The organism is Agrobacterium bohemicum (assembly GCF_002896715.1).
Lineage (GTDB): Bacteria > Pseudomonadota > Alphaproteobacteria > Rhizobiales > Rhizobiaceae > Agrobacterium > Agrobacterium bohemicum.
Genome location: NZ_PGEL01000025.1, coordinates 115,344 through 173,014, shown reverse-complemented (window position 1 = coordinate 173,014; position 57,671 = coordinate 115,344). Strand labels below are relative to the sequence as shown.

50 protein-coding genes (2 of these 50 cut by a window edge) are annotated in these 57,671 nt (G+C 56.2%); 24 read left to right on the top strand and 26 right to left on the bottom strand.

Going from position 1 to position 57,671, the window contains the following annotated elements; all coding sequences use genetic code 11:
* On the top strand, positions 1–951 hold the 3' portion of the coding sequence (gene rsgA, locus CUC55_RS12935; RefSeq protein WP_425352827.1) for a ribosome small subunit-dependent GTPase A. It extends 75 nt beyond the left edge of the window; the window shows 951 of its 1,026 coding nt (coding positions 76–1,026); its start codon lies off the left edge, out of view; it ends in the stop codon at positions 949–951.
* Positions 952–1,030: 79 nt separating this feature from the next.
* Here rsgA and CUC55_RS12930 read toward each other — a convergent pair whose 3' ends face one another.
* From CUC55_RS12930 to CUC55_RS12920, 3 genes are all read right to left on the bottom strand, one after another.
* Positions 1,031–1,177 carry a DUF1127 domain-containing protein gene (locus CUC55_RS12930; protein ID WP_082760223.1) on the bottom strand — a complete coding sequence of 49 codons (147 nt, stop codon included), beginning with the start codon at positions 1,175–1,177 and terminating at the stop codon, positions 1,031–1,033.
* A gap of 169 nt (positions 1,178–1,346) precedes the next feature.
* Positions 1,347–2,315 (bottom strand): 3'-5' exonuclease, encoded by a 969-nt coding sequence (locus CUC55_RS12925; RefSeq protein WP_103088114.1) that lies wholly within the window; start codon positions 2,313–2,315, stop codon positions 1,347–1,349.
* A 92-nt stretch (positions 2,316–2,407) separates the two neighbouring features.
* Positions 2,408–2,668 (bottom strand): hypothetical protein, encoded by a 261-nt coding sequence (locus CUC55_RS12920; protein ID WP_067647829.1) that lies wholly within the window; start codon positions 2,666–2,668, stop codon positions 2,408–2,410.
* 121 nt (positions 2,669–2,789) lie between these two features.
* On the opposite strand from CUC55_RS12920, the gene CUC55_RS12915 reads away from it, so the two are divergent.
* Positions 2,790–3,455 (top strand): GNAT family N-acetyltransferase, encoded by a 666-nt coding sequence (locus CUC55_RS12915; RefSeq protein ID WP_103088113.1) that lies wholly within the window; start codon positions 2,790–2,792, stop codon positions 3,453–3,455.
* Positions 3,456–3,536: 81 nt separating this feature from the next.
* On the opposite strand, the gene CUC55_RS12910 is transcribed toward CUC55_RS12915, so the two are convergent.
* From CUC55_RS12910 to CUC55_RS12890, 5 genes are all read right to left on the bottom strand, one after another.
* Complete coding sequence (locus CUC55_RS12910) at positions 3,537–5,165, bottom strand: FGGY-family carbohydrate kinase (RefSeq protein ID WP_103088112.1); 1,629 nt, start codon at positions 5,163–5,165, stop codon at positions 3,537–3,539.
* 51 nt (positions 5,166–5,216) lie between these two features.
* On the bottom strand, positions 5,217–5,945 hold the full coding sequence (locus tag CUC55_RS12905; RefSeq protein ID WP_067647822.1) for an SDR family oxidoreductase: 729 nt from the start codon (positions 5,943–5,945) through the stop codon (positions 5,217–5,219).
* 21 nt (positions 5,946–5,966) lie between these two features.
* On the bottom strand, positions 5,967–7,229 hold the full coding sequence (locus CUC55_RS12900) for a sugar ABC transporter permease (protein WP_067647818.1): 1,263 nt from the start codon (positions 7,227–7,229) through the stop codon (positions 5,967–5,969).
* On the bottom strand, positions 7,226–8,044 hold the full coding sequence (locus tag CUC55_RS12895; protein ID WP_103088111.1) for an ATP-binding cassette domain-containing protein: 819 nt from the start codon (positions 8,042–8,044) through the stop codon (positions 7,226–7,228). Before CUC55_RS12895 ends, CUC55_RS12900 begins: the two co-directional genes overlap by 4 nt.
* Before the next feature lie 76 nt (positions 8,045–8,120).
* Positions 8,121–9,167, bottom strand: a complete 1,047-nt coding sequence (locus tag CUC55_RS12890; protein WP_067647812.1) for an ABC transporter substrate-binding protein — start codon at positions 9,165–9,167, stop codon at positions 8,121–8,123.
* Between the two features lie 278 nt (positions 9,168–9,445).
* Between CUC55_RS12890 and CUC55_RS12885 the strand changes: the two genes are divergently transcribed.
* The gene (locus tag CUC55_RS12885; protein WP_067647809.1) at positions 9,446–10,498 is read left to right on the top strand and encodes a LacI family DNA-binding transcriptional regulator; all 1,053 of its coding nucleotides are present in this window, start codon (positions 9,446–9,448) and stop codon (positions 10,496–10,498) included.
* Between the two features lie 197 nt (positions 10,499–10,695).
* Here CUC55_RS12885 and CUC55_RS12880 read toward each other — a convergent pair whose 3' ends face one another.
* The gene (locus tag CUC55_RS12880; protein ID WP_067647805.1) at positions 10,696–11,322 is read right to left on the bottom strand and encodes an outer membrane protein; all 627 of its coding nucleotides are present in this window, start codon (positions 11,320–11,322) and stop codon (positions 10,696–10,698) included.
* Between the two features lie 254 nt (positions 11,323–11,576).
* Entirely contained in the window at positions 11,577–12,407 is an 831-nt protein-coding gene (locus CUC55_RS12875) for an NADPH-dependent oxidoreductase (protein ID WP_103088110.1), read from the bottom strand.
* Between the two features lie 215 nt (positions 12,408–12,622).
* Here CUC55_RS12875 and CUC55_RS12870 point away from each other — a divergent pair, with 215 nt between their 5' ends.
* Positions 12,623–14,125: an ATPase domain-containing protein gene (locus tag CUC55_RS12870; RefSeq protein ID WP_103088109.1), complete on the top strand. Its 1,503-nt coding sequence runs from the start codon at positions 12,623–12,625 to the stop codon at positions 14,123–14,125.
* 112 nt (positions 14,126–14,237) lie between these two features.
* The gene (locus tag CUC55_RS12865; protein WP_425352834.1) at positions 14,238–16,175 is read left to right on the top strand and encodes a PAS domain-containing protein; all 1,938 of its coding nucleotides are present in this window, start codon (positions 14,238–14,240) and stop codon (positions 16,173–16,175) included.
* A 34-nt stretch (positions 16,176–16,209) separates the two neighbouring features.
* Here the strand turns inward: CUC55_RS12865 and CUC55_RS12860 are convergent, their stop codons facing one another.
* From CUC55_RS12860 to CUC55_RS12830, 7 genes are all read right to left on the bottom strand, one after another.
* Entirely contained in the window at positions 16,210–16,911 is a 702-nt protein-coding gene (locus tag CUC55_RS12860; protein WP_103088107.1) for a response regulator, read from the bottom strand.
* Positions 16,908–19,601 carry a sensor histidine kinase gene (locus CUC55_RS12855; RefSeq protein WP_103088106.1) on the bottom strand — a complete coding sequence of 898 codons (2,694 nt, stop codon included), beginning with the start codon at positions 19,599–19,601 and terminating at the stop codon, positions 16,908–16,910. The genes CUC55_RS12860 and CUC55_RS12855 overlap by 4 nt, the downstream gene beginning before the upstream one ends.
* Before the next feature lie 5 nt (positions 19,602–19,606).
* On the bottom strand, positions 19,607–20,176 hold the full coding sequence (kdpC, locus tag CUC55_RS12850) for a potassium-transporting ATPase subunit KdpC (protein ID WP_067647787.1): 570 nt from the start codon (positions 20,174–20,176) through the stop codon (positions 19,607–19,609).
* A 2-nt stretch (positions 20,177–20,178) separates the two neighbouring features.
* Positions 20,179–22,215, bottom strand: a complete 2,037-nt coding sequence (gene kdpB, locus CUC55_RS12845; RefSeq protein ID WP_103088105.1) for a potassium-transporting ATPase subunit KdpB — start codon at positions 22,213–22,215, stop codon at positions 20,179–20,181.
* Positions 22,216–22,228: 13 nt separating this feature from the next.
* Positions 22,229–23,938 (bottom strand): potassium-transporting ATPase subunit KdpA, encoded by a 1,710-nt coding sequence (gene kdpA, locus CUC55_RS12840; RefSeq protein WP_103088104.1) that lies wholly within the window; start codon positions 23,936–23,938, stop codon positions 22,229–22,231.
* 17 nt (positions 23,939–23,955) lie between these two features.
* Entirely contained in the window at positions 23,956–24,075 is a 120-nt protein-coding gene (gene kdpF, locus CUC55_RS12835; RefSeq protein ID WP_082760221.1) for a K(+)-transporting ATPase subunit F, read from the bottom strand.
* A gap of 169 nt (positions 24,076–24,244) precedes the next feature.
* Positions 24,245–25,792: a cryptochrome/photolyase family protein gene (locus CUC55_RS12830; protein ID WP_103088103.1), complete on the bottom strand. Its 1,548-nt coding sequence runs from the start codon at positions 25,790–25,792 to the stop codon at positions 24,245–24,247.
* 344 nt (positions 25,793–26,136) lie between these two features.
* Between CUC55_RS12830 and CUC55_RS12825 the strand changes: the two genes are divergently transcribed.
* The 5 genes from CUC55_RS12825 (at position 26,137) to CUC55_RS12805 (ending at position 30,039) form a co-directional block, all read left to right on the top strand.
* On the top strand, positions 26,137–26,805 hold the full coding sequence (locus CUC55_RS12825; RefSeq protein ID WP_067647769.1) for an amino acid ABC transporter permease: 669 nt from the start codon (positions 26,137–26,139) through the stop codon (positions 26,803–26,805).
* A 10-nt stretch (positions 26,806–26,815) separates the two neighbouring features.
* Positions 26,816–27,466 carry an amino acid ABC transporter permease gene (locus CUC55_RS12820; protein WP_103088102.1) on the top strand — a complete coding sequence of 217 codons (651 nt, stop codon included), beginning with the start codon at positions 26,816–26,818 and terminating at the stop codon, positions 27,464–27,466.
* 38 nt (positions 27,467–27,504) lie between these two features.
* Positions 27,505–28,344 carry a transporter substrate-binding domain-containing protein gene (locus tag CUC55_RS12815; protein ID WP_103088101.1) on the top strand — a complete coding sequence of 280 codons (840 nt, stop codon included), beginning with the start codon at positions 27,505–27,507 and terminating at the stop codon, positions 28,342–28,344.
* 13 nt (positions 28,345–28,357) lie between these two features.
* Positions 28,358–29,119, top strand: coding sequence for an amino acid ABC transporter ATP-binding protein (locus tag CUC55_RS12810; RefSeq protein WP_103088100.1), 762 nt, complete (start codon positions 28,358–28,360; stop codon positions 29,117–29,119).
* A gap of 41 nt (positions 29,120–29,160) precedes the next feature.
* Positions 29,161–30,039, top strand: a complete 879-nt coding sequence (locus tag CUC55_RS12805; RefSeq protein WP_067647757.1) for a shikimate dehydrogenase — start codon at positions 29,161–29,163, stop codon at positions 30,037–30,039.
* Between the two features lie 12 nt (positions 30,040–30,051).
* Here the strand turns inward: CUC55_RS12805 and CUC55_RS12800 are convergent, their stop codons facing one another.
* Positions 30,052–30,747 (bottom strand): TetR/AcrR family transcriptional regulator, encoded by a 696-nt coding sequence (locus CUC55_RS12800; RefSeq protein WP_103088099.1) that lies wholly within the window; start codon positions 30,745–30,747, stop codon positions 30,052–30,054.
* A gap of 121 nt (positions 30,748–30,868) precedes the next feature.
* Between CUC55_RS12800 and CUC55_RS12795 the strand changes: the two genes are divergently transcribed.
* Entirely contained in the window at positions 30,869–32,767 is a 1,899-nt protein-coding gene (locus tag CUC55_RS12795) for a bifunctional sugar phosphate isomerase/epimerase/4-hydroxyphenylpyruvate dioxygenase family protein (RefSeq protein ID WP_103088217.1), read from the top strand.
* A 6-nt stretch (positions 32,768–32,773) separates the two neighbouring features.
* On the opposite strand, the gene CUC55_RS23640 is transcribed toward CUC55_RS12795, so the two are convergent.
* The 6 genes from CUC55_RS23640 to CUC55_RS12765 all read right to left on the bottom strand — a co-directional run bounded on the left by CUC55_RS23640 (position 32,774) and on the right by CUC55_RS12765 (position 40,393).
* Positions 32,774–33,556, bottom strand: coding sequence for a glucoamylase family protein (locus tag CUC55_RS23640; RefSeq protein ID WP_425352832.1), 783 nt, complete (start codon positions 33,554–33,556; stop codon positions 32,774–32,776).
* 650 nt (positions 33,557–34,206) lie between these two features.
* Positions 34,207–35,931, bottom strand: coding sequence for an acetyl/propionyl/methylcrotonyl-CoA carboxylase subunit alpha (locus CUC55_RS12785; RefSeq protein ID WP_103088098.1), 1,725 nt, complete (start codon positions 35,929–35,931; stop codon positions 34,207–34,209).
* Positions 35,928–37,547 carry a 5-oxoprolinase subunit B/C family protein gene (locus tag CUC55_RS12780; RefSeq protein ID WP_103088215.1) on the bottom strand — a complete coding sequence of 540 codons (1,620 nt, stop codon included), beginning with the start codon at positions 37,545–37,547 and terminating at the stop codon, positions 35,928–35,930. Before CUC55_RS12780 ends, CUC55_RS12785 begins: the two co-directional genes overlap by 4 nt.
* A 7-nt stretch (positions 37,548–37,554) precedes the next feature.
* Complete coding sequence (locus tag CUC55_RS12775; protein WP_103088097.1) at positions 37,555–38,364, bottom strand: putative hydro-lyase; 810 nt, start codon at positions 38,362–38,364, stop codon at positions 37,555–37,557.
* A gap of 9 nt (positions 38,365–38,373) precedes the next feature.
* Positions 38,374–39,141, bottom strand: a complete 768-nt coding sequence (locus CUC55_RS12770) for a LamB/YcsF family protein (RefSeq protein ID WP_067647745.1) — start codon at positions 39,139–39,141, stop codon at positions 38,374–38,376.
* A 10-nt stretch (positions 39,142–39,151) separates the two neighbouring features.
* The gene (locus CUC55_RS12765) at positions 39,152–40,393 is read right to left on the bottom strand and encodes an NRAMP family divalent metal transporter (RefSeq protein ID WP_103088096.1); all 1,242 of its coding nucleotides are present in this window, start codon (positions 40,391–40,393) and stop codon (positions 39,152–39,154) included.
* Between the two features lie 237 nt (positions 40,394–40,630).
* Between CUC55_RS12765 and CUC55_RS12760 the strand changes: the two genes are divergently transcribed.
* From CUC55_RS12760 to CUC55_RS12715, 10 genes are all read left to right on the top strand, one after another.
* The gene (locus CUC55_RS12760; protein ID WP_103088095.1) at positions 40,631–41,302 is read left to right on the top strand and encodes a GntR family transcriptional regulator; all 672 of its coding nucleotides are present in this window, start codon (positions 40,631–40,633) and stop codon (positions 41,300–41,302) included.
* Positions 41,303–41,434: 132 nt separating this feature from the next.
* Positions 41,435–42,310 (top strand): pyridoxal kinase PdxY, encoded by an 876-nt coding sequence (pdxY, locus tag CUC55_RS12755; protein ID WP_067647736.1) that lies wholly within the window; start codon positions 41,435–41,437, stop codon positions 42,308–42,310.
* Positions 42,311–42,384: 74 nt separating this feature from the next.
* A complete protein-coding gene (locus CUC55_RS12750) occupies positions 42,385–43,026 on the top strand; it encodes a carbonic anhydrase (protein WP_103088094.1) in 642 nt (213 codons plus the stop codon).
* Between the two features lie 172 nt (positions 43,027–43,198).
* Complete coding sequence (locus tag CUC55_RS12745; RefSeq protein ID WP_067647730.1) at positions 43,199–43,900, top strand: FadR/GntR family transcriptional regulator; 702 nt, start codon at positions 43,199–43,201, stop codon at positions 43,898–43,900.
* 76 nt (positions 43,901–43,976) lie between these two features.
* A complete protein-coding gene (locus CUC55_RS12740; protein WP_103088093.1) occupies positions 43,977–44,951 on the top strand; it encodes a sialic acid TRAP transporter substrate-binding protein SiaP in 975 nt (324 codons plus the stop codon).
* Between the two features lie 62 nt (positions 44,952–45,013).
* A complete protein-coding gene (locus tag CUC55_RS12735) occupies positions 45,014–45,586 on the top strand; it encodes a TRAP transporter small permease (RefSeq protein WP_067647724.1) in 573 nt (190 codons plus the stop codon).
* A 4-nt stretch (positions 45,587–45,590) separates the two neighbouring features.
* Entirely contained in the window at positions 45,591–46,997 is a 1,407-nt protein-coding gene (locus CUC55_RS12730) for a TRAP transporter large permease (protein ID WP_103088092.1), read from the top strand.
* A 68-nt stretch (positions 46,998–47,065) separates the two neighbouring features.
* Positions 47,066–48,115, top strand: a complete 1,050-nt coding sequence (locus CUC55_RS12725; RefSeq protein WP_103088091.1) for an L-idonate 5-dehydrogenase — start codon at positions 47,066–47,068, stop codon at positions 48,113–48,115.
* 19 nt (positions 48,116–48,134) lie between these two features.
* A complete protein-coding gene (gene uxuA / locus CUC55_RS12720) occupies positions 48,135–49,331 on the top strand; it encodes a mannonate dehydratase (protein WP_103088090.1) in 1,197 nt (398 codons plus the stop codon).
* Positions 49,332–49,335: 4 nt separating this feature from the next.
* Complete coding sequence (locus CUC55_RS12715; RefSeq protein ID WP_067647712.1) at positions 49,336–50,742, top strand: mannitol dehydrogenase family protein; 1,407 nt, start codon at positions 49,336–49,338, stop codon at positions 50,740–50,742.
* 70 nt (positions 50,743–50,812) lie between these two features.
* Here the strand turns inward: CUC55_RS12715 and CUC55_RS12710 are convergent, their stop codons facing one another.
* Entirely contained in the window at positions 50,813–52,699 is a 1,887-nt protein-coding gene (locus tag CUC55_RS12710; protein ID WP_067647709.1) for an MFS transporter, read from the bottom strand.
* 502 nt (positions 52,700–53,201) lie between these two features.
* Between CUC55_RS12710 and CUC55_RS12705 the strand changes: the two genes are divergently transcribed.
* Positions 53,202–54,236 (top strand): aspartate-semialdehyde dehydrogenase, encoded by a 1,035-nt coding sequence (locus CUC55_RS12705; protein WP_067647703.1) that lies wholly within the window; start codon positions 53,202–53,204, stop codon positions 54,234–54,236.
* Positions 54,237–54,431: 195 nt separating this feature from the next.
* Entirely contained in the window at positions 54,432–55,247 is an 816-nt protein-coding gene (locus CUC55_RS12700) for a lytic murein transglycosylase (protein WP_103088089.1), read from the top strand.
* A 66-nt stretch (positions 55,248–55,313) separates the two neighbouring features.
* On the opposite strand, the gene CUC55_RS12695 is transcribed toward CUC55_RS12700, so the two are convergent.
* Complete coding sequence (locus CUC55_RS12695; protein WP_103088088.1) at positions 55,314–56,459, bottom strand: fumarylacetoacetate hydrolase family protein; 1,146 nt, start codon at positions 56,457–56,459, stop codon at positions 55,314–55,316.
* 398 nt (positions 56,460–56,857) lie between these two features.
* Here CUC55_RS12695 and CUC55_RS12690 point away from each other — a divergent pair, with 398 nt between their 5' ends.
* On the top strand, positions 56,858–57,671 hold the 5' portion of the coding sequence (locus CUC55_RS12690; RefSeq protein ID WP_103088087.1) for a PLP-dependent cysteine synthase family protein. 335 nt of this gene lie beyond the right edge of the window; 814 of the gene's 1,149 nt are visible here — the first part of the coding sequence; the start codon lies at positions 56,858–56,860; its stop codon lies beyond the right edge, outside the window.

The following is a 57,671-nucleotide window of genomic DNA, read 5'->3' as shown; positions in this document are numbered from 1 at the left end:
AAGCCATCAGAAGCAGACCTCGCGCCCAGACGCGTTGCATCGGTCCACAGGGGACGCATCGAGGCGATTGACGCAACTGGGCCAATCAAGCTCGAACTACCTGACGCTAACACGGCTGACTTTGCGGTGGGCGATTGGATACTGGCAGATCCTCTATCCGACATGTTCGTCAAGAGGCTCGAGCGAAAANCAGTTTTNCAGCGGCGCCCCGAGGTCGGACGGAGCCGACAACTCGTTGCAGCCAATATCGACACACTGTTGATCGTCACATCGTGTAATGCCGACTTCAATATCGAACGTCTGGAGCGCTACCTGATCATGGCAAACGAGGCCGGAAGCAAACCGGTCATCGTTTTGACGAAGGCTGACACCGTAGACGATGCCGGGCAGTTTCAGGTCGAGGCCCAGAGTTTGCAACGTGACCTTCCTGTCATCGCTGTGAATGCGCGCTCTGCCGATGCACGCGCCCTTTTAAGTCCATGGTGCGGCGTCGGCCAAACGATTGCTTTGGTGGGTTCCTCGGGGGTTGGAAAGTCGACGCTTGTGAACAGTCTCACAGGACTTGAATCGCACTTGCAGCAGAAAACCGGAACCATTCGCGAATATGACGCGCAAGGCCGTCACACCACCACCGCGCGATCACTGCATGTCATTCCAGGTGGTGGTCTGATGATAGACACGCCGGGGATAAGAACGCTCTTCGTCAGCGACGTCACGGATGGGATCGAGACGCTTTTCTCGGACATAACGGAACTGGCACCGCTTTGCCGATTTCGTGATTGTACCCATGCGCATGAACCTGGCTGCGCGGTTCAGGCTGCGGTCAAAAGCGGTACTCTAGCCGCTGATCGCGTTGAACGCTGGCGCAGCCTCGTTTCGGAAAACCGTGACAGAACGCCTGTTGTCAGCGGCCCACGCGGCAACAAGATTGCTCACAAGAAAAAATATTGAAGCGGCCGTACCAACAGACACGGAAACGCCCGCGTCGGCAGCGGGCGTAAGGTCGATCCGGTATTAGGCAAACAGTTGTTCAGCGAGCAACCGACTGGCGAGCGACGCTGTAGATGTCGGCGCGGTTGATGCCGAGATCGTTCAGTTCTCGTGAGCTCATCCGGCCCAGTTCAGTGACAGTCTGGCGATACTTGCGCCAGTTATTAAAAGTGCGTGCTGCGTTCATGATGATCCCCTTTCGTGAGGTCTCTTGACGCTAGCCACCTGCTTCGGTTCCAACGTCGTTTCGATGATCTCGATATAGGTGTTCAAAGCTTATCGATAAGACGCAAAGCATCATGCCGGCCATGCGTTCACAACATGGGTCGATACGCTGATCGATCAAAACGAATGCATCACGCCCGGAAACGTTCAAAGGCTGTTAGGTGCTTGAGAGGTGGATCGGCATCAGGATGGCGATAGATTTCTGCTCTGAGATAGTGGAGTTCTTCGTCAAGCGCTTCCTCCCCGATCTCGATCCACCATGCTTTGGGGCGACCGTCTGTTCCGTCAGACCAGCGATAGCCTCGTGATTTGAGGTTGTCCTTGAGATCGAAGGGGCTGTTCTCTGCAAATATACGCACACGCGACCTCTGGCTTGCTTGGTACAATTCGGCAAAGGCGGTGGATGCGGGGGCGCTGACGTCCCGAGCCAGAACCTCCAGAAGTGCAAANCAATCATCAACCGCCCGATGGCCGTCATGGAAGTAACCCGCTTGACCGATGAGGTAGGCCAGCTTGGTGCCCTCATATCCCCGTGCCGACCAGTCGATTTCGGCATTGGAACATGCCCATGCCTTCCTTTGAAACAGAGGAGAAAACGTCTCGCAAAATGGCCGGTCGAAACCAGCATTGTGAGCGATGATCAGATCAGCCGGTTCAACAAGCGTTTGCACCATTGCCATATCTATAACATGGCCAGCAACCATATCGTCAGTAATGCCGGTGAGCCGTGTGATCTCCGGCGGTATGGAAACGCTCGGCTGCCGTAAACCACCATAGATGCCGGTGACGTCACCAATATTTCCTGTCGCATCGAAAGTGAAAGCGACCAGACCAATTTCGATGATCTCATCCTTGCGGGCACTAAGCCCGGTCGTCTCGGTATCGAGAATAATACCCCGCAGGGGAAATTCTGGACGCACTGACTGTGCAATCGTCCGCGGCACTAGTTTTNGCAATATCCTGTAGCGACCTGTCTCCAAGAGATGCCGAACCATGGCATCCTCGCCCATCGGCTGCGATTTTGCATATCTGGAGGAAGTGCGTGGGGGCGCTCGGTCACACGAAGGCTGCTCCGAAAACATATCAAACTGGTCTGTCATCTTACTTCTATCGCCTCATCGCTGACTGCGACCTTCGCAACACGACAGGGTGGCTCTGGAGCATGTGCGGCCAAAAACGGCAGCACATAATATCAATGAACTTGAGTCTCTTCGCCTTCAAGGAAGCTGCGAATCCCGTCTTTTTCGCATGTGGCTAGAAATTCTTCCCACGCATCCTTATCAGTTGCAAAAGGCTCTTCCCATGACGTTACATCATCCTGCTCTGTGACCACCTCCATTTGCCAATCGTTATTTGTTCCGGCAGGCCGAAAGATGTCGACAAGCACTGTAATGCCGCCATCTTCGAATTCGCCTGAAAATTCCGAATGTTCAAGCTTTAGTTTTTTCGGCATATCAGCCCNTGTATCGCACTAAATAATTTCAAGCTTGCCGTTTTAACGGCTCGACGCCTGGATGTCGACAGCAGCGTACCCGCGGCGACGGTAACACAAGACGAAACGGAGCCGGAAATCGATGGGGATAACGACCTCCCGCTTGACACTACCGGCTCCAACATCAGAAAAACGGAAAGGCCAATCGCTTGGGGGACCGGTCATTTCTTTGTTGGATACCCACACAACACACTGGTTGGCAGACAACGCGCCAGCCGAAACGCACACGGAAGCAAGAGCCTTCTGTTTGCGCATTATCAAGGAATTCTACGACATCGACTATACCCCTGCGTGGCATGCCGATCTGGATTCTATGTTGGGGCCAACATCGTGTAATTGGTTTTCGACAGAGCGTGGCGGAGGCTTTCTCCTAGTCCGAAATGAGCGAGGAGCTATCGTTGCGGCTGGCGGCTTCTACGGCCTCTTAAACAAACCATCGACGGCAGATCGATTGTACGACCGTTATCGCGATCCGACCCACGTGTGCCAAATCGTTCGAGTATATCTGGACCCTCTGATCCGTGGAAAAGGACTAGGGACGGCAATGGCGAAGGCTTTGGAAACAGAGGCGCGAAACCTGGGCTATGTCACATCATATCTTCATGCCGACGCACAGACGCCCAACACACTCAGCTTCTGGAAGAGCTTGGGTTACCGGGAGTTCGGTCGCTTTTCGTACCCCTCCCNAAACGGCATAGATACCAGCGTTGACTTCGAAAAACCCNTGAGCGCGATCAGTGATGATTGAAGATTTTTTGTTGAGTGTGGCAATCAGCTGGCGTGGAGTTTTCACCAGACCAGCCCATCGTGACCGCGTGTTCCTACAATATCAAGACTCCCGGGACGCTCGGGCCAGGTCCTGAAACGCGGTAAATGTAGCGTACCGCTTGGCATGAATGTCCGCCAGTTCCCNTTCGACGGGNATGTAGGTGCGCGCGACACGGCAGAGATTTGTCATCGCTGTACGTGCATCAGCAAAGGCACCGCTGGCGACAGCGCCGAGGATGGCCGAGCCGAGCAGCACTGGCTCCTCCGACACCGTGGCAACAACCGGTTTACCGCAGGCATCAGCGAGAACCTGACGGACGAGATCATGCTGACCGGCGCCGCCACTAATGACAACGCGCTCGACATTTGCTCCGGCTTTTGCCTGGGCCTCGATGATTTGCCGTAGGCCATATCCAATGCCACAAAGTCCGGCGACATAGAGTGCCACGAGGCTGTCGAGGTCACGGTCCATGCCGAGGCCGGTGATGACCGCACGCGCGTGCGGATCGGCAAAGGGCGCGCGGTTACCGAGAAATTCGGGAACGACGTGTAGACCCAATGCAAGGCGAACGACTTCGGACGCGCTGCCCGCACTTGGCGCAGCCGCATCGGCAATAAGCACCGGTAATGGCACCCCGTGCGCAGACGCCTTCACCTGAGCATCTGCGGCGGCGGGATGAAACGAAAGTAACTGGTCGATTGCCGCGCCTGCGGCGCTCTGGCCGCCTTCGTTGAGCCACATGCCAGGCACCATCGCAGAGTAGTACGGACCCCATACGCCCGGTACGAAGACCGGCTCGGCAGTCGAAGTCATGGTGCAGGAAGACGTTCCGAAGACATAGGCAAGATTGTTCTCCGGACTGCCGCCGACACCCGCAGTTCCGATCCCGCCAGCATGGGCATCGATCATTCCGGCAGCAACGGCCGTACCCGGCAACAGCCCCATGGCCTTTGCCGCGTCCTGCGTCAGACCTTGCCCAAGCGGCGTTCCCGGCTCAACAATGGTGGTGCCGATCCGGGCAAAGTTTTCGCTGGCCAGTGTTCCAAGGCCGATCTTGTCGAAATAGCTTGGGTCCCACCTCTTTTCATGCGCCAGATAGGTCCACTTGCAGGTGACGGTGCAGGTCGACCGGGCCATGTCACCGGTGGCTTTCCAGGTCAGGAAGTCGGCGAGATCGAAGAACTGCCATGCTGCATCAAAGGTTTTCGGGCGATTTTCCTTCAGCCATAGAAGCTTTGGTGTCTCCATCTCCGGCGAGATCCGGCCTCCAACATAACGCAGCACGTCATGTCCGAGAGCATTGATCCGCTCAGCCTGGCCAACGGCGCGGTGATCCATCCAGACGATGATGTCGCGGTTCTCGTCCTCCGATGGTCCCACGGCCAAAGGACGCCCACCCTCACCCAATACCACGAGTGAGCAAGTCGCATCGAAACCCATACCGATGATCGCAGCCGGATCGACGCCACTCGCACTGACCACCTCCCGCACCACAGCGCAGACGGCATCCCATATTTCGGTACTCGACTGTTCAACGATCGCACCGGCATCGCGAAACAGCGAAATATCCTGCTTGGCCGATGCCAGCATGTGGCCATCCAGATCGAAAAGGCCAGCTCGCGCGCTTCCAGTGCCGACATCAATGCCGATCAGGTAGCCCGACACGGTGGTGTTCGCTGTATTGTTCATTGTGCTTGGCTCTTAAAAGTCTTGGGATCGAAAGATGGCCGTTGGCGCCGATCAGAGATCGACGCTGTTCGGCAGGATGACGAGATCACGGATGGTTATGTTGCGCGGTCGCGACAACATGAACAGAACGGCGTCTGCCACTTCCTTTGGCTGCATCAGGCTGCCATTGGCAAGCGCATCCTCCAGCTTGGCCTTCGGCCAGTCGTCGATCAAGGCCGTAACCACTGGACCGGGCAGCACCGCGCCGACACGCACGCCGTGCGGGGCCACTTGGCGACGGGTGGAATGCACGAAAGCCTGAACCGCGAACTTCGATGCCGTATAGATCGGCTCCCAAACAACGGGCACGACACCGGCGATCGAACTGGTGAACAGGATGTCGCCCGACTTCTGGGCAATCATGTATGGAAGCACTGCATGAACCGAACGGAAGGCCGCATTGATGTTGAGGTTCAGCATCCGGTCCCACGCATCTGGATCGCCCTCAGCCACTGGTCCGCCAACATAGGCTCCGGCATTAGCATGAAAAATATCCAGACCGCCCGCAATTTCCAAGATGCGCGGCAGCATGGCCGAAACTTCTGGTCCGTTCAGCAGGTCGACCACTAATGGCTTGGCTTTGTCCCCGAGTTCGGCACACAGAGCCTCTAATTTGTCTTTGGCGCGGTCGATCAACACGACGGTTGCGCCTTCGGCCAGCAGGGTGCGGGCGCATTCCAGGCCGATGCCCGATGCAGCGCCCGTTATAGCCGCAACCTTGCCTTTCATAAGTTCAGTCATCAGAGTTTCTCCAGTATGGTATTAGGCGCGGCCATGGCTGACACGGGACCGACGCGCCAGCGAATCGACAATGACGGCGATTGCGAGGACTGCCCCGGTTATCATGTAGCGCAGCGATGAGTTGAGGTTGAGCAAGGTCAGACCATTGGAAATGGCCTGAATGACGATGATACCCAGCAGTGCCGAATAAGCGCTGCCACGCCCGCCGAAAAGGCTGGTGCCGCCGATCACGGCTGCCGCGATTGCATTTAGATTGACGTCACCCGTACCGGCCTGCTGGCTGGACGAAGCCAGACGCGACGCTGACAGCACGCCACCCAGCGCACCCAGTGTCGAACACAGCATGAAGGCGCTCATATAGATACGGCGGACATTGATACCGGAGCGGCGGGCCGCTTCTCTGTTGCCGCCGACGGCAAACATCGACCGGCCCCATTGGGTCTTGGTCAGTGCATAGTTAAGAATGACGGCCAAGGCGACGAATAGGCCGAACATGTACGGCACACCGCGACCGAGGTTCAGGTAGTAAACGGCGAATTCAAAAATCACAGTCAGTACGACCGCCTTGATGACCAGACTACTGAGAGGTTGTGCGGACAAATTGACGGACAGACGACGCTGACGAACAAGGTAGCCCGTGACGACCAAAACAAGGCCTGGCATGAAAGCCAGAGCATATGACAACCAGTCCGGCATGACCAGGATTTGACCGAAGCGAACCAACGGCGAGGCATAGGGCAGATTGATGCTGCCCGTCGGACCGAGTATGTAAAGTTGAAGGCCAAGCAAGGCGAGCAGTCCTGCAAGCGTCGCCACGAAACTCGGCATACCCAAACGATTATACATCACGGAGTAGAGCGCGCCGACCAGCGCACCGAACACCAGAGCTGCGAAAATCGCGACGGGGACTGGCAAACCAGTGTTCACCCAGAGCACGCCGATAATGGCGGACGAAAGGCCGCTCATCGAGCCGACGGACAGGTCGATCTCTCCGAGCAACAGCACGCAGACGATGCCAAGAGAAATGATGCCGACAGTGGCGCAATCGAACAGCAGGTTGACCAAGTTGTTCGGAGCCAGGAAGACCGGATTGAGAATACTGAACACTGTCGAGATGACAATCAAGCCGATTGCCACCGGCAGCATGCCGAGGTCGCCAGAGCGGACGCGACTGAAGAAACCGCGAACCATTCCGGCTATCCCGTCGTCATGCTGGACGCGGCTATCACTGCGGTCGAGGGCCGATACCTCGTTGGGCTTATCATTGGAAATGTTCTGGCTCATAGGGTGCTCCCGGTCGTTTCCGTGTGCCCGGCTTTGCGCTCATTGCGGCGTGAGACCGAGTTTTCGGTCGCTCCGGTGATAGATGCGACAAGCTCCTGATTGGAGGCATCCGGTTCGAAAACGCCGTTGTTGCGCCCAAGTCGCAGCACGACGATGCGGTCGGCGACAGCGCGGACGTCTTCCATGTTGTGACTGATGATGATGACACCCAAGCCGCGATCACGCACACGCTCGATCAGGTTCAGCACCTCGGCGGTCTGGGCAACACCAAGGGCGGCTGTCGGCTCGTCCAGCATGATGATTTNCGGGTCGAGCAGTAGGGAGCGCGCAATCGCAACCGTCTGACGCTGACCACCCGAGAGTGAGGCAATCGGTTCGCGCACCGAGGGAATACGCGCGGCCAGTTCCTTCAGAAGCGTCCAGGCACGAACTTCCATGGCGACTTCGTCTAAGTTCCACGGCGACATTTCGTGACCGAGGAAAAGATTGGCAACGACATCGAGATTTTCGCAGAGCGCCAAATCCTGAAAGACTGTGGCGATGCCGAGTTCCAATGCACGGCTCGGGCTATCGAGCGATACGTCCTGACCACAGAATTCGATTGTGCCAGACGTCGGCTGGTGAACGCCAGCCAGCACCTTGACCAGGGTAGATTTGCCCGCGCCATTATCGCCCACAAGTGCAACGACCTCTCCAGCCCGCACTTCCAGATTGATATCGGTCAGAGCCGACACCGCACCAAATTTTTTTGAAATTTTGCTGAGTCTGAGAAGTATGCTTCCCTTTTCCGGGACGATTGTGTCTGTTTGCACCATGGGATCAGGCTCTTTTTTGGTTCGCGGATATGACCGACCGGACAAGGATATCCGATCGGGCAAATTTAAAGACTGTTTACTGAGTGATGCCGAGCTTCTTGCAGCCAGCAGCGTATTCGCCGGTGCAAACCTCCTGGACGGTCTGAATCTTCTTATCGAAGATTTCCGCCTTGATGTTTTCCGCCGTGACAACGGCAGGAATGAAGAGCTCAGACGGCGTGTCGTATAGAGAGGTCTTGGCTTCTGGCTTCTCGCCTTTCAGAAACTGGACCGCCACCTTGGCAGCCGCAGCGGCAACGATTTCCGAAGGCTTGGAAATCGTATTGTATTGGTCGCCAGAAATGACAAGCTGCAAGGCCGCGATGGTCGCGTCATTTCCGGTCACAGGCGGGACCGGATTGACACCAGCGGCCTTGAAAGCGGCAATCGCACCACCACCCGTGCCGTCATTGGCGGCAACGACGCCCTTGATGTCGGCACCGAAGCGGGTGATCTGGCCAGCAGCCCATTCCTGCGCCTTGGGCGGAGCCCATTCCGGCGTGTCATATTCAGCAAGCGTCTTGTAGCCCGAATCCTTCAGGCCTAGATGCACGCCATCGCGGATCAGGCCGGCAGCCGCATCGGTGGGCGAACCGTTGATCTGTAGAACGCCCGCACCAGCAGGAACTCCACTTGCCTTCAGATGGGCAACCAGAGACTTGGCAATCGCCTCACCAATCCCCTGATTGTCGAACGAGACATAATAATCCGCCGGCTTTGCAGGGATCGGACGGTCGTAGGCGATCACCTTGACCTCCTGGGACTGGGCAATTTCGACGAGGGCGGCTGCGGCTGCGGAATCAACAGGATCAAGTACGATCACCTTGGCGCCCTGAGCGATCACGGAATTGAACTGCTGCTGCTGAAGCGCCGCATCACCATTGGCATTCTGGTAGATCAGCGTGCACTTAGCGCAGAGCTTTGACATTTCGGCCTTGAAGCCTGGATAGTCGTGGTTCTCATAGCGCGTAGACGCCTGATCGGGCATTAGGAACGCAACCGTAGCCGCTTCCTGGGCGTAGGCCGAGCCTGCAAACATTGCACCAGCAGCAACCGACGCCACAATCATTGAACGAAGTCTCATAGTCTCCTCCTTTNGAACTCAAAATTTGTACCGAGAGACACGTTCCGGTTTCACTCCAAACCTCTTCCGTCTCTGCCGCAAGAGGCAGAGACTGTCGAACAATCGCTCTCGGAGCATATCTCCGGCGCGACAGTCATTTGGAATGTAGCTCGGATGCCTCCCGGCCGACCCTCCACAGCCAACCACTAACATCGATTGCGCAACTTTGCTCAATCGATGAAGCAGATTGCTCCTTTGATGAATTGATGTCAAGTCTATGTTTGGAAGTGGAGGAATGCGTGAATCAGGAAAGACCGACGAAGAAGACAACCATCTACGATCTGGCCGCACTCGCGCAGACGTCGGCCAGCGCAGTCAGTGCTGTGCTCAACGGAACCTGGAAAAAACGCCGAATCAGCAGCAATCTGGCCGAAAAGATCACCCGGCTCGCCAAGGAACAGGGCTATGCGGTGAATATGCAGGCCAGCCTGCTGCGTCGGGAGAAGTCGAAGATCATCGGCATGATCGTACCGAAATACGACAATCGATATTTCGGGTCTATCGTCGAAACTTTTGAGACGATGGCGCGAGAGCGAGGCCTGTTTCCAATCATCACCTGCACACGTCGCGATCCTGCGCTCGAGATCGAAGCGGCCCAAACACTTTTGTCATATCAGGTCGAATGGCTGGTCTCGACTGGAGCGACTGACCCGGATCGCATCAGCGATCTTTGCAGTCAGGCAGGCGCGCGGAGTGTCAATCTCGACCTGCCAGGCAGCAAGGCACCATCGATCATTTCCGACAATTTCGGCGGAGCATACGAACTGACCCGGCGCATTCTGGCCAACAGCAAACGCAAGCTGGGCTCATCCCGACCCCTCCTCTTCATCGGTGGTCGCGGCAGTGACCACAACACAGCTGAGCGTGTACGGGGTTTTCGCGCGGCTCACCACGATATCGGCATCGCCGTCGACGACACGCATATTCTCGCCTCCGGCTACGCCCCGGAAAAGGCCGAGAGTTCCCTTCAAGCACTTGCAGCCTCTGGTGATCCGCTGCCTATCGGAATGTTCGTGAACTCAACCATCTCACTGGAAGGCGTAATGCGCTGGATCAAGCGATCCGGGTACTACCAAAACCGCACTCCGGTCATTGGCTGCTTCGACTGGGACCCCTTCGCGGCATTGCTGGGGGACGAAATCGAGATGGTTCGACAAGATGTGCAAGGCATGCTGGATGCCGTGTTCAACATCATAGATGAGGGCAAGACAACTGGCTTGCTTGTAGAAATTCCACCGATATTTATCGGGGCTGGAGTCTCGGATGTCAAAGAAATGCCGAAGCCGATATAATCGAAGCGTTCATCAACGAAACAGTTTTTCATTGACCGCTTACATGAAGCTTTCAAGGCGAGCAGTACTGTCGGATGTGACGCATAGTTTGAGCAGGGCGATACGGAGCTGGGGCGCGGTCCCCATCAGTCACCGGGCGCAACCGGGTATTGAAAGTAGAAGGCGGCGAATTCTCAAATCCGCCGCCTGTCGTGATATTAGAAGCGATAGTTGACACCGCCTTTGACGACATGGTCGCTCAGGTCTGTGTGCGATGCTACGCCGTTGGAGAAGGTGCGAACGTCATCCGTTGCGACGTAGTTGTATTCGACCTTTGCAGAAATCTGTGGTGTGAAGCGGTGTTCGGCACCTGCACCGAGCAGATAGCCTTCCTTCATGCCATCGGGACCGGTTACGTTATTGCCATCGCGCAGACTTGTTACAGTCAAACCGGCTGTACCGTATAGAAGCGTATCGTCCATCTTGACGCCAGCTCTAACTTTCGCGGCTGCGCGCCAGCGCTCACGCAGGTTGCCATTCGGCACCTTCTGCTTGGCATCGCCAAGATGCGTCGCCTCGACTTCACCGCCCACGACGGCCGAGCCGAGGTCGTAATCGTAGCCACCCTGTACGCCGAGCGCCAGGCCCTTGCCGCCCTTGAATGGATTGGCGCTTGGCATAGCCGCGCCGATATGGCCACCTACGTAAGCACCTGTCCAAGAAGACTTTGGTGCTTCGGTGTAGGCGGGAGGGGCTTCATAGTTTGAAAGGTCGGCCGACAGAACAGGAAACGCCGCCAGAGAAACGATTGCTACAATCCCAACTGATTTCAGGGTCTTCGACATAGTTTTNACTCCACATAGACTCGAGGTGGCCGAACGGGCCATTGAATATCCAAAACGCATCTGCGATTGCGCTGCTGGCTGCGATCTTGGCTACAAATGGCACAAAGGTAAGGCTCGTTCCTCAATTCCATTAGAATTTGACTAAAACTTTAATAGCATAGCTAACAAAGGGTTAACTCCCGAAAGCCCCAACATCTTACCGCTAAAAATCGGTTAACAGCACACCTTGCGAGGTTCAAAATCTTTCCAGTTTCTCACTTCAACGGGAAACCAAACTCGCGCAAGATTCCCGATAATTGCGCCCGTCCACTCAAAGCATCGGCATTTTCGACTCGCTTTGCGACAGATGAAGTCCAACCCACTTTCGGAAGCGACTGCTTTGTTTGAAACGCCTTCATGATGTCATCGTAAGCGCTGAGGTCTTCTGCCGCCGACCCCGAAAATGTCTCATGGAAAAGAACAGACGATTGTGGCAGGCGCGGTTTGACATCGGTGATCACATTCGGATCTGGATAGCCAACCGTGAGACCGAACACCGCGACTGTTTCCGGCGGCAATTGAAGCTCACGCGCTACGTTTTGCGGCTGGTTGCGAATGCCACCGATGTAACAGGAGCCAAGGCCAAGGGAATCGATTGCTGCTACCGCATTTNGTGCAGCTAGAGCGGCATCGATCGTGCCGATGAGGAAACTCTCCAGATAGTCGAGACCTTCACCCTCGTTGCCATGCTGACGAGCCACCGCTCTCAGCCGCGTCAGATCGATGAGCCAGACAAGGAAGAGAGGTGCTGCAAGAATATGTGCATTCCCGCCCGTATAGCTTGCAAGCCGGGCCTTGCGTTGCGGGTCCTGAACGGCAACGACGCTCCACGCCTGAAGACCGGAGGAGGTCGGTGCCGACTGCGCTGCCGCCACCAAAAGCTCCAGGGTGCCCTGCGGCAATGGCTTTGGCAAATATGACCGGATGGAACGATGGTTTAGCAGAGAATCAATCGTGCTGTTCCAGAATGGCGGCGAAAAATCGCTGGCGGTACCATAGCGTGCCTCAAGGCGCAGTTGCTGCGTCTCGGCTTCATTCAACGTCACTGAAAAACTCCTTCTTTTGATCTTTCATCGCTCTCGCAGAACCCTGTCTTCTCGACAAGGACCCATCCTAAAAAACGCAGAAGTTCTTTATGTTGGCCGACCCCGATTGGAACAGAAAGCCCTCGGAGAGCATTTTGTAGGTCGATAATATAAAACTTTCGTTCGTCATTGCGGATGATAAAGTCATTGTTAAAAACGACAAATCGGGAATAACCATGCGAGATATGGATAATAAAGCAACTACGGGCGTCGAGGGTCTTGATGATATTTTATCTGGAGGACTGTCCCGGCGTCATGTGTTTTTGCTTGAGGGATCCCCNGGCACCGGTAAANCGACAATATCTCTGCAGTTTTTGATAGAAGGCGCGGTAAGAGGCGAGCGGTGCCTGTATATAAGCCTGTCGGAATCTGAAGACGAATTGCGCGACAGTGCCGCTTCTCACAATATGAAGCTACACGAGAACATCGAGATATTCGAACTTGTACCGCCGGAAAATCTGCTTGATGCCGACCAGCAGCAAAGTCTTCTCTACTCTTCCGATCTGGAGCTTGGCGAAACGACGAAACTCATTTTCGGCGAATTTGAACGCGTAAAGCCCGATAGGGTCGTTATCGACAGCCTGTCCGAAATCCGCTTGCTCGCGCAGAGTTCCCTGCGATATCGCCGACAGATATTGGCCATGAAGCACTACTTCTCGAAGTCCGGCGCAACGGTTCTGCTTCTGGATGATCTCACGGCCGATGTGTTGGATAAAACCGTTCACAGCGTCGTACATGGGGTTGTTCACCTCGAAGAATTGTCACCCAATTATGGTCCTGAACGCCGCCGTGTCAGAATTTTGAAATATCGCGGTCAGTCGTACCGGGGTGGATATCATGATTTCGTCATTCGCACCGGTGGTGTGACAGTATTTCCCCGTCTCAGGGCCATTGAACACAAAACGTCGTTTTCTCGAGACATTTTGAGCAGCGGAGTTGACCAGCTTGACGGCTTGCTTGGCGGAGGTGTCAGTCGCGGCTCCAGCACACTGCTTATCGGTCCGGCGGGAACCGGAAANTCCACTTTCGGACTTCAGTTCGTGGATGCTGCGGTCAAACGCGGGGAAAAAGCTGCGGTATTCATATTTGACGAAGAGCTGGAGCTTCTCTTCGAGCGCATGCGGCATATGGGTATCGATCTCGAAAAANTGCGGGATGACGGCACGCTGCATATCGAGCAGCTTGACGCTGCGGAACTCTCACCTGGAGAATTTGCGCAGCGCGTCAGAACTTGCGTCACAGATTACGATGCCAAGACAGTGCTTATCGACAGTATCAACGGTTATCAGGCGGCCATGCCGGAAGAGAACGCGCTGATCCTTCACATGCACGAACTGCTTCAATTCCTGAACAGACAGGGAGCCAATACGTTTCTGACGGTGGCGCAACACGGACTTGTCGGCGACATGAAATCGCCGGTCGATGTAACCTATCTGGCAGACACCGTTATTTTGCTTCGTTATTTCGAGGCTATTGGTCGTGTAAGGCGAGCCGTTTCCGTCATTAAGAAGCGCACCGGCATGCATGAAGACACGATACGCGAATACAAGATTAGCGAAATGGGTTTGACACTGGGAGAGCCGGTTTCCACGTTCCAGGGTGTGTTGAGCGGCGTGCCGGTGCTGACGTCTGAAAAGATACTATTGCCGTTGACCAACGGGAGTTTGGAAAATTTTTGATCTCGAACATCCCGCCCTCGTCTATGCTCCAATCGGTAGAGATGCACAGATTGCTGCTTCCCTGCTCGCAGAAGCTGGCATCAAATCCAAATCCGTGGATACCGTTTCCTCCATGGTGTTGGCGCTTGACGATGATGTTGCATTCGTGGTCGTTACAGAGGAAACATTGCGCTCCGCGGACTTGCGCGCCCTATCTGAGTGGATCGGCACCCAGCTAGCGTGGTCTGATCTTCCATTCATCGTCCTGACTCATCGTGGTGGCGGGCCTGAGCGAAACCCAGCAGCTTTGAGACTGTCGGAAATTTNGGGGAATGTCAGCTTCATCGAGCGCCCATTTCATGCGACAACCTTTATCAGCGTATCGCGAACAGCATATCGAAACAGGTTACGTCAATTCGACGCCAGAGTGCAGATCGGAGCGCTCGCAGATAGCGAACGGTGGCTCCAGACAGCGCTGAGTGCTGGCCGCCTGGGATCCCTGGAACTTGAGCTGGCTTCCAAGATGCTGGTCACGTCAGATACATGCAAATCCATCTTCGGGCATCCACCCGGCGCACGTTTTGACTATGACGATCTTCTTGCCAGCGTCCATCCAGATGATCGCGAGCGAATGCAGGCTGCGGTACAGGATACGATGGAAAATGGAAANGAATACTCCATCGAATACAGGGTAGTCTGGCCTGATGGGTCATTGCATTGGGTGGAAATCAAGGCCCAGCTTTACCGAGACAGAAGGGGCATCGCCGTGAAAATGGTTGGCGTGTCCGCCGATATCACCGAGCGAAAGGAAGCCACGGAAAAGCAGCGGCTTCTCAACGAAACATTGGAACTGCGCGTCGCCGAACGGACAGCCGAGCTTCTTCAGGCGCATAACAAGGTGATGGCAGAGGTCGAGCATAGACAAAAGACGGAGGAACAGCTTCGTCAAGCTCTGAAAATGGAAGCAATCGGTCAGCTTACCGGCGGCGTCGCGCACGATTTCAACAATCTGCTGATGGCCGTTATGGGCAATCTAGAATTACTGGCAAAACATCTGCCCGGCGACGAGAAAGCCGTGCGCCTCATAGATGGCGCAATGAAAGGCGCCAAACGGGGTGCCTCGCTCACCCAACGACTTCTTGCATTTGCCCGCCGCCAAGACCTTCAAGTCAAGCCGATTGATATGCTCAGGCTTGTAGACGATATGGATGATCTCCTGAAACGGTCTGCCGGATCCGGCATCACGCTGGAGCGCGAGATCGCGACTGGTCTGCCGTTTGCGTCTGGAGACGCAAATCAGATCGAGCTGGCACTCCTAAATCTCGTCGTGAATGCGCGCGACGCAATGAAAGACGGTGGGACGATCACCATCGGACTGCGTGACGACAATCTGGCACGTTCCACGCCTGAACTGGCGGCAGGCGACTATGTCGTACTGTCAGTGACCGATACAGGCACTGGCATGGACACAGAAACGCTCAAGAAGGCAATCGATCCGTTCTTTTCGACAAAAGAACTGGGCAAGGGAACAGGTCTGGGATTATCGATGATCCATGGGCTCGCCTTGCAGTTGAAGGGTGCGCTCATTCTTAGAAGCACGCTCGGCAAAGGAACGTCAGCAGAGCTTTGGATTCCCGTTAGCGAGGAGGACACTGCCGGACAGCAGCAGGCCATGCCTGGTACCGTTGACTCAACACGCGCTGAAAACCGGCATCTTAGAATCCTTATGGTCGATGATGACGCTTTGATCGCCATGAGCTCCGTCGATATGCTTGAAGACCTTGGACACGAGGTGGTCGAGGCAAACTCTGGTCGTCAGGCGCTTGAGATACTGGCAAATGAAGCGCCGTTCGATTTGCTCGTGACCGATTTTNCCATGCCTGGAATGAACGGAGCCGAGCTGTCGCGCAAAGCGCGTGAACTGGTTCCAAATCTACCCATTCTGATTGCGACAGGTTATGCGGACCTGCCGGACGGAATGGAACTGGACATTACCCGACTTGGTAAACCTTATTCCCAGGATCAGCTTGCAACTGAAATATCAAAGGTCCTTGCAGCAAGCGTGGGCTAAAAGGACGCAGCTTTCGCCACAGAAGGCCACGGATTCAAAATCCAGTGCTTTCATCGCTAACTAGCCGATATCCCACACCCGGTTCGGTCTGGACGATCCTGGGCTGCGTCGGGTCGCGCTCGATCTTCTGACGAAGCTGGCCGATGAAGACGCGTAAGTAATGCAGGTCCTCTTCATGAGCTGGACCCCATACGGATGTCAAANGAGTTCTATGGGTAACGACGCGACCGGCATGGTAAGCGAGAAGTGTCAGCAGATCATATTCCTTCGGCGTCAGACGAATGGATTTTCCGTCGCGGGAAACGATGCGCTGAACGACATCGATGATTAATCCGTCGGCATTTACTGAGGAAGGAGGCTTGCTGGCATTTGCCCGGTGGCGCATGGCGGTTCTGATACGGGCGGTGAGCTCGCCGATGCCGAAGGGTTTTTCGATGTAGTCGTCGGCACCGAGATCAAGAGCTGCAATTTTCTCCACTTCGCGATCACGCGCAGACAGAATGATGATGGGAATGGTAGACCAGCCACGAAGGCTTGTTATGACATCCTTGCNGTCCATGTCCGGCAGGCCGAGGTCGAGAATGACGGCATCGGGTGCAGCAGTCGCCACCGCTTTCAGCGCATCCGCACCATTTTCAGCCTCGATGACATCATAGCCCGCAGCAACAAGTGCCGGGCGAAGAAAACGCCGGATCTGTGGTTCGTCATCGACGACGAGAATACGCGCTAGTGTCATGGTGATCCCAAAGTCTGGTCTTTCTCCTCTACCGGGAAACGCATGACAATACGAGTGCCTCTCTTTCTGACCGCCGGGCTTTCGGCATGGATGCGCCCGCCAAGCGCCTCCACGAAACCACGGGCAATCGACAGGCCCAGCCCCGTGCCAGGCGAGCGGCCATCGGTCTTGGAGCGGCGGTAGAATTTCTCGAAGATTCGGTCGAGATCGACGGTGGGGATGCCTTTGCCCAGATCGGTGACGGATAGCACCAGCTCTTTTCCATCCCTGCGAGCATAGATGTTGACGGGCTCTCCACCACCATATTTCGCGGCATTATCCAGAAGGTTGAACAAGACCTGCTCCAGAAGCACGCTGTCTCCGCGCAGCAGAGGCAAATCCGTCGCGATCCCGGTCTCGAAGGTTTGCGCGGGAAAATACTTGCGGGCGCGCTCGGCTGCGGAGCGCACGACATCGCTGACATCCACCCATTCGCGTTTGGCTTGCAGGGTTCCGGTGGAAATCCGTGTCATATCAAGGAGGTTGGCGACGAAACGACTCAGCCTCGCCCCCTCCTCTTCGATGGATTGCAGGAGGTCGTCGCGGCTTTCCGGCGACATGCGTTCGCCAAGCTCGCGCAGGCTGGTGACGGCACCGGTGATGGTAGCGAGCGGTGTGCGCAGATCATGGGAAATGGAGGATAGAAGGGCTTCGCGGTAACGTTCGCTTTCCAGACGCACGGCCTGTTTGGCGCTTTCCGATGACAGGCGCGCGCGGTCGATGGCCGTTGCCGTCTGGTCGATGATGGCGGAAAACATGCGTTCGGCGTTGGAATCGAGCGGCTCGCTGCCAACCTCGTAACCGCAGACACCGACAACGCCGTGCGGGCTGGTGAGTGGCCGGAACTGGAAGCGGCAATTGGGCAGCGTGCCGGTACCAGCGCCCGCCGGTTCTTTGCGTGTATTGGCCCAGCGGGCGGCGGCGATTTCGGCAATGCCAAGCTCGGTGTCAGGCGGCCAGGCGGCGGCGGTTTCCAGCGCGTCGCCATTGGGGCGGAGAAGTACGATATTGCGGTTGATGCCCGCATGCAGCTGGCTGACGGAGGCCCAGAGGACCTCATCGACATCGGCAGTCCCCGACAGTTTGCGGGCGAAATCATAGAGCGCCTGCATGGCGGCGGCACGCGACCGTGCCGTTTTCGCCTGTTCGCGAATGCGCGAACCAAGACTACCAGCAAGAACCGCCGCCACCACAAAGGTGAAGAGGGCGAAGACCTCATGCGGTGAGGCGATGGTGAAGGTGTAGAGCGGCGGGATGAAGAAGAAATTATAGGCAAGCGCCGACAAGAGCGCCGCCATGAGAGCGGCCGCAAAACCGGCATAGGTGGCGGCACCGAGAACGGCGATCAGAAACAACAGCGAGATGTTCGGCAAGTAGACGATGCGGTCGATCAGCGCGCCGATCAATGCTGCCGGCAGCACGCATAAAAAGGCGATACCGAAGGGTTTGGCAAGTGTGGGCAAACGCGGCCAGACCGGTTTCGGCCTGATGCGATGCGGCGTATTTTCGTCGGCGGTAACGAGGTGAAGACCGATGCCGCTCGTTTCCTGCGTCAACGCATCGGCCAGGCTGGTGCGCAGCGGATTGCGCAACCATCTCCGGCAATGCGATCCAATAACGATCTGCGTGACGTGCTCACGCTTGGCAAGCTTCATGATTTCGGTCACGAAATCGCTACCGGTGACGCGCCGTGTTTCTGCACCCAGCTTTTCGGCAAGCCGGAACGTATCATCGATGCGCCGCAAATCCTCGTCGTCCATGGTTTCGCGGTCGGAATGGGAAATGTTGACGACCAGCCACGGGGCGTTGAGACCCGACGCAAGACGGCTGGCAACACGAACCACCTTCTCCGACAAGGCGTCAGGGCCGATGCAGACCAAAAGACGCTCGGCTGTGGCCCACGGGCCTTCGATGGCGTTTTGGCGCAGGTAATCGATCATCTGATCGTCCACCCGGTCAGCCGTCCGGCGAAGCGCCAGTTCTCTAAGGGCAGTGAGGTTTCCAAGCCGGAAAAACCGGTCAGCGGCGCGTCTCGCACTGGCAGGCAGGTAGACCTTGCCATCCTGCAAGCGTGTGATCAGCTCTGCGGGCGGCAGATCGACCAGCAAGACTTCGTCCGCCTTTTTCAGTACCGTATCGGGAACTCTTTCGCGCACATTGACGCCGGTGATCTGGGCGACAAGGTCGGACAGGCTTTCCAGATGCTGGATGTTCAGCGCCGTCCACACGTCGATGCCGGCATTGATGAGTTCGCCGATATCCTGATAACGCTTGGGATGCCGGAAGCCTTCCGGGTTGGAATGGGCCAGTTCATCAACAATGATGATGCGGGNCTTTCGGGCCAGCGCGCCATCGAGATCGAACTCCTGCAATTCCTTGCCGTGGTAGGAAACCGACAGGCGTGGCAAGATTTCCAACCCTTCCAGAAGGGCGGAGGTTTCCGTGCGGCCATGGGTTTCGGCAAGCCCGACGACGATCTCGGTGCCGTCCGCACGCAATCGCTGGGCGCGGTTCAGCATTGCATAGGTTTNGCCGACCCNGGGGGCGGCGCCCAAAAAANTTGTCAGCTTGCCCCGGCGGTCTTTCTCCGCCAGGGCAAGCAATGCATCGGGATCGGGACGGTTCGTCTCGTAAGGTTCGTTTGTCGCCATTCGTATCAGCTCTTGAGCGCATCCAGCGCAAGGTTCAGCTCTAGCACATTCACACGCGGTTCACCGACAATTCCAAGGGCGGCATTCTCGGTGTGTTTGAGAAGCAGATCCTGCACTTGCGGCACTGACAACTGCCGGGCGACAGCCACGCGGTTGACCTGCGCCTGCGCGAAATCCGGAGATATATGCGGGTCCAGACCGGAGCCGGATGTGGTGACGGCATCAGCCGGAACAGCGCCCGTCACGCCCGCCGCTTTAAGCCGCTCGATATCAGCCGCCACACGGTCCTTCAGCTTGGAGGATGTTGTGCCCAAATTGGAGCCGGAGGAAGCAGCAGCATTATACGGATCAGGCGAGGTTGCCGAAGGGCGCGGCCAGAAATAGCGCTCGGAGGTAAAATTCTGGCCGATCAGGTCAGAGCCGACAACGGTATCACCGCGACGGATGACGCTGCCATTGGCCTGCTGCGGCATGACCGCCTGGGCAATGCCGGTGACCGCGAGCGGATAGATAACGCCCGTGACGAGCGTTAGAAGAACGAGAGTGACAAAAGCGGGTCTAAGAAGTTTGAGCATGATTACACCAGGTGCAGGGCCGAAACGGCGAGATCGATAATCTTGATTCCGGCAAAGGGCAGCAGCAACCCACCCAGTCCATAAATCAGGAGGTTACGGCGCAACAGAGCGGCAGCGCTGGACGGCCGGTAGGCGATGCCTTTCAGCGCAAGCGGTATGAGCGCGATGATGATGAGGGCGTTGAAGATGACGGCCGACAGAATCGCCGATTGCGGCGTCGAAAGCCCCATGATGTTGAAGGCGGCAAGTGCCGGATAAGTCGTGACAAACAAAGCCGGGATGATCGCGAAATATTTGGCGACATCGTTGGCGATGGAAAAGGTCGTCAGCGACCCGCGCGTCATCAAAAGCTGCTTGCCGATTTCGACGATCTCGATGAGCTTGGTCGGGCTGGAGTCGAGGTCGACCATGTTGGCGGCTTCTCTGGCCGCCTGAGTGCCGCTTTGCATGGCAACACCCACATCGGCCTGCGCCAGCGCTGGCGCATCGTTGGTGCCGTCACCACACATGGCGATCAGGCGACCACCCTGCTGCTCACGGCGAATATAGGCCAGTTTATCCTCAGGCGTTGCCTCGGCCAAGAAGTCATCGACACCGGCTTCAGACGCGATGGCGGCTGCGGTCACAGGGTTGTCCCCGGTGACCATGACGGTGCGAATACCCATAGCGCGTAGGGCGGCAAAGCGTTCCTTGATGCCCGGCTTTACCACGTCCTTCAGGTGGATGACGCCAAGCAGGCGCTTGCCGTCAGCCACACCCAACGGCGTGCCGCCTGATCGTGCCACGCTTTCCACCGCTTGCAGGAATTCACGCGGTGCGTCCTTGTCGGTCAAGCCGGTGAATTTCAGCACGGCATCGATAGCGCCCTTGCGCAGTTGGTGCGCGCCCATATCGACGCCGGAAAGGCGGGTCTGCGCGCTGAATGCAATGGTATTATCCACCACGACCTTCGGTGCAGCGAGGCCAAACTCGCCGGTGGCAAGTGCCGCGATGGAGCGGCCTTCCGGTGTCTCGTCAGACAGGCTGGCGAGAAGTGCGGCCTCTGCAAGCTGATGCTGGGTGACACCGGGTGCCGGAATGAAATCCGCCGCCATACGGTTACCGAAGGTGATCGTGCCTGTCTTGTCAAGAAGCAGCGTATCGACATCGCCAGCCGCTTCGACCGCACGACCAGAGGTCGCGATGACATTGAAGCGCACCAGGCGATCCATACCGGCAATACCGATGGCCGACAGCAACCCGCCGATGGTGGTGGGAATGAGCGTGACGAGCAGAGCGGCCAGAACGGTGACGGAAAGGACCGTGCCGGAGTAGCCTGCGAGACCCCAAATCGTGACGACCACGATGAGGAATATCAGCGTCAGGCCCGACAGCAGGATCGACAGAGCAATCTCGTTGGGTGTCTTCTGGCGTTCTGCACCTTCAATGAGCGCGATCATGCGGTCCACGAAGCTTGCACCCTGGGGGNTGGTGATGCGGATTTNGAGCTGGTCGGACAAAACCTGTGTCCCGCCCGTAACCGCGGAGCGGTCCCCACCGGATTCGCGGATGACAGGTGCGGATTCGCCGGTGATGGCGCTTTCGTTGACGGAGGCGACACCCTCGATCACCTCGCCGTCGCCGGGGATGAGTTCTCCGGCATCGACAACGACGACATCGCCCACCGCAAGCATGGTGGCGGGAACGGCTTGTTCCACGCCATTGGCATCAATGCGGCGCGCCGTGAGATCGGAGCGACTGCGCTTCAGGCTCTCGGCCTGTGCGCGACCTCTGCCTTCGGCCACGGCTTCGGCAAAGGTGGCAAACAACACCGTAAACCACAGCCAGGCGGCAATCTGGCCGGAGAAGGTGGCAGTGCCTTGACCGATCAGCAGATCGCGGATGAAGATGATGGTCACCATGGCGGCCACCACTTCAGTCACGAAGATCACAGGTGTGCGGAAGAGTTGTCTGGGATCGAGCTTGACGAAGGCCTGCCGGATGGCGGGACCGATGATAGCTGGATCGAAAAGACCAGGTTTTTCTGGCTTTTGTGACATGAAAAGTTTTCCTTTAGAAGGTCTGACCGGCCAGCATCGCAAAATGTTCTACGATGGGACCGAGCGCCAGAGCCGGGAAATATTGCAGCCCGCCGAGGATGATGATGATACCGATGAGAAGGCCGACGAACAGGGGGCCATCGGTCGGGAATGTGCCGCTTGAGGCGGGAACACGGACCTTTGCTGCAAGCGATCCTGCGATGGCCATGACTGGGATAACGTAGGCAAAACGACCCAGCAGCATGGCGAGCCCGAGCGTCGTATTGTACCAGGTCGTGTTGCCGGAAAGGCCGCCGAATGCCGAGCCGTTGTTGCCCGCAGCCGACGTATAGGCATAGAGAATTTCAGAAAGACCGTGCGGGCCTGCCGTACCAATGCTGGCCATCGCCATGGGCAGCATGGCCGACACCGCCGAAAAGCCGAGAATGGCGACCGGCAGGATGAGAACGGCCAGCATGGCGCATTTCATTTCCCGGCCTTCGATCTTCTTGCCCAGAAATTCCGGTGTACGTCCCACCATCAGACCAGCCACGAAGACGGCCAGAAGTGCAAAGACGAGCATGCCGTAAAGACCGGAGCCGACGCCGCCGGGCAGGATTTCGCCTAGTTGGATGAGGAACATCGGCACCAATCCACCAAGGCCGGTAAAGGAGCCGTGCATGCCATTGACGCCACCGTTTGAAAGGCCAGTTGTCACCGCCGCATAAAGAGCGGTCATAGCCTGGCCGAAGCGAACTTCCTTGCCTTCCATGTTGCCCTGCAACGCATCGACACCAAGCGTGGTCAAGATGGAATTGCCCGAGGCTTCCGCCCAGTAAATGACCGTCACACCTGAGATCAGCAGGATCGCCATAGCCGACAGCAATACCCAGCCCTGGCGGCGGTTGCCCACCATCTGGCCGAATGTGTAGACGAGCGCCGATGATACGCACAGCATCGCGAAGATGTTGACGTAGTTCGAAAATGCTGTTGGATTTNCAAATGGGTGAGCAGCATTGGCATTGAAGAACCCGCCGCCATTGGTACCCAGTTGCTTGATAGCTTCCTGGCTTGCGACGGGGCCTAACGAAATGACCTGTTGTGCGCCTTCCAGCGTTGTTGCCGTGACACTGCCATCCAGCGTTTGCGGCACGCCCGTCCAAACGAAGACAATCGCAATGACGATGGCCAACGGCACAAGTACGTAAAGCGTGGCTCTGGTCATATCGACCCAGAAATTGCCCAGCGTGCTGGCCTGCGAGCGCATGAATGCACGGGTAAAGGCCATTGCAAGCGCGATACCTACGGCCGCAGACAGGAAGTTCTGCACCGTCAATCCGACCATCTGGCTCAGATGGCTCATGGTCGCTTCACCGGCGTAGTTTTGCCAGTTGGTGTTGGTGATAAAGCTGACGGACGTGTTGAAGGCCAAATCCGGCGGCACGTTTGCAAAGCCCTGCGGGTTAAGCGGTAGATAGGCTTGAAGGCGCAAGATGGCGTAAAGAACGACAAAGCTCGCCAGCGAAAAGGCAAGCATGGACAGCGTATAGGCCAGCCAGTTCTGTTCCTTGTCCATGCTGGTCCCGGCCGCGCGGTAAATGCCGCGTTCGATGGGGCTCAGGACAGGAGAAAGAAGGGTTCTTTGGCCGGAAAAAACCTTCGCCATGTAAAGCCCCAGCGGTTTGACGACCAGGAGCACGGCGAGGAAAAGGAGGCTGATCTGCAGCCACCCGGGAATGGTCATGAGGATTCTCCAGAAAGTCAGAAGCGTTCGGGACGCAGCAGCGTGACGACGAGATAGATGACAAGGGCAGCGGCTACAGCCAGCGCAAGTAAGGGCTCGATCACATCACCCTCACAGTCGGTTAAGGGCGCGCGCATAGAACGCAAAGGCGATCAGCACCGCACTGCCCAGAAGAACAAAGACAAGGTCGAACATTGGGTTTCTCTCGTTGGTTCAGGAGAGCACCCTAATCCCTGATCGCGTCAGGGTTCGATTGCGAAGATGAGCCGATCACATAAGGAAAAGATAAAGGTCCTCAGGTGCCGGTTACACGAAGAGGCCATCGTCTAGTTTCTGGAGAAAAGCACGCGCACTCTCGCGGTAGGTTGCTCGTTGTCCGTCATCCATTCTCCGCCAAGCCGCGTAGGTCTGCGCGAGCCTTCGATTACCGGACAGTTTGTTCTTGTTTCGATCAAGAAAATCCCAATAGAGCGCATTGAAGGGGCACGCGCCCTCCCCGGTTTTCTTCTTCACATCATAGCGACAGGTCCCACAATAATCGGACATCCTCGAAATATAAGCACCACTTGCCGCGTAGGGTTTTGAACCGAGCAGCCCGCCATCGGCAAATTGGCTCATGCCGATAACGTTGGGAAGCTCCACCCACTCGTAGGCATCGGCGTAGACTTCCAGATACCATTCGTGCAGCGCAAATGGATCGAGACCCGCCAACATGGCAAAATTGCCGGTGATCATCAGACGCTGGATGTGATGCGCGTAAGCGTTTTCAATCGTCTCACCAATCACGGTCGCAAGGCAGGCCATGTCGGTCTTCGCAGTCCAAAAGAATTCTGGCAGCGGTCGGCTGACTTCGAAGAAGTTGCGTTGAGCGTAATCAGGCATGAAGCGCCAGTAGATGCCACGCATATATTCGCGCCAGCCGATGATCTGGCGGATGAAGCCCTCCACCGCATTGATCGGCGCATGCCCTTCCAGATACGCTCTCTCCGCTTTCCGGCAGAGCGACAGCGGGTCGAGGAAGCCGAGGTTTATGTAGAAAGAANGGAGAGAATGATTGAGAAACGGGTCATCTTTGACCATCGCGTCCTGCGTCTCACCGAATTTGGGCAGAAAGTCATCGATAAACGCATCGGCCGCCTTTTCAGCGTCGGTGCTGGTCACTGCAAAAGCAAAACCATCGGCGGAGCCCATGTGATCGGGAAATCTTTCCTCAACCATCTCCATAACATTGCGCGTCACGTCATCTGGCGGGAATTGCAGATGCCTTGGGCGAAATAAATCCGGCTTGGCGGGAGAGCGGTTCTCGCTGTCGAAATTCCAGCGCCCACCCACAGGCGCATCGCCATCCATCAAAAGACCCGTTTNGCGACGCATCTCACGATAAAAAANTTCCATCGTCAGATCACGACGCCCNTCGACCCAGAGGCCAAATTCTTCATGCGAACAAAGGTAGCGCGTATCGGGGAGAATCCTGACACCTACACCTGTCTCCTCCTCCCATTTGAGCATTGATTGCAACACCCGCCATTCGCCGGGCTCGGTGACCAAAACACTGTCTGGAGACAAGTCTTTGACGGCCCTTTTCAACTCTCCTGTGAATGACCCAGAATTTTGAGCATCATCAAGACGCACATATTGAAGCTTGAAACCTTTTGCCGTCAGTTCGGCTGCAAAATGACGCATGGCCGAAAGAATAAACACGAGTTTCTTGCGATGATGCCGCACATAGGTGGTCTCCTCCGCCACCTCGCACATCAGGATAACGTCCCTCTCCAGATCAACCCCTGCAAGGCTCGACATCTGCGGGGAAAGCTGATCTCCGAGGATGAAANTGAGGTTTCGGCATCGGTTCATGTCAAAGATATCCTGATGTTTCCGGATACTACGGCTGGATCTGGGGATCGGATGACCAAAAACAAAGATAGGCGCGCACATTCTGAAGGCACGCCAACAAAAGCATGCCGGCGTTGCTCTCAATAAGGTGAACAATCCTTTTTCACAGCCTTAAAAGTCAACGCTCATGGTCGCTTGACAGAAATGAACTAACTGGTACAAACATTGTGCGGATAATGGCGGCGCGGGAGGCGCAGGCTTGATCCACACTTTTACGGAAACCAAGATGCTGGGACTTTCCGTAAAGGCGACGACGTGCAAGGCGCAGAGAAACGGCAAGGTTTTAGCGCTGGAGGGGAGGATGGATGTCATACACGCTTGATTTTTCGGCAGTCTACGATCGCCTGCCCGAACTGTTTTTGGCTTGCCTTGCAACGATTGGTTTGGCGCTCGCCGGTATGTTTCTGGCGACCATCATCGGTGTTCTGGGCGTTATTGCCCGCGGTTCACGCTTCAAAGCTCTTCGCGTATTGGTGATCGGCTTTGTCGAGCTTATCCGCAACACACCGTTTCTCGTCCAAATCTTTTTCATCTTCTTCGCACTCCCCCAACTCGGTTTGCGGCTCAACCCGACAACGACGGCAATTGTTGCGCTGGCGTTGAATGGCGGTGCCTATGCCATCGAGATCATTCGCGGCGGCGTCGATGCCGTTCCCAAGGGGCAGGTCGAGGCAGGGCTCGCGCTTGGGCTCCGCCGGTCACAAATTTTCCGTCACATCATTCTGCGGCCCGCTTTGCGTGCGGTCTATCCATCGCTCACCAGCCAGTTCATCATGCTGACCCTGACGACATCGGTATGTACCTCTATTGCGGCTTACGAGTTGACGTCGGTGGCACAGCGAATCGAGGCAGAGACATTCCGTTCGTTCGAGGTCTATTTCTCCATCACGCTGCTCTACCTCGTCATTTCCTCGCTGATGATGGGCGTCTTCGCGCTCATTGCCCGCCTGTCCTTCAGCTACCCGGTCAAGTGAGGAGAAGACGATGACACCTATCGGTACCAACGAATTGTTTTTCCTCATGCAGGGTCTGAAGTGGACCTTGGCGTTGACTGTAATTGGCTTTATCGGCGGCGGCATTTTCGGCCTTTGCGTGGCGCTGGCTCGCACCGTGGACAACCCCATCGGTCGGCGTGTAACTGCGGGTTATATCGCCGTGTTTCAGGGCACACCGCTCTTGATGCAGCTTTTCGTCGTCTATTACGGCGTAGCGCTGGTGGGCCTGGATATCGATGCCTGGATTGCGGTTGCCATTGCCTTCACACTCCATGCCAGCGCATTTCTGGGTGAAATCTGGCGTGGTGGTATTCAGGCCGTGCCAAAGGGCCAGACCGAAGCAGCCAAGGCGTTGGGCCTGCATTACGTCTCGCGCATGAAAGACATCGTTCTGCCGCAGGCATTCAAGATTTCGCTGCCTGCAACCATCGGCTTTCTCGTACAGCTTATCAAAGGCACATCGCTGGCCGCTATCGTCGGCTTCGTGGAACTGTCGCGTGCAGGACAGATCGTTTCCAACCAGACATTCAAGCCACTGACGGTCTTTGCCATTGTCGGGCTCATCTATTTNCTCATCTGCTGGCCACTCTCCCTGTGGGGTGCCGGCGTCGAGAAAAGACTACAGACCGCTTCACGTTGATCCATATCTATCATCAGCTTTGTAAGGAGGAGCAAAAGATGACATCCAAGAGCATGAAACTAAACCGCCGTGTGCTGCTGGCACTTGCCGCAGTAACGGTTGCCCTGCCCTTCGTGGCACCGGTCGATGCATTCGCCGGTACTGTCGAAGAAGCAAAGGCCAAGGGCAAAGTCGTCATCGGCATTCAGGGTGACAATTCGCCGTGGGGCTTCGTAAACTCCAGCGGCGTTCAGGACGGTCTGGATGCCGACATCGGCAAGGCTTTCGCAGACTATCTCGGCGTAAAGGTCGAGTTCGTGCCGCTGGCCGTTGCAAACCGCATCCCGGCGCTTATGACCGGCAAGGTCGATGTTCTCTTCGCCACCATGGGCATGACGGCAGAGCGCGCAAAGACAATTCAATATTCGCAGCCTTACGCAGGTAACGTTCTTTCTGTTTATGGCCCGAAGGACAAGAAAATCGCCGGCTATGACGATCTCACCGGTGTTTCCGTCGGCGTGCCGAAATCCAGTGCAATGGATACGTCCATCACGGCTGGCGCTGGCACCAAAGCCAATATTCTACGCTTCGACGACGATGCCGCCAACATTCAGGCACTGATCTCCGGGCAGGTGGAAGTCGTGGGTGGCAACCAGTTTNACGGTGATCGCCTGAACGCGGCAGCCGCTGGGAAATATGAACCCAAGTTCGACCTGACAACGCTTTACAATGGCGCTGGCACTCGTCCCGGTGAAAAGGACTGGAATGAGACGATCAACTCCTTCCTCGTCAAGATCAAGGGCGATGGTGAACTGGCAAAAATCTATACCAAGTGGATGAAACGCGAAGTTCCGGCCTTCCCGGAATCGCTGCCTGATGTCCCGTTCACCGTAAAGTAATCTGGAGGTCACCATGCCGCAAACCACCGCCGCACAGGTTCCGCTGATCGCCCTCGAAGGGGTGGAAANGTGGTATGGAGCCTTTCATGCGTTGAAAANCATCGACCTCACGGTCCGCAAAGGCGAGAAGATCGTTCTTTGCGGGCCGTCAGGTTCCGGCAAATCCACGCTGATTCGCTGCATCAACCATCTGGAGGAAATTCAGAAAGGTAGGATCACCGTTGAAGGAACTCAGCTTACATCATCCGCCAGTGCCATCGACACAGTGCGGCGCGAGGTGGGCATGGTGTTTCAGAATTTCAATCTGTTTCCTCACAAGACCATTCTGGAAAACTGTACGCTTGCACCCATGCGTGTCAAAGGTCTCTCAAANGCAGACGCAGAGACGACCGCACGCAAATATCTGGAGCGCGTACGCATCCAGGATCAGGCGGAGAAATATCCGGCACAGCTATCCGGCGGCCAGCAGCAACGTGCCGCCATTGCACGGGCATTGTGCATGGAGCCGAAAGCTATGCTGTTCGATGAACCGACGTCTGCGCTGGACCCTGAGATGGTCAAGGAAGTGCTTGATACCATGATTGGCCTGGCCCGCGATGGGATGACCATGATTTGCGTGACCCATGAAATGGGTTTTGCGCGGCAGGTGGCCGACCGTGTGGTGTTCATGGCGTCCGGTGAAATCATCGAGGAAGCACCCCCGGAAGAATTCTTCCGCAAGCCACAAAACCAGCGCACCCGCACCTTCCTCGGCGAAATTCTTGCCCATCATTGAACTGCGCCGCAGTTGCCTCGTCTTATGAGTAATTCCCCGCCATGACAGACAGAACCTCCTTGAAAGTCGGCCTGATTGGCGCCGATATCCAGCTCTCCAAAACGCCTGCTATGCACATGCGTGAAGGTGAAGCGCATGGAATCGACTATTCCTATGAGTTGATGGACATCAACTGCAGAGGACTGTCGGAAAGCGCTTTGCCTGCCCTGCTGGATGAGGCGGAAGCGAAAGGTTTTGCTGGCGTCAACATTACCCATCCTTTCAAGCAGTTGGTGATTCCTCTCCTGAATGATCTGTCGGATGATGCGCGCATGCTGGGTGCCGTCAACACAGTGGTCTTTCACGATGGTCGGCGCACTGGCCATAATACCGACTGGTACGGCTTTTACGAAAGCTTCAAGCGGGGATTGCCGGACGCCAAGCGGGACCGCGCGCTGTTGATCGGCGCGGGTGGTGCAGGCGTCGCCGTTGCCCATGCAGCGCTGAAATTGGAAATCGCTCGTCTCGATATCTACGATCAGGATGTGAAACGCGCCGAGCAATTGGCAGATAAACTGAACGCACGATTTGGCGATGGCCGGGCTTTTGCGGTTGATGCTCCTGAAACCTCAATGCCCCATGCGGATGGTCTGATACACGCAACGCCGATGGGTATGCCCGCTCATCCCGGCATGCCGGTGCGTGATGATTTGATCAATCCTCGGCACTGGGTGGCCGACATTGTTTACATGCCGTTGGTCACTGCGCTGCTGGCCGCAGCTATGTCAAAAGGTTGCCAGACACTGCCCGGCGGCGGCATGGCGGTTTTTCAGGCAGTGGGTGCCTTCCGGCTGTTTTCCGGCCAAGAGCCCGATCCGGTGCGCATGAGTGCACATTTCAAGGAGCTCTGCGCCGATGAGAATGTGGCATCAACGGCGTGAAATCCCATGTCTTCACTCGCCGACAAGGTCGGTATCCCTGATATGATCGACGCGAAGCACGTAACGCATCACCATATCTGTGACATGCTTCGAAAGAGCGTCCTGACCATCGTCGGTAAACAGGCCGCTGCCAAAAATGAACGAGAAGGTGGCAGCGTTCGATACATTGAAAAAGGACAGCGCACTGATGTGCCAGTGCAGTTCGAGCGCTTCGATGCGTTTGCGAAAAACACCTTGCTTTTGACCGCGCGCCAACACGTTTTCCAGCGCTTCAATGGCTGGACGGTTGAGTTGCCGGATCGCCTCAGAACCCTGCATGTGGCGCCCGTGATGGACGTTTTCGATCATGACCATACGGATGAAATCAGGATTGCGTCGGTGGTGGTCGAAGGTGAAGCGACAAAGCTTTTCCAGCGCGGCCAATGGCTCCAAGCTATCCAGTTCAAGATCGCTTTCGCCGCCGCGCACCTTGGCGTAGGCCTCTTCAAGCACCTGTTGATAGAGCCCTTCCTTGTCGCCATAATAATAATAAATCATGCGCTTGGAGGTTCGGGTTCGCGCCGCAATTTCATCAATGCGCGCGCCAGACAGGCCGTTTTGCGAAAACTCGTCCATGGCGACGGAAAGAATGTCGCGGCGCACGCCTTCAGGGTCGCGCTTCGTCTGCCGCGTACCACTGATACCGTTGGAAATCACGGTTTNCGTCATTGTCCACCCATCAGCGCTCAGCCAATCCCAAACCGAAGCCGTCATTATTAACCAATCAGTACATAACACTGGAAAGGAAGGCAATATGGTCATCTCTGGCACAGAGCAGCAAAAGCTGCCGATGCGGACCTCCATCGCAACCGTTTCCATCAGCGGTGAATTTCCCGAAAAACTTTCCGCCATTGCAAAAGCAGGTTTTGCAGGCGTTGAAATCTTCGAAAATGATTTNCTAACCTATGACGCGTCCCNGCGCGAAGTACGTGAAATGGTTCGTGATCACGGCCTCGAAATCACACTTTTTCAACCTTTTCGCGACTTCGAAGGCATGCCGGACCATCACCGGCAACGTGCGTTCGAACGCGCTGAGCGTAAATTCGACATCATGGGTGAACTCGGCACAGAGCTGATGCTGATATGCTCCAACGTCTCGCAGATATCGCTCGGCGGCGTGGATCGCGCAGCCAACGACTTTAACGAGTTGGGAGAGCGAGCAGCCAAACACGGCCTGCGCGTCGGTTATGAGGCTTTGGCATGGGGTCGCCACATCAGCGATCACCGTGATGCCTGGGAAGTTGTCCGCCGCGCCGACCACAAGAATGTCGGCATTATCCTGGACAGTTTCCACACGCTGTCGCGCAAGATCGATCCCAATTCGATCCGCTCCATTCCCGGCGACAAGATCTTCATCGTGCAATTGGCGGATGCTCCCCTCTTCGATATGGACCTGCTTTACTGGAGCCGCCATTTCAGAAACATGCCGGGTGAAGGTGACCTCCCCGTTGTTGAATTCATGCGGGCGGTTGCCGCAACGGGCTATTCCGGACCACTCTCGCTGGAAATTTTCAACGACCAGTTCCGTGGCGGTTCTGCCAGACTGCTTGCGGAAGACGGCCACCGCTCACTCATCAACCTGATGGATCAGGTGAAGCGTCAGGAGCCGGATATTCGCATCGGGGTACCCGAAATGCCAAATCCCGTCGAGACGACGGGTGTGGAGTTCGTGGAATTTACGACGGGGCAAACCGAAAAAGCAGACCTTGAAAAACTGCTCAGTACGCTCGGCTTCAACAAGTCGGCCCGCCACTGCAACCGCGAGGTCGAGCTTTACACACAGGGCAACATCCGTATCGTCATCAATACGGATAGTACCGGCGACAGCTTCGCCGGCGCATCCTATTCCGTTCATGGCACGAACGCATATGCATTCGGCCTCAAGGTCGAGGATGCGAATGCCGCAATGGAGCGAGCAGCAGCCTTGGGTGCTCCAACCTTCTTCGAGCCGCGCAAAAGCGGCGAGGCATCCATTCCGGCCATCCAGGGCGTCGGCAATGGCGTCATCTATTTCCTCGATGACTCTCCGGCACTTTCGTCCATCTGGAAACAGGAATTCGTGCCTATTGCCTCAAACGAAAAGGCCAATGCGGGATTGACGCGGATCGATCACCTTGCGCAGACAACTCGATACGATGAGATGCTGACATGGCTACTCTTCTACACGTCGATATTCTCGATGCGCCGAACGCCCATGGTCGATGTCGTGGAGCCTGGTGGGCTCGTTCGCAGCCAGGCAATAGAAAGCCGCCCCAGACCCGATTTCCGATTGACGATGAATGGTGCAGACAACCGCAAGACGTTTGCGGGCAAATTTTTGGCGGAAGGCTTTGGCACAAGCATTCAGCACATAGCGTTCTCCACGGACGATATCTTCGCGACCGCAACGGAGCTCAAAACATGCGGCTTTCAGGCACTGCCAATTTCGCGCAATTATTATGATGATCTGGAAGCGCGTTTTGGACTTGAACCGGAACTGTCAGATGCACTGCGCGCCTCCAGCATCCTTTACGACCGCGATGACAATGGCGAATACTTCCAGATCTACAGTCAAACCTTCGGTGAAGGTTTCTTCTTCGAAATCGTGGAACGGCGTGGCCAGTATGTTGGCTACGGTGCAATGAATGCACCATTCCGCATTGGTGCGCAAAGGCGATTGGCGCGACCGGAAGGCATGCCGCGCGACTGAGCCTCTTCAGACGTGGTCTTGAGCGTCTGGCTGAACGGATGTGGTGAAGCCAAGGCGGGAGAGACCGCGCTGAACCTCCGGAGCGCCCATGAACAAGGCCCACAGCACGCCGGAACGGTAATTCTCCAGCATGGCCACGACCGGTCCCTGGTCGATGGCAAGATGGGTCTGGGCAATCCAGCCTGTGCCTGGGGAAAAAGCATCGACAAAGCCATATCTGCCTACGAGCTTGCCATCTGCGTAGCTCAGAAAGGCGCGTGCCGCAGCCGTTGCTTCTTCGGGGCAGACCGGGAAACTCGACAAGGCGGCGGCTGGCGAAATCACGTCATTGTCTTGCGTCGGGGAATGCACCTTGTAACCCTTCGGACCATCGCTGGCCGTCATGCCCCACAGGTCCGTGCCCGGATATTTNGATTGGCAGTAGTCGTAATTGATCCTGGTGTGTGCCTCAACCTGCTGCCGGTAATCGCAGTAACGATCCGACAGGCGTCTCGGGTCGAGACAACAGAACGAATATTGCGATAGAAAANGCGGCCCCCCAAATGGCTCTCCCAATGGCAAAACTGTTCCGAGATAGGTGTTGCCATTGATCATGGCGCCGGAACGCGCCCAACCTTGATGATAATGAACCGGGTCGATGGAATGCTGCCTGGCACCGGCCGCCAGGACATAACAGACCAGTGCTTCGTTCCATCCGCTGATGGCGATATCGAAGCACCACCTATATTTCGCGCTCCAGTGCCACCAGAGAGGACCGTCGCTTCGCCGTGTGTACCACTTCCATTCCACCCCTGTGATCAGGTCTTGCGCGAGGCTGCGAAACCTCGTTTCTGCCAGCGTCGGGCGGGAAAAATACTCACGGGCGCAGATCAGGCCCTGCAAAAGAAATGCCGTCTCGACCAGATCGCCGCCATCGTCCTTGGGGCTGAATGGAATGACCTCACATGTGTCGGCATGAAGAAAATGCGCGAATGCGCCGTGAAATCTCTTCGCCTTGCTCAACGTTCGTACAATGGTCGTGACACGGTCGAGCGCCTGATCGCGCGTGATCCACCCTCGCTCGGCACCGACGATGATGGCCAGAACTCCGAACCCCGTGCCTGAGATCGAAGCAATCTCGTTTATTGATGTCCCATCCGCCCGCAACCTGTCTCTAACCAAGCCAGACACCGGATGGCTACCGAGCCAAAAATATTCGAATGTCCGGCGATGGATTTCATCAATATCATCGGGAACGGAGTGCTGCAGAGCCTGTGGCTGGCCGTCGAATGTATTGATCCTGGTGTCCAAAATGCTGCCCGATATTTNAATGGTACGATCTTAAACGGAATAATCGAACCATTGATAAAGTGGCTATGGGGCGCAAATACGGAAACGTCCGGGTCTTGGAAATGGCGTCGCCCCATGAGCATGAGACGCGCCGCTCCCTTTAACGACGACTATTCGAAAACGATCACCACATCGCCAGACTGTAGGTAATCGCCTTCTTTGGCTTGGATGCGAACCTTGCCGGATTTGGGTGCCGTCACCTGCGTCTCCATTTNCATGGCTTCCATGACAGCGACGAGATCACCTTCCGACACCGTGTCCCCATCCGCGATCTTAAAGGACTGCAACGTGCCGGAAACCGGCGCCGTGATACCATCCACCTGCGGCTTTGTCGCTGTAGCCGACGATAAAGCGCCGTTGCCTGCGCCGCTGAAACCCGCCAGCAAGAGATGCGGCAGGCCAACTGCCACGCGCTTACCATCGATTTCCAGCCATGTCCGAGTGACGGATGCATCGTCAACGGGTTTCGGACGCTCCATAGCGTCCGGCATGTCGGCAAAATCGGTTTCTATCCAGCGGGTATGAACCTTGAACCCGTCAGCACCGATAAANTCATCCGTATCGATGGCGGCGCGATGGAAAGGCAGAACCGTGGCGACGCCTTCGATACGGAATTCCTTCAGCGCACGGCGGGCGCGGCGCAACACCTGATCGCGATCTACGCCGGTGACAATGAGTTTTGCCATCAGAGAATCGAAAACGCCGGGGATCGTCGATCCGGTGACGACGCCGCTGTCCAGGCGAATGCCGGGGCCAGATGGGGGATCGAACACGGTGATTGCGCCGGGCGTCGGCAAAAAGCCACGGCCGGGATCTTCCGCATTGATGCGGAATTCCATTGAATGGCCGCGCGGCTCCGGTGTTTGCCGGATGCGCAACGACTGGCCTTCGGCCACGCGAAACTGCTCGATCAAGAGATCGATGCCCGTCGTTTCTTCCGTGACCGGATGTTCCACCTGAAGGCGCGTATTGACCTCCAGAAAGGAAATCGTGCCATCAACGCCCAAAAGAAATTCCACGGTGCCAGCACCGGAGTAACCTGCAGCCTCACAGATCGCCTTGGCGGAATCATGGATTTTTNGACGTTGTTCGGATGTCAGAAACGGTGCGGGAGCTTCTTCGATCAGTTTCTGATTGCGGCGCTGGAGCGAACAATCACGCGTCCCAAGCACCACGACGTTGCCGTGTTTATCAGCGATGACCTGCGCTTCGATGTGGCGCGGGCGGTCCAGGAACCGCTCAAGGAAACACTCGCCACGCCCGAAGGCTGCTGTGGCTTCCCGCACAGCGGACTCGTAGAGATCGGCAATCTCTTCCATCTTCCACGCGACCTTTATGCCGCGCCCGCCACCGCCATGTGCCGCCTTGATGGCGACGGGCAGGCCGTGTTCTTCCGCAAAAGCAATGACTTCCGCCGACGTCGAAACCGGTCCATCACTGCCCGCAACAAGAGGTGCGCCAACGCTGGTGGCAATGCGGCGCGCTTCGACCTTGTCGCCCAAAACCTTGATGACATCAGGGTCAGGACCGATCCAGATCAGGCCCGCATCGATGACGGCTTGCGCGAATTCGGCACGTTCAGAGAGGAAACCATAGCCAGGGTGAACCGCATCGGCACCAGAACGCCTGGCAATGGTAATAAGCTTTTCGATATCGAGATAGGTTTCCGCAGGCCGCACGCCTTCCAGCCCATACGCTTCATCTGCAAGACGGACGAAAAGCGCGTCCTGATCCGGGTCTGCATAGACAGCCACGGACCCGATATCATAGTCACGGCAGGCACGGATGATACGCACCGCGATCTCGCCGCGATTGGCGATCAGGACTTTTTTCATGGCTTGTCTCCCGAAAATTTTGTGTTCTCAGTTGCCGGAATCTCGGCGAATGGCCCAAGCGGGCGAAACTGGATTTTAGCGTTGATCGGTATCTGGCCAGCCAGATCAAGGTGATGCTCGGCAACCGCGCCGATGACCGGATAGCCGCCCGTCAGCGGATGGTCGGCGAGAAACAGAACCGGTTGGCCGCTATGGGGAATCTGAATTGCGCCGGTGGCCGTACCTTCGCTTGGTAGCTCCGCACTATCCTTGCGCTCCACCGGGACNTCGCCGGCAAGGCGAATGCCGACGCGGCTCGACTGTGGCGTGACCTGCCAGAGTTGACTTGTCAGCGTTTTCATTCCGTTTTGTGTAAACCAATCGGTGCGTGGACCATAGATGACATCGAGTGTCACGACCTCGCCTGCCTTTGGCAGATCGAAGGCGGGAACTTCATCGATGGAAACGCTCGATAAGCCAGTTTTCTGGTTTCGAAGATTGACCACCGAACCGGTAACGACATTCTCCGGTCCGACAACGGCCAGCGTATCCGTTGCAGCACTTCCCAGAACCGGAGCAACCTCGAAACCGCCGCGAACCGAGAGATAACAGCGCATGCCGCTGGTGGGATTGCCGAATGTCACGACATCACCGGGTTCCAGAGAGATCGGCGCATAGGGGGTGGCCTCGAAGCTGTAGGCTGCCGATGTAACGGTTATAACGCAGGAAGCACCTGCCACGCCGATCACGGCCCGGGTTGCGCTTTTGAAAGAAAAGCCCCCCAGCGTCAGCTCAAGACAGGGGGTGTTGACGGGATTGCCGACGATGCGGTTTGCCGCGTTAAAGGCAGAACGGTCGAGTGCACCAGAAGCCGATACGCCCTGGCCCGTCTGCCCGAAGCGGCCAAGGTCTTGAAAAATAGCGGGCACAGGTGCTGCCAGCACTTCGAAATGTGCGGCGTCTCTGTCTGGCACGGTTTTCGGGGCAGCAGATCTTGTAGCGGGAGCCTCAGTGCTGCGCCCTGCTTTGTCCATGTCGAAGAAACGGACACGGTAACCGGGCTGGAGCAATGCGCCGGGGTCGCGCTCGATATCCCACATTTNCAGTGGCGTGGTGCCCAGTATCTGCCAGCCACCTGGGCTGTTTTGTGGATAGACACCACTGAAAGCACCAGCAAGGGCGACCGATCCGGCGGGAATGCGGGTGCGAGGGCTCTGACGCCGAGGCACATGCAGCGCTGGATCACCACCCACCAGATAACCAAAGCCAGGTGCAAAGCCGCAGAAGGCGACGGTGAATTCGCTTTCCGTATGGCGACGAATGACGTCTTCGACACTAAGGCCCGTCAGTTCCGCGACGTCGGCCAAATCCTCGCCATCGTAGTGAACCGGAATTTCCACCAGCTTGTCCGATGGTGCTATCTTGGCAGACAGATCACGCGTGGCAATTCTGGCCGCCAATGCTTGCGCCTCGATTTTTNCCGGACGGAAACGGATCATCAGCGTACGGGCAGCAGGAACCGTTTCCTCGATGCCTTCGATGGGGTCGGCCTCAAGCGATGCGAAAAGCGCAAGCGTCTGGTCGAGATCGGCAAGCTCCACCAGAATGGTGGTGAGGCTGACGGGTAAAAAACGCATCTTGGCCTCACGCATGATAGGCAGAATCGGGAATGTCGGTGATGAACATATGCCCGGGGNAGTGGGTGATCGCAANTGGCACGCCCGATGCCATGACCGCCGCTTGAGGCGTGACACCGCATGCCCAAAACACCGGAACTTCACCGGGTTCGATACGTACTGCATCGCCGAAGTCCGGCTTTGAAAGGTCGGTAATGCCGATATCTTCATGGGAGCCGACGTGGACGGGTGAGCCATGCACAGCGGGAAAACGCCCCGAAATAGTCGCGGCATCCGCCACCCGCGCAGCAGGTATAGGCCGCATGGAAACGACCATGTTACCCTTCAAGCGACCAGCTGGACGACAAGGTTGGTTCGTCAGATACATCGGCACATTACATTTGTCCTTCATATGGCGGATTTCGATGCCCGCTTCGACCATCGGCGTTTCAAAGGTGAAACTACAACCGATCAGGAACGCTACGAGATCATTCCGTTCAGCCCAGGCGCTGGTAGCATCTGCCGTTTCCTCGACCAGCTTACCGTCCCGCCAGATGCGGTAGAGCGGCAAATCGGTGCGGAGATCGGCACCGGGCGCGAGCAAGGTGGTCGGCACACCAGGATCGGACACGTCGAGAACCGGGCAAGGCTTTGGGTTGCGCTGCGCGTATAATAGAAAATCGAAAGCCCAGTCACGCGGTAGAACGATCATGTTGGCCTGCGTGAAGCCCGGAGCGATGCCCGATGTCGGGGCGACCAAACCGTTGCGATAATCGCCACGCGCCTTGCGGGCGACCGTTGCGTCCGTGTGGTTCAGATAGGATATGGGGATCGTCATGACCGCTCCTTACATGCTGGAGGCGAACGAGCCGATAGCGATGCCATCGGTCTCGAACCGCTTTCGAATTTGTTGGGCGATGGCAACGGCACCGGGGCTATCGCCATGGACGCAGATGGATTGGGCTTCGATTTTGATGATGCTGCCGTCGATGGCTTCGAGCGTACCCTCCCGGGCAAGCTGGACCATACGGGCCGCAATTTTCTCTGCATCATGCAGCACGGCACCGGCCTCGCGGCGGGAAACAAGCTGGCCCTGCGGCGTGTAGGCGCGGTCCGCGAAGGCTTCCGCAACCACTGACAAGCCGGACTTGCGGGCAAGCTCAAGGATAGGTGCGTTGGCAAGCCCCATAAGCACCAGCGACGGGTCGATGGCCTTCATGCCATCGATCACCGCCTGGCCTTGCTTCGCATCATTGGCGATGCGGTTATAGAGCGCGCCGTGGGGCTTGACGTAACGAACGGCAGTTCCGGCGGCAGCAGCAATGCCTTGCAGCGCCCCGATCTGATAGATGACATCGGCGATCAGTTCTTCCGATGTGACGTCCAGATCGCGGCGNCCGAAGCCGACGCGGTCCGGATAAGAGACATGCGCTCCAACGACCACCCCATTCTCAGCAGCGGCTTTGACCGTGCGGTAGATACCCGCCGGATCACCCGCGTGGAAACCACAAGCAATGTTGGCACTGGAAACGACCAACAACATCGCGCTGTCATCCCCCATGCTCCATGCACCGTAGCTTTCGCCAAGATCACTGTTCAGATCGATGGACGCCATGTCTCTCTCCTCATGCTGTCAAAAGTGCGAAGATCGGGCCAATGGATTTATAACCCATATACCAGGTCAGGGCGCAGACGATCACACCAAGCACAAGAAGCCAGCGTGGATAGCGATATCCTTCCATCAAATCGGACCGGGCCCAGGCTGCGTAAATGAAGATCGACAGACCGATTGGGAGAATGAGTCCATTCAGGCCACCGACGAATACCAGCATCTGTGCTGGTGGCGTGGTGATGACCATGTAGAAGAAAAGAGAAACTGCGATAAAGATAACCGTCGCAATATTGCGACCGCGCTCGGTGATATCCTTGTTGAAAACAGTGATGAAGGAAACCGAGGTGTAGGCAGCGCCGATAACCGACGTGATGGCTGCGGCCCAAAGAACGATGCCGAATATTCTTAGACCGATATCTCCTGCGGCAACCTGAAAAGCCTGCGCAGCTGGATTTGCACCCTTTCCTGAAACGTCGATGACGACGCCACTGGCAACAACACCAAGAATGGCCAGAAAGAGGACGTAACGCATGACACCCGTCACGGCGATGCCGGTCAGGGCCGCCCGGTTGACGGAGCCGAGATTCTCGACGCCGACCATGCCCTTATCCAGCAAACGATGGGCACCGGAATATGTGATATAGCCACCGACCGTACCGCCAACGATGGTCGTGATCGTGGCAAAATCGATTGTAGACGGCAGGAATGTCTGGAAAAGCGCCTCCCCGACGGGGGNACCTGAAGCAAAGGCAACATAGATCGTCAGCACGATCATCAAGATACCGGCGAAGATGATAAACCGGTCGACTGCCATGCCTGCGCGTTTGGAGAGAAAGATGCCGATGGCCAAAAGTGCGCTGAGCGCGCCGCCCCATTTTGGATCAAGGCCAAGCATCGCATTCAGTCCAAGGCCGGAGCCACCGATATTGCCGATGTTAAAAAACAATCCGCCAACAATGACGAGAATAGCAAGCACATAACCAGAGCCGGGTATGGCTGAATTGGCGATGTCAGATGCTCGCATGCGCGTCAGCGTCACGATGCGCCAGATGTTCAACTGGACGACGAAATCGATGACGATCGAGGCAAGGATTGCAAAGGCGAAGGCCGAGCCGAGCTTGGCGGTAAAGGTTGCTGTCTGCGTAATGAAGCCGGGCCCGATAGCAGATGTGGCCATCAGGAATATCGCAGCAGTAAGAGACGCTCGTCGTGACCGCGCAAACTCGACGGTCTGGGCAATTTTTGTTTGCTCCATGGATTTTCTCCTTATTGCATTCCGCCCCTCGCGGATGCTTTGGACCGATCTTGGCGGCATCTACAAAATTGTCAATATTGTTGAACAATAAAATTATATCGTTCTTTCAATTTGCGCAATCTTTGGCGCTTTTGGACTGAAATTAAGCACGAATTTTACCTGCGCTGCTCAATATTTGTGATATTGCAACCGGCACCGACGGTGCGCGAGACGCTGCCAATGAAAGATGGACTACAAATGAGTGCCCAAGAAGAGAACGTCACGACGGAATCCCTGCCGCTTGCGGATCGCGTGGCCAGAGATATTCGTGATCTTCTGATTACCGGCGCACTGACACCTGGGCAGCGGATATCCGAAGCAGCGTTCAGCGAGCGTCTTGATGTATCGCGTAATTCCCTGCGCGAGGCCTTCCGGCTTTTGACCAAGGACGGCCTCTTGCGGCACGAAGCCAATCGCGGCGTTTTCGTCTCCACGCCCAGCACGGATCAGATCATAGATATCTACCGGGTACGCCGTATGCTGGAATGTGGCGCTTTGCGTCAGGCTTGGCCGAAACACCCCGCAACGTCGATCATGCGTGAGGCGGTGGAATACGCAAAGTTGCAACGCGACCAGCGGCAGTGGCGCGAAGTTGGCAGCGCCAATATGAGATTTCATGCAGCGGTGGTCGACCTGTCGGACAGCAGTCGGCTGAGCGATTTCTACGCGCGCGTCGCTGCTGAGCTTCGCCTCAGCTTCGGGCTGTTGAACGACCCGGAGCAATTGCACTCTCCCTTTGTCGATATGAACGAGCAGATTCTCGATCTTGTCGAAANGGGTAAGGTGACAGAGGCCGCAACCCAGATGGAGCTTTATCTGACCCTGTCTGAGCGCACCGTGCTGAAGGCACTGGAACGCGCCTCGAAATAAACGAGGCAAACGCGCACGCCGATACCACACATAGCAGTGGAAAGCGGCCGTACGATATGCCATGACGAACCGATCACGCAGCCAGTGGCATCGAGTGGAGCCGTGGCAGCGACCAAGTTGAGTGAGTGCGCCATGCAGGACAATACCAACGGCTCCGTCATCGTCATCTCCAGCCATGTCATGCGAGGCTCTGTCGGTAACAGGGCGGTCGTTTTCGGACTTGAAACGCTCGGCTTTCCCGTTTGGGCAGTTCCGACCATCGTCATGCCCTGGCACCCCGGCCATGGACCATCAACGCGCCTGCGGTTCGACAACGCCGAATTCGATAAGGCCATGCAGGATTTGGCAACGTCCAAGTGGTCCAGCGAAGTGCGCGCCATCCTGACCGGATATTTCGGAAGCGTCGAGCAGGTCCGGTCCGTCGCCCGCCTCATCCGAACCATGAAAGAGGCCAACCCTGATCTCATCTATCTCTGCGATCCCGTCATGGGTGACAAGGGCGGGCTTTATGTACCGATTGAAACGGCACAAGCCATTCGCGACGAACTTATTCCGCTCGCCACTGTCTCGACACCCAACCGCTATGAACTGGCATGGATGAGCGGCGCGGAACTTGAGACCAACAATGAGATCATGGACGCGGCTCTGGCGCTTGGACCACCGAAAATGCTGGTGACGTCGGCCGTGCCGATGATGGCGGGCGGCATTGGCAACCTTTTCCTGAGCGGACGTCATGCACTGCTCGCCGAGCATCGGTCTATCGACAATGTTCCAAACGGTCTTGGCGACCTCATCTCCGCCCTTTTCCTTGCGCGATTGTTACAGGGCATGGACGATGAACGGGCACTACAACTGGCGACGGCCAGCGTGTTCGAGGTGCTGGCGCGCACCATGAAACGTGGGTTGAACGAACTAACGCTTGAAACCGATGCGTCCAGTCTTTCCACACCCATGGCCATGGTGCAAATGCGTCATCTCTTGCATCCATCACGCAGCAAGCGCAAATAGCGGAATGAAAAACGGGTTTCAACGCGCCGGGCTCATATAAGAGGCTGGCCCCAAGCATACGGTACTGCGATATCATGAAAGATTTNCCAGACTACCTTCTGAACGGTTACAAGAACTTTATGAGCGGTCGTTACACCGATGAGCGCGAAAGATATCGTGCACTCGCAGACACCGGCCAAAAGCCTCAAACTCTCATCATCGCCTGTTGTGACTCTCGTTCCGCGCCGGAAACTATTTTCGACTGCGGACCGGGAGAACTTTTCGTGATGCGGAATGTCGCCAACATGGTTCCGCCATTCGAGCCGGACGGGCAATATCACGCGACCTCAGCAGCCATCGAATATGCCGTACAGGTCTTGAAGGTCAAAGACATCGTCGTGATGGGCCACGGCCGTTGCGGCGGTATCCAGGCAGCGCTCGATCCCAATCTTGAACCTCTGTCACCCGGCGATTTCATCGGCAAGTGGATGAACATGGTCAAATCTGCGGCTGAACAAATCCAGAGCAACGACGTCATGACACCGGGCGAGCGACAGACGGCACTGGAGCGGGTTTCCATTCGCAATTCCATCAGCAATCTGCGCGCATTTCCTTTCGTGAAGGCGCAGGAAGTAGCTGGCAAGGTCAAGCTTCATGGTGCCTGGTTCGATATTTCGACCGGCGAGTTGTGGGTGATGGACGGCAAAACCGGCGATTTTCGACGTCCGGAAGTGTGACAAGCGAAGAATAAAGCTTAACGGTTACGCTACCCTAGGTGGCGTAACCGCGACAAACATCAACGCATCATTATTAGACGGTTGACTTTCCGTTCCCATTAGACTTAGTTAATGCGATTGGTAAGACCACTTTACCAAAGCGCATTTGGGATGATGGGTTGGGAGGTTTCACATGTTTGTCGCTTTGGAACCGCGTCGCCTGCATAGACAGGTTGCGGACCAGATACGAGCGCTTATAGAAACGGGAGAAATTGCCCTTGGTGCAAAACTTCCCGCAGAGCGCGATCTTGCCGAACGGTTCGCGGTATCTCGACCTACCGTGCGCGAAGCACTGATCGTTCTGGAAGTAGAAGGTTACATTCAGATACGAATGGGTTCCGGCGTTTACGTTAGCCAGCGACCCAATGCTGTACCCCCAGTCTTATCGGTGGATGAGAGCGACGGCCCGTTTGAAATTCTCCGGGCGCGCAGCATCATCGAAAGCGCAATTGCCGAAGAAGCTGCGAGACTGGCAAACGCGGATCATATCGCAATCCTGGATGAATGCCTTCGCCGCATGGAGAGCGCGATTGGCGATCCGGTCAAGATGCTGGTCCAGGACCGCGCATTTCATACCGGCATCACAGATATCATTGGCAACGCCACGCTTCACAATTTTACAGGCCACATCTTCGATAGGCGAATGACGCCCTATTTCGAGCGCTTGGCGGCGCATTTCGAGGGTCCGCATACCTGGCGCGCGGCGCTGGAGGAACACACGATCATACGCAACGCGATTGCAGCCAATGACGCAAGTGGCGCGCGGGATGCGATGCGACAGCATTTGAAGCTGTCGCAAAAGAGATTTTCCGAAAGCTTCGGGGAGGAGCCGTAAGGAAAANGATGGCTTCGCCAGGAGAGAGGGCGAAGCCGGAAANCAGACATGAGATCTTAATCCGGGAGGAAANCCAATGATATCAAGAATAACCAGCTTGCTTGGCGCAACGGCCATGGTCATGGCATCTGCACTTTCAGCGCAGGCACAGACGGCGCTGAAATGGGCGCATGTTTATGAAACCAGCGAGCCGTTCCACACGGAATCCGTATGGGCTGCCAAAGAAATCGAGAAGCGTACGGAAGGTCGATACAAAATCGACGTGTTCCCGGCCTCGCAGCTCGGAAAAGAAGCGGATATCAATCAGGGCCTTAAACTGGGAACAGTGGATATGGTCATCTCCGGTTCCAGTTTTGCCGCGCGTGATTACAAGCCGATCGGCGTGACCTATTTCCCCTACATCTTCCGCAATCCAGAGCACCTGATCGCCTACACCAAAAGCGATGTCTTCAAGCGTCTTGCCAAAGGTTATGAAGACAAGACCGGCAATGTCATCGCTGCCGTGAGCTACTACGGTACCCGTCACACTACCGCCAACAAACCGATCGCGACATGCGCCGACCTCGCCGGCGTGAAAATGCGTGTTCCCGATGTTCCGGCCTATCTGGCGATGCCACGCGCCTGCGGCGCCAACACCACACCGATTGCTTTTGCCGAAGTCTATCTCGCCCTTCAGAACGGCACGGTCGATGCGCAGGAAANCCCGCTGACGACCATCGAGGCGAAAAAGTTCTTCGAAGTTCAGAAGAACATCGTGCTGACCGGGCACATCGTCGATCACCTCAATACCGTGATCTCCAAAAGCCGCTGGGCAAGCCTTTCCGACGAAGACAAGAAAATTTTCGTAGATGTCATGCAGGAAGCAGCAACCAAAACCACCAAAATTATAGAAGGCCGAGAAAACGCGCTGGTCGACGAATTCAAGAAGCGTGGTTTGACGGTCACGGAAGTCGATAAGGCAGACTTCGAGAAGAACGTCCTCGAAAAGGTGAAGTTCGAAGACTTCGGTTACGAAAAGTCCGATTGGGAAGCCATTCGCGCCATCCAGTAGTCCCGTCTCCGGCGCGGCTTTGAAAGCCGCGCCGCCCTTTNCTTCTCAGCTGGGATAATACAATGTCGCGCGAAATCCATAATCAGGTAACCCCTGAGGAGCTTGCCCATACGTTCGATGAAGCGCCTCTGGAAACCGACCTTTCCATCTATTCCTTCGAAGACTGGCTTACCCTCGCCCTGTTCTGGGTCATGACGGCCTGCGTCTTCCTACAGTTTTTCACACGCTACGTCTTGAATGACAGCTATGCCTGGACCGAGGAAATTGCGGTCAATTGCCTGATCGGCGTCGTGTTCATGGGGTCCGTCATGTGCGTACGCATGTCGCGCCACATCCAGGTCGATGTGCTCTATCACTATCTGCCGCCTAGCCTGACGCGTGTCATGTCCTTGTTGGTGGACGTGCTGCGTATCGGCTTCTTTGCTTATATGTCATGGCTGATGTGGCGTTACCTGGAAATCGTTGCGGACGAAGAAATGGTCACTGTGGCACTGCCGCGCGGTATCGTTTTCTACACCGTCTTCGCCGCATTCGTCCTGATGTTCCTGCGGTCCATCCAGGTATTCGTCGCAAATCTTCGTCGTGGTTACTCCGTGCTGGAACGCCCTGAAGAATTCCAGAGCGTGGGAGATTGATGCCATGTTGTTGCTGATAGGTTCCTTCCTCGTCTTGATGGTCATCGGTCTGCCCGTTGCCATGTCCATGGCCGTTTCGTCACTGGCCTATATTCTCTTTTATAATGTCGCCCCAGATATCATTGCCGCACAGCGCATGATCGCCGGTGTCGAGAGCTTTCCACTGCTTGCGGTACCATTCTTCATTCTGGCCGGTAATTTGATGAACAGCGCCGGTGTTACCGGTCGCATCTACTCCTTCGCCGTTGCTCTCGTTGGGTGGATGAAGGGCGGCCTTGCGCAGGTCAACATCATCGGGTCCGTTATCTTCTCCGGCATGTCGGGTACAGCCCTTGCCGACGCTGCCGGTATTGGCACAATCGAAATCAAAGCGATGAAGGATCATGGCTACCCGGTCGAGGCCGCCGTCGGCGTCACGGCTGCATCCGCCACGCTGGGGCCGATCTTTCCGCCATCCTTGCCCTTTGTGATCTACGGCATGATGGCCAATGTCTCCATCGGCGCTCTGTTCATGGCGGGCATCGTTCCAGGCGTCGTCATGACGCTGCTGATGATGATCACGGTGACGGTTTTCGCTTATATCAAAAATTGGGGCTCAGACACGCCATTCAGTCTTCGCACGATTTNCGGCGCCTCACTGGAAGTCTTGATCGTTCTGCTGGTGCCGATCAGCGTCTATGTGTTGACCATGTTCGGAATGTCGCTGAACTTTGCCATCTGCATCGTGCTGGCGGTTTTGATTGCGTGTGACTGGTATTTCGATTTTTCCGCTGTCATGGCGCTTATGACGCCAGTCATTCTTATTGGCGGCATGACAATGGGCTGGTTCACGCCTACCGAAGCGGCCGTTGCTGCCGTGTTGTGGTCACTCTTTCTCGGTCTTGTGCGGTACCGCACCATGACGTTCAAAACGCTGGCAAAAGCCTCCTTCGACACCATCGAGACGACAGCGGCTGTATTGTTCATCGTGGCGGCAGCTTCCGTCTTCGCGTGGCTATTGACGGTCAGTCAGGCCGCGCAGCTTCTTTCGACGGCCATTTTGACTCTGACAGACAGCAAATGGATATTCCTGATATTGGTCAATATCCTCATGCTATTCGTAGGCTGCTTCCTGGATACGATTGCGGCGATCACAATTCTTGTGCCGATCCTTCTGCCGCTGGTGCTGCAGTTCGATATCGATCCGGTGCATTTCGGACTGATCATGACGTTGAACCTTATGATCGGCCTGTTGCACCCACCGCTTGGCATGGTGTTGTTTGTCCTATCGCGTGTCGCCAAACTTTCGGTCGAGCGAACGACGATGGCCATTCTGCCCTGGTTGGTGCCACTGTTCTTGGCGCTTATTCTTATCACCTTCATTCCGGCAATTACTTTGTGGCTGCCGACTGAAATGGGGCTGATCCGCTAACACACAACCAAGCCCGTGCGTTTACCGCGCGGGCTTACCATTCTCTTGGCAAGACAGAAAGCAACCGCATGCTCACTCGCGTAGCGCGTCTTTACGGCAAAAAATCCATCAAGGTCGAAACCCAGGATGTGCCAAANCCCGGGGCCGGCGAGGTGCTGTTGGGCATGGCCGCAGGTGGCATTTGCGGTTCCGATCTGCATTATTATCAAGACGGCGGCTTCGGCCCTGTTCAGGTCCGTGAGCCCATTATTTCGGGCCATGAAGCCTCCGGCTATATCGAGTCCCTAGGGCAAGGCGTCAGTGATCTGGCACTTGGGGCGCTCGTCGCAATCAATCCGTCACAGCCCTGTGGTAAATGCCACTACTGCGAAATCGACCGGCCGATCCATTGCCTCGACATGCGCTTCATGGGCAGCGCCATGCGCCTTCCGCATGAACAAGGCATGTTTCGAGACTGGCTGGTGGTGCCCGCGCAACAATGTTTCGCATGCGGTAGCGACACAACACCGGCGGAGGCCGCTTGCGCCGAGCCTCTGGCCGTATGCCTGCACGCGGTAGCGCAGGCGGGCGACCTCTCGGGTAAACAGGTTCTCGTCACAGGTGCCGGACCCATCGGCTTGCTGACGGTAGCTGCCATCAAACACGCTGGCGCCTCCGAAATCGTCGTCACCGATCTGGCCGATGGCGCATTGGCACGCGCACCGGCCATGGGTGCCACACATGTTATTAACGTAGCGTCCGACCGGGATGGTCTCGCCCCCTATCAGAAGAACAAGGGAACATTCGATGTGGTGTTTGATTGTTCTGCCGCAGGCCCCGCTTTGCGTTCTGCCTTCGCTGTCATAAAGCCACGCGGGACTCTCGTGCAGGTCGGCGTAACCGGGGATATAACCATTCCGCTCAACGCATTGGTGGGCAAGGAAATCATCTGGCGCGGTTCCCAGCGCTTCGACAGTGAGTTCGGCGAGGCGGTAAANCTGATCTCGTCCCGTGCCATCGATGTGCGGCCGATCATTTCTCATGAATTTCCGCTGGAGAGCGCAGTCGAAGCTTTCGAGCAAGCTGGCGATAGGTCTGTTGCATGCAAGGTGCAGATCACGTTTGGCCAAGGCCATTGATTTTTAGAGGACTACAAGCATGAAGCATACATGGCGCTGGTTTGGACCGGTGGACAAGGTATCTGTACGAGACGCTGCTCAAGCGGGCGCTGAGGGCATCGTCAGCGCGCTGCATCACATCGAAACTGGGGCTGTCTGGCCCGTGGATGAGATCGACAAGCGCCATCAGGAGATAAAGCAAGGCGGGCTTTACTGGGATGTGGTGGAAAGCGTCCCGGTGTCGGAAGACATCAAANCCCAGACCGGAGACTGGAAAGCCCACATCGCCAACTGGCAGGAGACACTGCGGTGCCTGTCAGCGAGCGGCATTCGCACCGTTTGCTACAACTTCATGCCGGTACTGGACTGGACACGTACGGACTTGCGTTGGGAAACCCGTCACGGTGCAAAAGCCATGCGGTTTGATCTGACGGATTTCGCTGCTTTCGACATCGACATTCTCAAACGTCCAGATGCCAGGGATGATTATCCTGATTGGTTGGTTGAGGAGGCATCGATACGGTTTTCCGAGATGCCGGATACCAAGATCATCGCTTTGGGGCTCAACATAGGAGCGGGTCTTCCTGGCTCGGCGGATGGTTACACCCTCGATCAGCTTCTGGAGAAACTGCGGACCTATCAGGGCGTCGACCGTTTGAAACTTCAATCCAATCTGATCGACTTCCTGTCGCAGGTCGTTCCGGTGGCCCAGGAGGTGGGCATCAACCTTTGCGCCCATGGTGACGATCCACCTTGGCCACTTCTCGGTCTGCCGCGCATTCTGTCAACTCAGGCCGATTACGCGCATATGTTAGGACAGGTTGATAGCAGAGCAAATGGCGTTACGCTCTGCACCGGTTCGCTCGGCGCACGAGATGACAATGACCTGCCCTTCATTGCAAAGACATTCGCAGACCGCATTCACTTCGTGCATCTGCGGAATGTCACGCGCGATACTGATACTGTGCCGTGCTCCTTTTTCGAGGATGAACATCTGGAGGGTGGAACAGACATGGTCGCCGTCATCGCAGTGCTGCTTGAAGAGGAAANGCGCAGACGGGCGGAAGGTCGCCAAGACCATCGCATCGCCATGCGCCCCGATCACGGACAGGAAATTCTGGATGATCTCTCCCGCGGTGCACAGCCTGGTTATCCAGCCATTGGCCGCCTGAAAGGCCTTGCCGAACTGCGCGGCATCGAGCGCTCCCTTCTTCACCCAAGTTACGGTCGAGTATAGTACCATGGATAGACTGTCTTCACTCACGAGCTTGCGAGAAAGCGTGACTGCCCCCGCTTTCAACCGTAAAACGCTGAAACCTGGGATCGTGCATATCGGCCTTGGCGCTTTCCACCGCGCTCATCAGGCCGTCTACACGCAAAAAGCGTTGGAGCATAACTTCGGCCCCTGGGGGATCGTTGCTGTCAATCTACGCTCACCTGAGCCCGTTCAGTCGCTGGCCGAACAGGACGGACTTTATTCCATCATCACCCGCAGCGCAGAGGGAGACAAGGCAGAGGTCATCGGCGTAACGGTCGACTGGCTTTGCGCTGCAGAGCGAGGCGAGGATGTCCTGAACTATCTCGCCGATGCCCATATCCGTGTTGTAACCTTAACCGTCAGCGAAAAGGCTTACGGCCTCGATCCTGTAACCGGTGGGCTAGACCTCAAACATCCGTCAGTTGCTGCCGACATAGCTAACCCGCATGCTCCGGTCGGCGCTATCGGCTTTCTGGTTGAAGGCCTTGCAAGACGGCGCGAGCTAGGTGTCTTACCCTTCACAGTCCTATGCTGCGACAATCTTCCGTCCAACGGGCATGTTGTGCGCCGTCTGGTACTTGATATGGCAGAGCGGCGTGATCCAGAATTGGCACACTGGATTGCAAACAAAGGCAAATTCCCTTGCAGCATGGTGGACCGCATCGTGCCCGCTGCAACCGACGAGACGCGAAAACGTGCCGCCCGTCTGCTAGGTGCTGAAGACCAGCTCGCCTTGGAAACCGAGCCCTTTCTGCAATGGGTCATCGAGGATGATTTTGTCTCAGGCCGTCCCCAGTGGGAAGCGGCAGGAGCCGTTTTCGCACCATCTGTCGAGCCCTACGAAAACATGAAGCTCCGACTTCTCAACGGTTCGCACACATTGATCGCACATCTGGGAATTCTGCATGATCTGGAGTTCGTACGTGATGTGATGGCGGTGCCTGCGTTCGTGGAAAAGGTTAGGCAGCACATGGAAGCGGCTACAGATACACTTGATCCTGTTCCAGGCATCGATCTTCCGTCCTATCGGAATGAACTGCTTGAACGCTTCTCGAACCCGACGATCGCCCACCGGAACGAACAGATCGCGATGGATACAAGCCAGAAGCTGCCCCAACGTATACTCGCGGCGGCGGCAGAAGCCTTGGTTGCCGGCAGAGATGCTGCCGAGTTCGCATATGTCGTGGCTCTGTGGATTGCGTCCGTTCACAAGCGTGGCGACCTCAATGATCCGCGCAGCTCCGAGATACTGGCAGCAGCCAGGCAGATTGACAACGCCGACCCTTCCGCATCCTTCTTTGCTATCGAAGGTTTATTCCTGTCCGAACTTGTTCAAAACCGCACTTGGCGCGACTTGGTCAATCGTGAACTGGCAAAATTATTGCCCTGAATTGCGGGACTGGTAAGTAATAAAAAAANCCCGGCGAGATCTTCGCCGGGTTTTTCTTTCATTGCGCGGATTACTCCATTTTGTGAATGTCGCGGTCCTTGGTTTCCGGCAGGAACAGCAAGCCGACAACCAGCGTGATGCCTGCGAAGATGATCGGGTACCAGAGGCCGTAGTAGATATCACCCTTGGCGGCACTCATTGCGAATGCGGTTGCAGGGAGAAGTCCACCAAACCAGCCGTTACCAATGTGGTATGGTAAGGACATGCCGGAGTAACGAATGCGGGTCGGGAACAGTTCGACCAGCAGCGCGGCAATCGGGCCGTAGACCATCGTTACGTAGATGACGAGGACGGTCAGAACCGCGATGATGGCGATCCAGTTCACGGCCGCCGGATCGGCAACCATGGCGAAGGCTCCGCCGCCACCAACAGTGTAGACTGCCATCTCGGTCGCACCATTCAGTTCAGCTGGCGTCAGCAACTTGTCAGCCACCAGCTTATCGCCTGGGACAGTCTTGGCAGGCGTTGCCCGCACGGCATCGGCGTTTAGGCCGAGTTCCGGGTTTGCAGCAATAAATGCATCAAGCTTTGCTGCTGGGACCTGAGCGGCGCCGCGAACCAAGGGATAGCCACCATCTTGAAGCGCAATGTTGACTTGCTTCTGGAAGGTGCGGTCGTTTCCGGCTGCGTTGGCACCGGCGGCAACGGCATCATAGCTCGGAATGATCGCATCGCCGATCTTGACTGTAGCCGGTTGTCCCGCAGGGCCATCCACGACATCATAAGGTACAGAGTTCTTGGTCAGGAACGCCGTTGCGATATCGCAAGACGTGGTGAATTTAGCCGTGCCGGTTGGGTTGAACTGGAAACGGCAATCGCCTGGAGCGGCTGTCACTGTCGCGCGAACCGTAGCCTGAGCCTGAGCAAGTGCTGGGTTACCTGCCCATGTCAGCGCCTTGAACAACGGGAAGTATGTCAGCATCGCCAACACGAGACCGGCCATGATGATCGGCTTGCGACCGATCTTGTCGGAGAGCCATCCGAACAGCACGAAGAAACCGGTGCCGAGAATGAGGGCGCAGGCAACCATGATGTTGGCCGACTGTCCGTCTACCTTCAGAATGCTTTGTAAGAAGAACAGAGCGTAAAACTGGCCGGTGTACCATACCACTGCCTGACCAATGACCGCACCGACGAGCGCGATGATTGCGATCTTGGCGTTTTTCCATTGGCCAAAAGCTTCACTGAGAGGTGCCTTTGAAGTGGTGCCTTCTGCCTTCATCTTCATGAAAGCAGGCGATTCACTCATCTTCAGACGAATCCAGACCGAAACACCCAGCAGAATAACCGACAACAGGAACGGAATACGCCAGCCCCAGTCGGCGAAAGCTTCACGGCCCAATGCAAACTGCACGCCGAGAATGACGATCAGCGACAAGAAGAGACCAAGCGTTGCTGTCGTCTGAATCCACGACGTGTAGTAGCCGCGACGGCCATTGGGCGCATGTTCGGCCACATAGGTTGCCGCGCCGCCATATTCACCACCAAGAGCCAGACCCTGCAACATGCGCAGGATGATGAGGATGATGGGTGCCGCGATACCGATCTGCGAGGCATTCGGCAGAACGCCCACGAGGAAGGTCGACAGGCCCATGATCAGGATCGTGACGAGGAACGTGTATTTGCGACCCACGAGATCGCCCAGACGTCCAAACACCAAAGCGCCGAACGGGCGAACGAGAAAGCCCGCGGCGAAGGCAAGCAAAGCAAAGATGTTGCGTGTTGTTTCTGGATACTGGCTAAAGAAGTTCGCGCCAATATAGATGGCCAAGGAGCCATAAAGATAAAAATCGTACCATTCGAAGACTGTTCCAAGAGAAGAAGCGAAAATCACTTTCTTCTCTTCGCCCGTCATCGGACGGGCTTTTTCGCTGGCAGCGACTGCTACATTCGCCATTCTCTGTCCTCCACAGATATCAAAATGACACATCGCAGCAGCTCGACTCACCCACAAGCTGCCCTGACAGTGCGATGCACCTGTGGACAGAGTGACAGAAAATTAATGAAAGGAAGAGCGATGCTTTCGGCTTATGACTTTAGTCTAATGACGACTACAGACTATGTTCCTGCTGATTGCACCTTTGCGCACTACTGAACGGAATTGCAGGCGGTTTGAGCTTGACAGAAAATCGAAACACCATAATAGCTTTGCCAAGAAAAGGAGCACGATTTNGATAGGACATGTCCACGACATGGTTGTCATGCAGAACCCGGCAGGATTTGCCGGTGATCGTTCGCGCCTTGCTTACTCCATCCGAATTACGGCCAAAACGACGATTAAAACCGTCTGACGTCTCTGGCCCGCCGCTCTCTCCCCGGTTTGGTCGGGGAAGAAGGAAACCGCAGACTTGCGGGTTCCCCCTCACCAGAAACGAGGAGAGGCAGAAAGAGAACTTATCATGGGTTTCAAAGTTGCAATCGTAGGCGCCACCGGCAATGTCGGTCGTGAAATGCTCAATATCCTTTCCGAACGCGGGTTTCCGGCAGACGAGGTCGTCGCTTTGGCGTCAGCCCGTAGCCAAGGCACTGAAGTGTCCTACGGCGATCGCACGCTAAAAGTCTCCAACATGGAGAACTACGATTTCTCCACGACAGATATCTGCCTGATGTCGGCAGGCGGCGATGTTTCCAAGAAGTGGTCACCAAAGATCGGTGCGCAGGGTTGCGTCGTTATCGATAATTCCTCGGCATGGCGCTACGATCAGGATGTTCCTTTGATCGTTCCTGAAGTAAACGCCGATGCCATCGAAGGTTTCCGCAAGCGCAACATCATTGCCAACCCGAATTGCTCGACAGCACAGCTCGTCGTTGCGTTGAAGCCGTTGCATGACGCCGCCCAGATCAAGCGGGTCGTCATCTCCACCTACCAGTCCGTATCCGGTGCCGGTAAGGAAGGCATGGACGAACTGTTCCAGCAGACCCGCGCCGTTTTCGTGGCCGATCCTGTCGAAACCAAGAAGTTCACCAAGCGCATCGCCTTCAACGTCATTCCGCATATCGATGTGTTCATGGAAGACGGCTACACGAAGGAAGAGTGGAAGGTTCTGGCAGAAACCAAAAAGATGCTGGACCCGAAGATCAAGGTTACCTGCACCGCAGTGCGCGTTCCTGTCTTTATCGGTCATTCGGAATCTGTGAACATCGAATTCGAAAACGAAATCACTGCCGATCAGGCTCGCGATATCCTGCGCGAAGCACCGGGTTGCCTCGTCATCGACAAGCATGAAGACGGTGGCTACATCACACCGGTCGAGTGCGCAGGCGAAGATGCAACGTATATTTCGCGTATTCGCGAAGACGCAACCGTTGAAAATGGCCTGAATATCTGGGTCGTTTCAGACAATCTGCGCAAGGGCGCTGCGCTCAACGCGATTCAGATTGCCGAGCTTCTGGTCAATCGCGGCCTGATCAAGCCGCGCAAAGAAGCAGCCTGATACTGTTTTTNAACAACTATTAACTATAACCCGTCTATTCCACTGCGGGATGGACGGGTTTTCAGTTGAGTTGCTTATCACGGGCAGTTTATTTGCCGGTTATGATATCGACAGGCAGGCTGAAACACACGACGTCTCAGTCAAGTGGTGACCGAGTTAGGGCATGATCCCAAGACATATTGAAGGCAGATTCTGATGCGGGCACTAAAAGCTTTTNCCGTTGGCGCAGTTATGGTTGCCGCATTTGCGGCCACGCCGGTTCTGGCGGCGCAGTGCGGCAACACATCGGCAGGCTTTGACGCCTGGGTCGGCGCGTTCAAGCAGGAGGCAGCAGGTCGTGGCGTCAGCGCTTCCGTTCTAGACCGTGCATTCTCGAATGTCTCGTATAACAGGCCGACAATCAGCGCAGACCGTGGTCAGCACAGCTTCAAGCTTTCCTTCGACCAGTTCATGCAAAAGCGCGGCGGTCAGGCGATCATCTCTCGCGGAAAGGCGATGAAGAAGAACAACGCTGCCCTGTTTGCCAATATCGAACGTGCCTACGGCGTTCCTGCCGGTCCGCTTCTGGCGATCTGGGGCATGGAAACCGGCTTTGGTGGTTTCCTGGGCAACCAGCATACGCTGTCTGCAGTTGCCACACTTTCCTACGACTGCCGTCGTTCCGACTATTTTACCGAGCAGTTGTATGCGGCTTTGAAACTGGTTGGCAGCGGCAATTTGAGCGTAACCGCTAAGGGCGCAGCACACGGCGAAATCGGCCAGACGCAGTTCCTGCCCCTCAACGTCGTCCGCTATGGCGTCGATTTCGACCGCAATGGTCGTATTGATCTCGTCGGCTCACGCGCTGATGCTCTGGCCTCGACCGCGAATTTCCTCGTGGGCCACGGCTGGCAGCGCGGCGCCGGATATCAGCAGGGCCAAACGAATTTCTCCGCGATTCAGGGCTGGAACGCCGCAAGCGTCTACCAGCAGGCTATCGCCTATATCGGCAAGGCCATCGACGGCCAATAATTCGAGCCGGTGCATCACGCGGCAGGTCGGGACCACACATCCCGACCTGCCGTGCCTATGATTTCATCACAACAGATTTCGGCCAGCCAGATTGCGGATGAGCGCACTGACGCCGAACGTCCACTGCGGGCAGACATCCGTGCGTTCCACCCAGTTAACAAGGCGGCCAAGCTTCGCAGTCGAGATTTCGACGCGATCACCGACCTCATGGGTGAAGCCCTCTCCCGCACCGCGCCGATCCTTGACCGGGGCAAACATCGTACCCAGGAAAAGCACGGCACCATCAGGGTACTGATGGTTTCGGTTCATGAGTTGTGAGGCAAGGCTTTCCGGCGAGCGACTGATAGCCTCCATCGGGCTCTCACCGGTCATTTCAAATCCATCCTCGCCGTGCACTTCAAGAGCGACACGCACGCGGCGCAGGTGTTCCATCGTGAAACCCTCATCAAACAACCTGATGAAAGGGCCTATGGAGCAGGAGGCATTGTTGTCTTTTGCCTTACCCAGCAGCAGAGCTGAACGTCCTTCGACATCACGCAAATTCACGTCGTTGCCTAGGCTCGCGCCAACGATCGTGCCATCGGACCTCAGTACAAGAACCACTTCCGGCTCGGGATTATTCCACTGCGAAATCGGATGAATGCCGACGAGATCGCCGCATCCGACAGATGACATGGGTTGGGATTTGGTGAAAATTTCAGCATCCGGACCGATGCCGACTTCAAGATATTGCGACCACAGCCCCATATCCTGAAGAAGTTTCTTGACCTTCGCCGCCTGTTCGGAACCGGCGACAAGCCCGCGTAAGCTATCACCAAGAATAGGTGCGAGCTTGGCACGGATGTCCTGCGCGCGGCGCGGGTCGCCCTTCGCCTGCTCTTCGATGACACGTTCCAGCATGCTGTCTGCGAACGTCACGCCAGCAGCTTTCACAGCCTGAAGATCAATGGGGGCGAGAATTTTACCGGCCTCGCCTGACAAAAAGCTATTGAGGTCACCCAGGTCCGCCAAGTCGAGAGGTCGACGCAAACGATCGACAAGATTTNCCGTTTCGAGCAGACCGGACATTGTGGCAGCAATACTGGTCAGATTGAGAACCCGACCATCAGAAATCATAACCGGGCATGGTCCGGCATTGGTGTTAGACCATACGCGTCCAACCAATAGAGCATCGGCCGCGTCCGTCGGCAAAATGGCTTCAGCGCGCAGCATACGTTCGGATTTCAAGGTTAGTCCTCCACATTTCCCTGTCAAAGCGCGGCTCTCAGCGACGCTATTTCTGTTGTCAGAATGTCTGACAATTCTCCCTGCCTATGTCTATTAGGGCTTTTTNCCGATGTCCAGCACTCAGAGAAAGTTGTCTCTACAGATGCATCCGACACGCCGCCACGCCTGACTATTAATATTTCGGTAAACGGCCGACCAAGGGAAAGGCCAAGCTCTATAAAGAGGTCTGGAATTTTTGCTTGGCGACCGATGATTTCTAATATATTGGAGAATAATAGAAATATATTCCGATAATCTACTCAAAANTAGACAAANCGTGATGTAGAGCTTCCACGCCGAAAACAGCGACTAAAGCTCCTCACCCGGCAAAAGGACCAACTCTGATGTCAGAGTGCATCTCAACTCCTCCCCTCTCTCCCCTGCCCGCCTGCGAGGATCGTGAATGGGCGAGACGTGCCATCGGCATTTTGGAGGGAGATGGGCGCCGCTCTGCTGATACACATCTGGTCAAACCTGTTTNCAAAGGGTTACGGGGTATTTCGATCTATCTGAAAGACGAGTCCACACACCCCACCGGCAGTCTCAAGCACAGGTTGGCGCGCTCGCTTTTTCTATATGGCATCTGCAACGGCAAGATCGCACAGGGGACAACGCTGGTGGAGGCATCCTCGGGCTCCACTGCGGTTAGCGAGGCCTATTTCGCACACCTCCTCGATTTGCCATTCATTGCTGTCATGCCACACTCCACCAGTCCGCAGAAGGTCGAAGCCATCGAGCGTTTTGGTGGCAAGTGCCATTTTGTGGATCGCCCTTCGGAAGTTTATACCGTTGCAGAAAGGGTGGCGGCCGAAACGAGTGGGCATTATCTCGACCAGTTTACTTACGCCGAACGGGCGACCGACTGGCGCGGCAACAACAACATTGCAGATTCCATTTTCGAGCAGATGAAANGCGAAGAGCATCCCGAGCCTGAATGGGTGGTGATGAACGCGGGAACGGGCGGCACATCAGCGACGATTGGCCGATTTATTCGCTATCGCAACCTGCGCACGCGTCTTTGCGTGGTGGATGTCGAGCATTCGGCCTTTTATGCGTCCTATATGTCGGGCGACCGTGACATTACCTGCCCCACGCCATCTCGGATCGAAGGTGTTGGACGCCCAAGGGTCGAGCCGTCCTTCATTCCTGGCGTCATCG

Bases quoted from the DNA above. Each gene is read 5' to 3' on its own strand.
- CUC55_RS12825 (WP_067647769.1), top strand. From the start codon at position 26,137: ATGTCATACACGCTTGATTTTTCGGCAGTCTACGATCGCCTGCCCGAA.
- pdxY (WP_067647736.1), top strand. From the start codon at position 41,435: ATGCAGGACAATACCAACGGCTCCGTCATCGTCATCTCCAGCCATGTC.
- CUC55_RS12745 (WP_067647730.1), top strand. From the start codon at position 43,199: ATGTTTGTCGCTTTGGAACCGCGTCGCCTGCATAGACAGGTTGCGGAC.
- CUC55_RS12705 (WP_067647703.1), top strand. From the start codon at position 53,202: ATGGGTTTCAAAGTTGCAATCGTAGGCGCCACCGGCAATGTCGGTCGT.
- CUC55_RS12715 (WP_067647712.1), top strand. From the start codon at position 49,336: ATGGATAGACTGTCTTCACTCACGAGCTTGCGAGAAAGCGTGACTGCC.
- kdpF (WP_082760221.1), bottom strand. From the start codon at position 24,075: ATGCGCGCGCCCTTAACCGACTGTGAGGGTGATGTGATCGAGCCCTTA.
- CUC55_RS12805 (WP_067647757.1), top strand. From the start codon at position 29,161: ATGACAGACAGAACCTCCTTGAAAGTCGGCCTGATTGGCGCCGATATC.
- CUC55_RS12890 (WP_067647812.1), bottom strand. From the start codon at position 9,167: ATGAGACTTCGTTCAATGATTGTGGCGTCGGTTGCTGCTGGTGCAATG.
- kdpC (WP_067647787.1), bottom strand. From the start codon at position 20,176: ATGCTCAAACTTCTTAGACCCGCTTTTGTCACTCTCGTTCTTCTAACG.
- CUC55_RS12880 (WP_067647805.1), bottom strand. From the start codon at position 11,322: ATGTCGAAGACCCTGAAATCAGTTGGGATTGTAGCAATCGTTTCTCTG.
- CUC55_RS12900 (WP_067647818.1), bottom strand. From the start codon at position 7,229: ATGAGCCAGAACATTTCCAATGATAAGCCCAACGAGGTATCGGCCCTC.
- CUC55_RS12920 (WP_067647829.1), bottom strand. From the start codon at position 2,668: ATGCCGAAAAAACTAAAGCTTGAACATTCGGAATTTTCAGGCGAATTC.
- CUC55_RS12710 (WP_067647709.1), bottom strand. From the start codon at position 52,699: ATGGCGAATGTAGCAGTCGCTGCCAGCGAAAAAGCCCGTCCGATGACG.
- CUC55_RS12735 (WP_067647724.1), top strand. From the start codon at position 45,014: ATGTCGCGCGAAATCCATAATCAGGTAACCCCTGAGGAGCTTGCCCAT.
- CUC55_RS12905 (WP_067647822.1), bottom strand. From the start codon at position 5,945: ATGACTGAACTTATGAAAGGCAAGGTTGCGGCTATAACGGGCGCTGCA.
- CUC55_RS12930 (WP_082760223.1), bottom strand. From the start codon at position 1,177: ATGAACGCAGCACGCACTTTTAATAACTGGCGCAAGTATCGCCAGACT.